Origin of the sequence: Acinetobacter sp. H1(2024), assembly GCF_046557555.1 — a bacterium.
GTDB lineage: Bacteria > Pseudomonadota > Gammaproteobacteria > Pseudomonadales > Moraxellaceae > Acinetobacter > Acinetobacter seifertii.
Map to the genome: position 1 here is coordinate 749,728 of NZ_JBKGFO010000001.1, position 57,671 is coordinate 807,398.

The following is a 57,671-nucleotide window of genomic DNA, read 5'->3' on the forward strand; positions in this document are numbered from 1 at the left end:
CCTTTAAAATTTGGTTCACGTTTATTCATAAAGGCTTGTACACCTTCACGATAATCTTCGGAACGACCCGCAATACGTTGTAAATCACGCTCTAAAAGCATTTGCTCATCAAAGGTGTTATTACTTGATTGATGAATGGCTTTTTTAATGAGAGATAGACCAAATGTAGGCTGTTTCGCTAAACGTTCAGCGAGTTCAGTCACTTTTGCTTTAAGCTCGGCGTCTTCAACCACATCCCAAATCATGCCCCATTCTTTTGCGGTTTCTGCTGGGAGCTTGTCGCCTAACAAGGTCAACCCCATCGCACGCGCATGGCCTACAGCACGTGGTAAAAACCATGTACCCGCAGAATCTGGAACCAAACCTAAGCGGCAAAAGGCTTGTACAAAGTTTGCCGATTTAGCTGAAATCACTAAATCACATGCCAATGCAATATTTGCCCCTGCACCTGCAGCCACACCATTTACAGCACAAATGACAGGCTTTGGCATATTTACAATCGTTTTAATGAGCGGGTTATAGTAAGTTTCAATGGAATATCCTAAATCTGGAGCTTCAGCATTTGGATCGACTACACGGTCGCCTAAGTCTTGCCCTGCACAAAAGCCGCGGCCTTCGCCACTAATCACAACACAGCGAACATCCGGATTTTTGGTCCACAGGTTTAAAACCTCAGCCACTTCACGATGCATATCGACGTTAAAGCTATTCAGTGCTTTTGGGCGGTTAAATGTCAGGTAGCCAACACCATTTTTTTCTTCAGCAATAATATTTTGATAGTCCATCACTCACCTCTAAACACTGGCTTTCTTTTCTCAAAGAAAGCATTAATCCCTTCGTTTCGATCTTTTGTAGCCGCCAGCCAGACAAAGTTTTGACGTTCAAACTTGAGTCCCTGACTTAACGTTGTTTCATGAATACTTTTAATTGATTGTTTAATCACGCGAATCGCTAAAGGCGCTTGTTTGGCAATTTTGGCTGCAAGTTGAACCGCATATTCAACGGTTAATTCAGTTGGAACCACTTGACTGCAAATGCCGTGTTGCTCTGCCTGTTTTGCCGAAATCATCTCACCTGTCATGGCCCAGCGCATGGTGAGCTGTTGTCCAACCAAGCGTGCTAAACGCTGTGTTCCGCCTGCACCCGGCAACATTCCAAGGCCAATTTCAGGTAATGCAAAACGGGCATTTTCACCGCAAATCACCATGTCTGAATGCAAAACCAACTCGAACCCAGCGCCTAAGGCATAGCCATTGACTGCGCTAATGAGTGGCTTACTAAACGCATCAATTTTTTGCCAAAGCTTCGGGCGAATATCGAGTTGCAAAGACACCGCGTCCATTGCAGCTAGCTCACTAAGATCTGCTCCAGCCGCAAAACATTGAGCATTACCCGTTAAAACCACTGCTTTGACTTGAGCATTATGTTCAGCTTCTTCAAGCAACTCGCACAAACACTGCAATGTCGGATTGTTTAAAGCATTTCTTTTTTCCGGACGGTTTAGGGTTAATAACAAAACACCGTCAGCAGCTGTACTGGCTTTGATCAACTCTTGCATGACAGCCTCTATTCATCAAAACTCAAACGAACATTTGAGCCTTTTGGTAAGGTCTGACAGCTAAGCACATAGCCCTTTTCAACTTCATCTTCTTCAAGACTATAGTTAAGGAACATATCGACTTCCCCAGAAAGCACCTTACAGCGACAGGTCGCACACACTCCGCCTTTACAGGCATACGGTAAGTCGGCACCCGCACGTAAAGCCGCATCCAGAATACTTTCATCATCTTGAGCCACAGAAACAATCAGTTCACGACCATCTAAAATGATGTTTACTTTTTCTTCTTTACGGTTTGCATCCGCTTCAACACTACGTTTACGCGCTTGGCCTGTATGGAAACGTTCGGTGTGGATTCGCTCTTTGGCAATACCAAAGTTCGGCAAGGTGCTTTCTACAGCATTCATCATTTCGTCTGGACCACAGGCAAATACATGGTCAAAACTCGTTTCAAGCACTTCAAAATCAAAAAGTTGTTTTAGCTTTTCTTCATCAATACGACCGTTCATCAGTTCACTATCATTGAGCTCACGTGAAAAAATATTGATGAGTTGAAAGCGTTCTTTAAACTGATCTTTCAAATCCATAATTTGCTCGGCAAACATGGTTTGTTTCCATGAACGATTGCCATAGAGCAAGGTAAATTTAGCTTCAGGTTGTTCAAACAAAACTTGCTTAACAATCGATAAAATTGGGGTAATACCACTGCCCGCAGCAACGCCTAAATAGTTTTGTCCGCCCATCTTGGCTGCTTTTTGAAAAAACACGCCTTGTGGTGGCATCACTTCAAGCACATCGCCCACTTTTAAATGGTCATTTGCCCAGTTTGAAAATTGACCCTGATCAATCTTTTTAACCGCAATACTGATGTCTTCTTTGCCCGCATAGCTACAAATTGAATAACAACGGCGGATTTCACCCGCTTCGGTTAAATGGCGAATGGTTAGATGTTGCCCCGGTTGAAAATGAAATTGTTCTTGTTGTTCAGGTACAACGTCAAATGCAATACAAATTGCCTGATCGGTTTGCGGCGTAATACTTTTTACTTTTAATGGTACAAATTGGCTCATCGCTGATTTCCTTATCTAAAGACTTAAATACATTTGAAGTAATCAAAAGGCTCAAGACAGTCCTGACATTTATAAAGTGCTTTACAGGCGGTAGAACTAAACTCTGTTAACAGTCGGGTATGTCGGCTTTTACAACGTGGGCACTCGACACCATCATTTAAATGAACGTGAGTTCCACACTGATGCGCCAACCCTTCAGGTGGTGCAATGCCATAAACTTGCAGTTTCTTTTTCCCTACTTCAGACATCCAGTCCGTAGTCCATGCTTCTGATAAATCGACCATGACTTTGACCGGTGTCAAAGCTTCTGCGGTAAATGCCTCAACAATTTGTGCTTTGAGCATATCTGTTGCTGGGCATCCGCTATATGTCGGAGTTAGACGAACAATAATTTCTTGTTGATCGTTAATCTCTACACCGCGGATCATGCCTAAATCGACAACCGATAAAACCGGAATTTCAGGGTCACTTACCGTTTGTAGAACATCCCAACATTGGTCGATGCAATGACGAATCATTTGCATGGCTCACCTCCTTGTCTTACCAGGTCATTCCCGGATAAGTTCTTTGAATACATTGCATTTCAGCCAACAAATAACCCAAATGCTCGGTATGCAATCCTTGTTTCGCACCACGGCGATAAGCACCGTTCACAGCAACATTTAATTCAAAACGCTTAAGGTCATCTGCAATGGTTTGGTTCCATTGCTCTTTTTCATTTGAAAAATCTGGAATCACGCCTTCTGCAACTAATGCTTTCTCGTCTGCACTCAGTTCAAATAATTCAGCGGTAAAGCGCCATAAATTATTTAAACCGTCTTGCACACGTTGATGCGCTTCATCTGTGCTTAAACTTAAACGTTCCATCCAGCTTGTTGAAAAACGGATGTGATACTTCACTTCTTTTAAAGATTTCACGGCAAGCGCGCTTAGTTCAGGAAGTGAGCTTTGCGCTAAAGCAGTAAATAAATGGAGATGGTAATGGTCCATCAACCACTGGCGTACAATCGTTTGTGCAAAGTCACCATTGGGTTGTTCGCACAACAATAGGTTTAAAAACTCACGTTCAGTACGGAAATACGCAAGTTGGTCTTCGTCACGTTTAGCTTCATCATATTGACCAGCCAAAGTCAGAAAGTTTCTTGCCTGACCCAACAAGTCCAAGCCGATATTGGCTAAAGCAATATCAATTTCTAGCTCAGGTGCATGCCCGCACCATTCAGCCAAACGCTGAGATAAAACCAGTTGGCTGTCGCCAATATGTAATAAGAATTTAGATAAAACTGAATGATTCATTTGCCATTCCCCTTACATGTGCTCAATGCCGTCTGGGATATGGTAAAAAGTCGGATGACGATAAACCTTGTCTAAAGAAGGATCGAAGAATTCTGCTTTTTCATCTGGCTGTGATGACTTAATCAGTTCTGAACGAACCACCCAAATGCTAATTCCTTCATTACGGCGCGTATAAACATCACGAGCATGTTGCAATGCGATTTCATCATCAGGTGCTCTTAAGCTGCCTACGTGTCGGTGGCTTAAGCCTTGTTTACTACGTACAAATACTTCGTAGAGCGACCAGTTGTTTTTATCTTCCATTTTGATTTCCTCAAATTTTTCCATAAATCTTGTTAAGCCACTTTATTCGCTTCAAGCTGCTGTTTTTTCGCGTAGACCACTGCTGCATCACGAACCCATTTGCCGTTTTCCCATGCTTTACGGCGTGCTTCGATACGCTCGTGATTACATGGTCCACGTCCGGCAATCACTTCATTAAATTCGTGCCAGTCAATCTCGCCAAACTCATAGTGGCTTGTTTCTTCATTGAGCTTTAAATCTGGGTCCGGTACTTCCAAGCCAAGTTGCAACACTTGTGGTACGGTGTTATCGACAAACTTTTGACGTAATTCATCATTACTAAAACGCTTGATTTTCCACGCCATGCTTTGTGCGCTGTTTGGAGAATGCTCATCACTTGGACCAAACATCATCAGTGCTGGCCACCAGAAACGGTTCACTGCATCTTGTGCCATCTGTTTTTGTTCCGGTGTACCGTTTGCCAAAGCCATCATGGCTTCAAAACCTTGGCGTTGGTGGAAACTTTCTTCTTTACAAATGCGTACCATCGCACGTGCATATGGCCCATATGAAGTACGGCAAAGCGCAACTTGGTTCACAATGGCGGCCCCATCGACAAGCCAACCAATTGCAGCGACATCTGCCCAAGTCAAAGTTGGATAGTTAAAGATTGATGAGTATTTCATTTTCCCATTAATCAACTTTTCCATCATGTCATCACGGTCAGCACCTAAGGTTTCTGCAGCGCTATACAGATATAAACCATGACCCGCTTCATCTTGTACTTTCGCGAGCAAAACCGCTTTACGTTTTAAAGTCGGCGCACGCGTAATCCAGTTTCCTTCAGGCAACATACCTACAATTTCAGAATGGCCATGTTGCCCGATTTGACGAATCAATGTTTTGCGGTAGGCATCAGGCATTTGATCCTTAGCCTCGATCGTAATTTCATTGGCAATATTTTGTTCAAATTTCTGGTAATTGTTTTCCATTCTTTCATTCCCTGTAGGCATCACCCTTAAATCTATTTTTCGATACACAAAAAACAAAGTCAACTAATTTTTTAGTATCAAATTAAATTCACAACAACAAAACAATTCAAACCATTGAAATTAATAAAATTAAGTTAAATGTAAAAAACTTTTTTACTTTTAAAAATCAAAATAAAGTTGACTTTTATACAAATTAACCTGAAATTATGAATCATATTTTTGCAATTTTTATAATTGATGTATCAAATAAAAAAGGAGTTTGGTCATGCTTGAACAAGCACACCTAGAAGGAACCTCAACTGACACAGATTTTCAGCAGCCTGAGCATCAACTGCCTCATCTGGCTTCTTATGTCTATGGAACATGGCATTCGTCTGACGAAGAACTACGCCCTGTTTATCATGCCATTACAGGTGAATCGATTTATGCCGTAAGTAGTCATGGCATAGATATGAAACGTGTTGTTCAATATGCCAAACAAAATGGTTCAGAACTGGCAAACTGGACATTTCACCAACGTGCCAATTCATTAAAACAAATTGCCCAGCATTTACTTGAACGCAAGGAAGACTTCTACAAACTTGCTTATGCAACGGGTGCGACTCGTAAAGATGCATGGATTGATATTGAAGGCGGGATCCAGACCTTATTTGCTTATTCAAGTCTGGTTCGCCGTGAACTCAATGACGAAAAAATTATTACTGAAGATAGCTGGATTCAACTCTCTAAAAATGGAACTTTTGGTGCTAAACACATTTTAAGCCCTAAAGCGGGTGTTGCTGTTCACATTAATGCTTTTAACTTCCCAATTTGGGGAATGCTTGAAAAGATTGCACCGACTCTACTTGCAGGCGTGCCATGTATTGTGAAACCAGCAACCGATGGTGCCCAATTAACTCAAGCAGTTGTAAAAGCCATTGAAGAAACACATGTCTTACCAAAAGGCGCACTACAACTCATTTGCGGTCAGACCTATGATCTGTTAGAACAGTTAGGTCCACAAGACTGCGTGACTTTTACAGGTTCTGCCTACACAGGTCAAAAACTACGTAACCACCCTCACCTCAATAAATATTCGATTCCATTTAGCATGGAAGCCGACTCGGTAAACAGCGCAATTTTAAGCCCTGAGGCAACTGAAGAAACTGTCGATTTATTTGTGCGTGAAGTCTTCCGTGAAATGATCACCAAAGCAGGCCAAAAATGTACTGCAATTCGTCGTGCTTTCGTTCCTGCAAATTTGTTAGCGACTGTGCAAGAGAAGCTAACTGCCAAACTTGCTAAAGTTGTGGTGGGTGATCCTCAAAAAGAAGAAACCACCATGGGAGCTTTAGCGAGCATTAAACAAAAACATGACGTTGCAGAAAAAGTTGCCGAACTCAGCAAAGACGCAAAAATTGTTTTTGGTGGCAACGATAGCTTTACATTTAATGCAGATCATCCTGAAAAAGGTGCTTTTTTCGCTCCAACTTTATTGCTCTGCGAACAACCTTTACAAGCGACACATGTGCATACCACAGAAGCTTTCGGCCCTGTATGTACCCTCATGCCATATAGCAACATTGAAGAACTAGCTGATCTTGTTTCACGTGGTGAAGGTAGCTTAGTGGCTTCAGTCGTCAAAAGTAACGATGAGAATATTGAACAGATTATTCAAAAAATTGCGCCTTGGCATGGCCGTGTCCATGTACTTGATGCAGAATCGGCAAAAGAAAGTACAGGACATGGTTCTCCACTTCCACATTTAGTACACGGCGGACCTGGTCGTGCAGGTGGCGGTGAAGAGTTAGGTGGTATTCGTGCAGTTAAACACTACATGCAGCGCACTGCAATTCAGGGTTCTCCAAATAGCTTGACGCAAATTACCCACTCATGGACTGCTGGCTCAAAAGTTAATGAAGACCGTGTACATCCATTTAAAAAGTCTTTTGATGAGTTAGTAATTGGTGAACGTTTATTAACAGCGCGCCGTACAGTAACAGAAGCAGATATTGTCAATTTCGCGTGTTTAAGCGGTGACTATTTCTATGCGCATACCGACAAAATCGCCGCGGCCGAGTCTTTCTTTGGTGAACGCGTTGCACACGGTTACTTTATTGTGTCTGCCGCAGCAGGTCTATTTGTAGATGCAGCACAAGGTCCTGTGATTGCCAATTATGGTATGGACAATTTACGCTTTGTTGAACCGGTTAAAATCGGTGACTCCATTCAGGTTGAACTGACCTGTAAGCAAAAAACACCTAAACCACAAAAAGCCCCATCTCAGCCTGCGCATGGCGTTGTGGTATGGGATATTAAAGTCAAAAACCAACGTGGTGAACTTGTCGCAACTTACGACATTTTAACTTTAGTTGCTCGCGAGGCTTAATGTTTAAATTGAGATGGGGTCACCTCGTCCCCATCTCATTTTTTTAGCACTCAATGGCGTTAACAGCGAGACCACCTTTTGAAGTCTCTTTATATTTCTCAGACATATCTTTGCCTGTTTCCTTCATAGTCTGAATCACTTTATCTAGGGTGACAAAGTGTTCATCGTCATCATGAAGTGCCATTTGGGCTGCGTTAATGGCTTTTACAGCGGCAATTGCATTTCGTTCAATACAAGGCACCTGAACCAAACCACCAATCGGGTCACACGTTAAACCTAAATTATGTTCAAGCCCAATTTCAGCCGCATGCTCCACTTGCTCAGGTGAACCACCTAAAATCTCGGCTAAACCTGCCGAAGCCATCGCACACGCCGAGCCGACTTCACCCTGACACCCTACTTCTGCACCAGAAATAGAAGCATTGAGTTTACATAAAATGCCGACGGCTGCCGCACTTAGAAAAAAGCGAACCACTTTATCTTCAGAAAAATCTTTAGAGAAAGTCACGTAGTAATATAAAACTGCCGGAATAATCCCTGCTGCTCCATTTGTAGGTGCCGTCACTACTCGGCCGCCAGCGGCATTTTCTTCATTTACCGCTAAGGCAAATAAATTGACCCATTCCATGGCATGAAAAGTCGTCACAATCAGGTTTGAGTTTTTCTTATTTAATAACTTATCGTGAATTTTTTTAGCCCGACGTTTTACATTTAATCCGCCCGGTAATATGCCTTCATTAATTAATCCGTTGTGAATGCACTGCTGCATCACTTTCCAGATTTCCATAATCTTGCTGCGAATCTCAGCCTCACTACGCCAGCTTTTTTCATTTTCAAGCATTAACTCACTCACCGATAAATGATGAGCCTTACATAAGCTTAAAAGTTCAGCCGCACTGTGAAATGGATAGGGAACCTTAACGTCATTGGTTTCAGTCTGGGTATGTGTTAATTGTCTTTGACTAACAATGAAGCCACCACCAACCGAATAGTAAGTTTCTGCATATAAAATTTCTTGAGCCTCGTTATAGGCAATCAGTTCCATTGCATTGGGGTGATAAGGCAAAGATTCATCTAAAAAAAGCACATCATGCTTATAGTCAAAAGAAATAGTCTTTTGCTGATTAAGCTGGATGGATTTATTTTCAAGAACATCTTCAATCAAGCTTGTACTGACTTGGGTATCGATATGTTCAGAGTCAAAGCCCATGAAGCCTAACAGAACAGCTTTATCTGTCGCATGACCGACACCAGTTGCCGACAGAGAACCGTATAACTTCACCTGAACTTTAACCGTTGCTTGTAAATCGTTTTGCTTCAATAAATCATCCACAAAACTGTATGCCGCTCGCATGGGTCCAACTGTATGGGAGCTAGATGGACCGATGCCAATTTTAAAAAGATCAAATACACTAATAAACACTGGGTCCTACCTTAGATTCATTATTATTCGTATGTTCGTCATTATTGTGTCCTTTCGGATAGCTCTAAAATTATCATTAAGCTAAGCACAAATCACGAATAACTCTTGGGTAGTCGCACAAAAAGACAACGGTTGAATAATGGCCCTAAGTTCATGAGTCCATAGTCATAAATTTTAAGACTTCTATTTTTTAGTAGATGTTTAAAATGATTCTTAAATTAATTTAATACATCAATTTGTATAAATAATAAACAGCACATATTAGCCATTAGTCGCACGCCCCTATTTTTACTCATTTTTACTGGTAAAGTGCTTTACATGGTTTGATACAACCTACTTAACTCAGATGCATAATTCACCTGTTCTTGTATCTGAAGTTTTTCTGCCTCTAGTCCGCTAGGGGCTTTTTTTTGAATAGCTGAAAAATAATAAAAGCCCATCTTTTGACAGGCTTTCTTATTCGGTCTTAAATCAATTTTTAATTAAAAAAATTAACCACAGTTCGCGTTAGTAATTTTTTTAGTTGCTGGATCAATGGTAACAGTGACACGGTTTGTACGATAATCCATTGTCATTGGCTGACCTGGAGCGACTCTACGTACAATTTCTGACTTGGTTTTTTGTTTGATTTGGTCATCAGATAAGCCAGACTGACCAACTAATTTTTGAGCTTCTTCAGCTACACAGTTAGCTTGGTTATCGCGGAATAATTTCCACTCTTCGACCACTTGACCATTTGGCAAATGACAGTAACCAACCTGACCATTTGCTTCATTTCTAATTTCTAATTTTCCACCTTGCTCAACACAATATTTGCTTGCTGGATTTGGTGAACCAATTTTTGGTGGAGTTGAGTCTTTATGTTGTACTGCTGAGCAAGCCGTTAATGAAACAAGCGCTAATCCAAGAAAGATAGTTTTTTTCATAAATTTTACTTCTTACTAAAAAAGCTAAAGATATCAAAAAAATTCATCTTTTATATGACTTATTTACAATAAAAAACCTTTATAGATAGCGGCTTACAACACATTAAGTTATTCCGATCGGTAAATTATAATCAAGATTTAAAGCCTAAAATCAAGATTTATGGTCTTTCTAAAATACGTGGTCCAGAGCCTTCTTGTCCTAGTTTATCATCTGGATTTCTTAATGGGCACTGCTCTAGAGAGAGGCATCCACATCCAATACACCAATCCATCTCATCTCGCAGCCGCGTAAGCTTTTGAATACGCTCATCCAAATTTTTCCGCCAGTCGAGAGATAACTCTTTCCATTGCTGTGCAGTTAATTTAGATCCCATTGGGTACTTGCTTAAAGCTTGTTTAATTTCTTCTAGTGGAATACCCACAGTTTGCGCAATTTTAATGATCGCTATGTAACGCAAAACCACTAAAGTAAAACGACGTTGATTTCCATTGGTCCTAATACTTTTAATTAAACCTTTTGATTCATAAAAATGAAGTGTTGAAACAGCAACGCCACTACGCTTTGCAACTTCACCTACAGTCAACAAACGGCTCTGATTCGTTTCAGTCATTTTTATTAATCTCAAGTTTAGTTGAGGTTTTATAAAAGCATGAGAAAACTTTGTCAAATGAGAAATATAAATTTTAATCATTCATTTATGAGGATTGTTTATAACAACTAAAATTTAGTAAAAGTATTTAGCACTCAATAATTCATAAAAAACAGACAATGTTTTGAAGTTAAATTTTATTAGACCTTATAAAATGCTATTGCCTTCATTCACAGCCACATATCCAAAACATGTTGTAAACAAATGGCATAGGAGCACCTAATGGATAGACTTTAGCTTCTTCAATTTTATATGTCTTTTTTCTTGATTCGATATGTAAAATATTATCGCAACGAGCAATCACTATTCCTTTTTTATATAATTTTTTTCTTTCATTTTTTGCATCGAATTTATATACCAAAAAGTAAACTTTTTCTCCTACTCCTATCTTTGAATGATTAACCATAATGTAACCATTACAATACTTACATTGCCAATCGTCCATATCTTAAAATATCACATACTCAAATTAGAAAAACATAATAGCTGTTATATTATAAAATTATTAAAAACATAAATCTAAAAAATAATTGAATTTTAAAAAATAATACTTATTTGTGACACCCATCACACTAATTTCCAATCAAAATATGAAAAATAAATACCTAAAAGACAAATAGTTACAGCAATGTAGAATTATCATCATTTCTAGTGACCCATAATTTTTCTTGCTATAAAATTAAAAATCACCTCATTGATATTAGGTTAATATAATATATTTATTATATTAATAGCGTTGAATTTTATTTAATCCAAATTAATATTACAAAATAAAAAAATAAAAATTTTCATCTTAAATTGAAAAAAATTCATTCCAATATGATTTTAAAAAACTTAAAATATATAGAAACATAAGTTAATTTTTAAATTATGACCATTCAACGTCAAAAAATCGAGCTCCCATTAGGACATAATAAACTATTACTTCATTCATGCTGTGCGCCTTGCTCAGGTGAAGTAATGGAAGCATTAATTGAATCCGAAATAAATTTTTCTATATTCTTTTACAATCCTAATATTCATCCAATAAAAGAATATCTTATTCGTAAAGAAGAAAATATTAGATTTGCAGAAAAACATAATATTCCATTTATTGATGCAGATTATGATACAGACAACTGGTTTGCGCGTGCCAAAGGTATGGAAAATGAACCTGAACGCGGTATCCGATGTACCATGTGTTTTGATATGCGTTTTGAACGCACTGCCTTATACGCTTATGAACATGGGTTTAGCTTAATCAGTAGCTCATTAGGGATTTCAAGATGGAAAAATATGACGCAAATCAATGATTGTGGGATTCGTGCTGCTGCACACTATCCTGAAATTCAATACTGGGACTATAACTGGCGAAAGAATGGTGGCTCTAGTCGCATGATCGAAATTAGCAAACGTGAAGAATTCTACCAACAAGAATATTGTGGTTGTGTATATTCTTTACGTGATACAAATCGCTGGCGTATGAGTAATGGCCGAGATCGTATTAAACTAGGCGTTAAGTTTTATAGTAATGCTATGGAAGAAGATTAAAACTATTCTATATATTTAATCTTGTTAGTTTATTTATTTTGTTAAACTTTTAAATTTCCCATAAAAAGAGCCACATCTGGAGAATGTGGCTAAAAGGTGTACTTAGATGAGCTTTGATGTTTTTAGAATAATAAAGTTAGCTTAAAATAAGATTAATATTATTTTAAATTTAAAATATTTTCGCTATTTAGTTAAATTTCATAAAATTATTAAATTTTACTGAATAATTTACTTTATTTATTAAAAAGTAAAATTAACCAATCTTTCATATATAGTTTAAAAAACTCGCTATTTTATTTGCCTAAAATTAAAGCCAATTTCTTAATATTTTCTATAATTTCCTCAGGTTGATGCGCAGCATAGCCTAATAAAACAGCAGCCTTTTTCGGTGTTCGTTGACAATATCGGGATAGAGGCTGAACCGCCAAACCCAAAGTCGAACAATGAGTAATAAATTCTTGCTCAGTCCATGCGCCTTTTAACCAGCATATAAGATGAATGCCTGAGTCTGTGGGCTGAACATCAAGTATGTCTGTAAGGTACTCATTAATTGCTTTAATTAGTGTCTGCTGGCGTTCATAGCACGCTTTTCGAACTTTTCGCACATGCCTAGCATAGTGACCTTGTTGTATAAATAGCGCTAAAGCAACTTGTTCTAAATATGAACTTCGCACGTCAGTATAATATTTAGCAGCACTAAAGGTTTCAATTAATGCCTCAGGTACGACCATGAAACCTAAGCGAAACTCAGGAAACATCATCTTGGTAAAAGTACCAGAGTAAATAACACGTTGCTGCTGATCCAAACCTTGTAGAGCTTGGATGGGGTGAGTGCCATAGCGGAATTCACTATTATAGTCATCTTCAAAAATCCATTTTTCTGCTTTATTCGCCCAATCTAATAATGCAAAACGGCGAGTCAAACTTAAAGTTCCACCTAAAGGAAACTGATGCGATGGCGCAGTGTAAACAAGTTTGCTTTTTAAATAATGCTCTGTAATGTCAGAGACTTGCATCCCCTCTTCATCACTCTCGATTAAATTGACCTTAGCCCCAAAACTTCGAAAAATATTAAAGGCTGCATCATAACCCGGCTCATCTAGGCACACTTCATCATTTGCTTGAAGTAAGGCATAGGCACTCAAATGAATAGCCTGCTGAGTCCCATTTACAATTATGATTTGCTGTTCATTACAATTCAGCCCACGGGTTGAACGCACATATTCGCAAATTGCCTGACGCAGTGGTAAATAACCGCGAGGGTCATGAAATTGACCCAATTGATAATAAGATTGTCGCCAAGCTTGAGTTAATAGCTTCCCCCAAAGCTGATGCGGAAACAAGTCAACACAGCCCACTCCCACATGGAACATTTTTTTCTTTTGACTTGACGACGACTGCTCTCGCCATGAAGCCAATAATGCTTCTATATTGGGATTAATATTTAAGGTATGAGGCTTACTTGTTGTCGTTTTTTTTGAACTTTCTTGGATATGTATGAGTTGATCTGGTACAACCTCGGCAACGTAAGTCCCTGAACTCGGTTTAGTAAATAAATATCCTTCGTCGAGTAACCGTTCAAGTGCAGCTAATACAGAATTTCGTGAAATCGACATCATGTCTGCTAAAGCACGACTTGAGGGTAATTTTGTTCCGGCAGTGAGCCTTCCATCTAAAATAGCATCACGTAGAGCTGAATATAGTCCGTTTTTAATCTGACCCTTTGGCAAAATCAAATGAGGAAAAGGCGCAGAAATTGAAGCAGCCATAACAAAACTGGTACTGTAAAAAATATCAAAAGTGTACCTTATAAAAATACCACTTTCAAAACTACACTTCAGTTGTCAATTTTTCATTACTTTAAAAATAGAGTGTGTTTTTATGCAAAATCAAGATATTCAAATTGTCCCTGTTCAGCAACAAGACTATTCACAGTGGGAAAAATATTGGCTTGCCTATCAAAATTTTTACCAAGTTAGTTTGCCTCTTCAGGTCACAAAAATAACTTGGGATCGTTTTTTTAATGAAAAAGAACCTGTGTATTGTGCCGTTGCCAAACAGGACGAACATGTTTTAGGAATTGTGCATTATGTTATTCATCGCTCAACATGGGCAGAGAATAATTACTGCTATTTAGAAGACCTCTATGTTTCACCTGAAGCCCGTGGGCAACATATTGGTAAAGAACTTATCGAATATGTTCAGAAGCAAGCCATTGAACAAAACTGCGACCGTTTATACTGGCATACACAAGAAACCAATCATACAGCTCAAAAACTATATGACTGGATTGCACAAAAACCCGGTGTTATTGAATACCGTATGTCTTTAACCTAAAAAAGTAAAAACACCAAAAGCTATAATTCTTTTGGTGTTTTATTTTTAAATCCCAAATAGTGTTTATTTACTTATTGCTGCGAATGAGCTGACTTACTTTGTCATTCACAGTTAAACATTGGTTAAATGCTGCGAAGCGTTTGAGTTCTTGATCTAACTCGAAAAAGAAATGCTCTTTATCTTTTACTGTTTTTTCTAAATGTAAGCTAATTACCTCTAACTCTTTCACACTCCGATGTGCTTTACAGTCGATTCGGCCGACCAACTTATCTTGGTAAAGAATAGGTAAACAAAAATATCCAAATACGCGTTTGGCTGCTGGTACATAACATTCGATCCGATAATCAAACTCGAATAAAGAAGTTAAGCGGTCACGATGAATAAGCGAGTTATCAAAAGGTGAAAGTATTTTTAAACCAAAATCAGTCTCCACTTTTTGTTCTATTGCAGCTACATCCACATACAGGGTTTGACCGTCAGCAAGTTTAACCGCTGATACAACACCAGCATCAACCTGCTCTTTGAGCACAATACGCATAGCCTCTTTTAAATCATTTTTCTTTAAATGAACTAATTGTTTCCATGTAAATGCCCCATGTGCTCGAAGCGTATTATTAAATAAATACTGCGCATATTCGTAAAGTGAGGGCATTCTTAAATCAATATTTTCAGGCAAGCAACGCTCAGTCAAATCATAGACTTTTTCCATGCCGTTACGCTCACAGATCATCAGATCGCCCTGCATATATAACTGCTGAAAAGCACGGCGACCCGGACCTGTATTCCACCAATTCCCTAAACTTTTTTTATTTTTCTTATCAATATCACGTAGCCGAATTTTACCTTCGGCACGAACACGCGCCAATATTTCATTCATCAGGTGTTGATCACCTCTATTAAAATATCGGCTTTCTCCATTCTTAACAGACATCATGGCAGGCAAAGCATAGCGATAATCTTTCATAGGAAGATAAGACGCCGCATGATACCAATATTCAAAAATCTGACGTTCACGAACCAAACTGTTTAAATGGCTTAAATCATACTCAGGCACTCGGCTCCACAATATATGGTGATGAGCACGTTCAACGACAGAGATGGTATCAATCTGCACATATCCTAAATGCTCAATCGCCTGTAAAGTTCCAGCTATGCCTGTCTCAAATAGACTATTTTTTCCTAAGCCTTGTTTGAGTAAGGCAATTTTTTTCAATGAAGATGTCATAAAAACCAAATATTGTTGTATTCATTTAAAATCTAAAAATTTCAGTATTATCCTAACACTCTTCTTTAACCTTATTTGTAGCCAAATAGCATTTCTTTAGGTATGTAATATTCTCTAATCACACCATATTTTATAGGTGAATTTTACTATAACTTTCAGGTGCCAGCCTTACCACTAAAGCCATCACGAGCAGCACACAACATAAATGAAAAATCCATCCCGCTTTATAAGCGCCTGTAAAATCATGTAATGCCGCTACAAACCAAGGTGGTATTGCCGCAAGTAAAAAACCACCACCTTGCATAAGTGCAGACAAAGCTCCTGCATGGCTAGGCTCTTCAAAATGGTCGAGTGCAACAATAAGTGTTAAAGCAAAACAGCCTCCCAAGCCAATGCCTAAACAAATTGCCCATAAAATAGCTGCAAACTCGGGCATAAATGCAAGTCCAGAAAAACCAGCAAATTGCATGAATAGAGTAAACCATAGCCATGGACGGCGATCTTTATATTGTCTAGCTAAAATAGGCAAAATTAATGCTGATGCTGCTTGGCTTAAAGCAAGTAAAGCGAGCAATTTTCCACTTTGTCCACTACTCCAACCATGATCTTGAAATGAAGGTGCTAACCAAGCAACAACCGAGGAATAGCCACCATTAACGAGCCCAAAGCACAGCATTAATAACCATGTTCTTGGTTTCTTAAGCAACATCTTTACAGGTGCTGGAGGTGTATTCGAACTTACGATAGAGGGTAAAAAAATAAATGTTGAGATTAATGCCAATACAGCTGGTATAGCAAAGAAAGCCAGTCCAACAGACCATAAACCCGTTATATTGGAGACCACAGGCGCTAACCATGCGCCTAATGCGCCACCGCCCATAAGCATGGCTGAATAAAGACCCATCATCGGACCAATATGTTGGCTGAACTCTCTTTTGATAATGCCAGGAAAAGCTGCTTGTATCAGCGCGACGCCCAAACCAATCACGACTGCACTGGTAATTAAACCCTCAGCAGTAGGAAATAAAAATCTTAGTACGCATCCAATAAAAATAGTCAGTAAGGAGCCCAAAACAACGCTACGTTCCCCAACCACGCTCTGCACGATTGGCCCGACAAGGGCTATAACTCCCATCAACATCATGGGTAATAAAGTGAGTAAAGCTATTCCTTGTAGACTTAACCCAGTTCCTGCCCGAATACTAGAGACTAATGGACCAATACTCGTTATAAAAGGTCTTAAATTAAGTCCAACCAAAGCGACTGTTACGATGAGCATGGGCCTAGCCAATAAAGCTCCAGACTGCTTCATTACTCTGAGCCTGACTTATTGGTTTGATAATTTTGCCAAAGGACATAAAGATCGGTGCGGTCTTCAAATCGAACGGGTACATATTCAATTTTCATAGTCTGCTCAGTAAATGGTTTTGCAAGATCAGCATATATTTCAGCTGTAGATAAACCAAACGGTGTTCCGTCTTCATTAGAATATGCATAGTGAACTGCTTTGATACCTGCTAAACGCATTGCAGCCATACACATCGGGCATGGATGTCCACTTGCATACACCGAGCAGCCTTCTAAGTTAGCAGATCCTAAAACTTGACTAGCTGCACGAATTGCGAGTAATTCAGCGTGAGCCGTTGGATCATTAGTCGTCAAAATTTGATTTACACCCGAAGCAATCACTTGGCCATCTTTTACAATCACTGCGCCAAATGGTCTCCCCCCCTTTTCAATATTGTGATAAGCAAGTTCAATGGCTTGGCGTAAAAACATTTGATTTTCTTTCATCCGTTATCCTCAACCAACTTTGCGCCTGCTAAAAAAGTAACTTTTCAATTTCACGGTATTCGCTTGAACAAGCTTGCTGTAACAACGAGCAGATTGATTCATATAAGAAACTTAAGTATGAAAAGATCTAAGTAAACTTTAAGAGTAGAACAATTTGGAACTAGAATAAGCGTGCTTAAAAGTATTTGGAAATTAAATTATTTAATCGATTGTATTAAGATTATAAATACTTAAGCGTTCCGCTCTTTGCCTAGTTGGTGATAATTCTTATGTTTGACCCTCGTCTTCTTCGTGCATTCGTGACTATTTTCGAAAGTGGCAGTTTTACCGCCGCTGCTGATAAGTTGCACCTGACACAATCAACGATTAGTCAGCAGTTAGCACGTCTTGAAGAATCTGTTGGTCATTCTCTTATTGATCGCACATCACGACCTTTACAATTGACTGCCTCAGGTGAATATTTAATTGGTTATGCTCAAAGGATTTTGACACTTCAACAAGAAGCAGAAGCCGTTCTAAAAGATCCAGCAGGTAGTGTTCCTATTCGAATTGGCTTACCAGAAGATATGATGAGTACCGCTATGGCAGAAATTTTCGGCATGTTCGCACAAGCCCATCGGTCTATTCGTTTAGATGTTACTTCTGGCCTAAGCCGTAACCTAACAGAGCGTTATCGGAATGGTGAGCTGGATATTATTATTGTAAAAGAACCAGCCGCTAGTGCTGATTGTTATGCATCTTTTCCAGAAGAAATGGCGTGGTTTGAAAGTGAAAATACCACCACACCGATGTCCGATCCAATTCGTTTAGTGACTTTCCCCCAAGGAGGACTTTATAGAGACGAAATGTTTGAAACCTTAGAGCGTGAACGAAGACGTTGGTATATTGCTTTTACAGGCAGTAGTTTAGAAAGTGTTTTGGTCAGTGTCGAAACAGGTTTGGGAATATCTTTACTCCCTGTAAGTACCACTATAGGTCGTCGTGTACGTAAATATAGGTCATTAGGCGATGCTTTACCTATGGTAGTTTCAATTTACACATGGGAAAAAGCTGGGTTGATTTCCCAGCTTGCTGATAAGATGACTACTTTATTACACGATCGTTTCGAATCGCTCTCTTAAGCTTTTAACTTATTTCATTTAAGCTTTCAGCAATTAATTTTTCCGCCATTTCTTGAGTTTTCCTCAAACCAGGCATTCTATACTCCGTATGACCATAGTCTTGTATAGATTTCCAGCGACCACCCCATGTCAGTCCAACTGACTCTGCAACTTGCCCATACAGTCGATACCCCTGCATAGCCCATGGATCACGTTCAGAAATAACAACTTTACCATTTCGTTTAAATGCTACATCCGCCGCTAAACCAAATTGATGGTAACTCTGATACCCTTTTGCCTTGGTTGTATTCGGGTTGCCTGCCAACATATTTTGGCGGCCTGGGCTGCGATAACCTTCAAGCAAGACTAACTCATAACCGTATTGCTCTTTCATAATTTTAAAGACCATAAGCAAGCGCTGCTTATAGCGTGGGTTCATTTTGTCCCACTTACGATTGACCATGTTGGTATCTAAAATTGCACGACCATCGAAACTTGCTTTATCAATAGGTGAAGAATTAATTGCACCACTGTCTTGAGAAGCATATTGCTGTTCTAATTGCGTCGCTTCAACAATTGCCGCTTCAATCAGACCTTCATCGACTTCAGGCGGTGGTGATAAGATTTCTCCATTTAATAACGCATAAATTTGCGGGTCAGTTTTTTTCAAATATTCGGCTTCAATCCGAGTTGAGCTAATTGGGCGAGTAAAAGCAAAAACTAAAATACTGGCAAATAAGAAAAATCCTGCAATTACAATCCACCATTGCTGCAAATGCCAGTGAGATTGTAATTTTTCAGGTGCAGCTGCCTGATTCATGGTTTGGGCAAATTGCCTGACCTGATTCAGTTGTCGACGCCCTTGAGGTAATAAAGATAGAACAAATGTTCTACCCTTACTTCTGAGTTCGTAAGACATTAAAAAAGCCAGCCCTATAGCAAGGCAGGCAAAACAAAAGAAAATTAGAAAAATCATCATGAAGTTACTAATTCACCGCAAACGGGCTGCGAGTCACTTTGATATCAACCGATGCTTTTGGTGATTCCACCTCAGCTTCTGGCTCAGCTGGAGCTTGCTTAGCTTCAGCAGGTTTAGCTTGAACTACCTTAGGTTGAGAGATAGGTTTTTGCTGAGCTGGCTGTATGGGTTGAGTGGGTTTAGCCACAACTTGTTGCTTAGGTGTTACCCGTTCACCTGTTAACTGTGCATCAAAAGGTGAAACACGTTGCTGAGTTGTTGGAGCCACATTTTTATGAGGAGCTGGTTTAAAAATACCACTCAGTTCATTTTCTTTAGGTTGTTCAAAACCATCATGGCTCATTGGATCAGTTTGTTCTTGCTGACTATTTGTAGCTTGCTCATGTGTAGAAGAATTCGTCATTAATACTGGATCACGTTCTTGATCTTGATTTGATTTATTCTCAACAGTGGTAGGATCTGACGAATACGGTTGAGACAAGAACAGGAACAGTGAGATGCTTACAAACACCCCTGCAATAATACCAATGATGATATAGATTACTGGTGATCTCGACTTTTTTTTATTCGATTGCAAAACTCGAATAGAAGTTGGTTTTTCCTGAGCCATTTCGTTCCATCATCAAGGTAAATAAATTGTAATATGTGCCTGCTCTTGTGGAGCAGAAATCACATTTTGATAGCTAGATAATGCTTTATCATTTTGATTATTCAACATAAATCTTAGACCCGCGAAAGTAAGTAATGCAAAAATCAACAAGAAAATCAAAATCCAGAAAAAAGGTAATTCGCGATGAATAATATTTCGTATTTGATCGGGAATTGCCGAGAACGGCGAAAAAGCAACTTTTTTACCTTTTAAATAATCAATTTCGTCGCCTACTCTTGCAACCAAATGATTTAAGCTTTCGATAGACTCAATTCGATATTTACCCTGAAAACCTAATAATAGGCAGTAATGAAATACTTCAAGAGCAGCTAAACGGTCTTTTCCACGGCTTCGCAATTGTTCTAATATTTCGAAGAACTGATAACCCGCCAATTGAGAACCAAATAAGCTCAATTGCAACGGACTAATCAACCAAGCATTTTGCAAATTAAAGTAGCTTGGGTCTTGTTGGGTCACGATTGTTTCATCAATCAAGGCACAAAATGCATATTTAGCATCATGAATATCATCTGCTGAAAACTGCAACTTTTTAGCTTGTTGTTCAAAACGATTAAGCAAATCTAAAATTTTTTCACGAAACCGTTGTGGGTCGACTGGCACATACTGATTTCGAATCAAGAAGATTAAATAAAAACCATCATGCAATAAATCAATCAAATTAATTGCCTGCAGTTTTGCTTGGGACTGGCTATTGTTGTTTCCTCCAGTCCCGATTTGCCCGTCATCAAATAAAGAAGGAGCACCTGTAGATTGTGACATTTTTCTCTCCTTTATCTTTAAGCGTTCATGACCGCAATCAGCTCAATACTGATATCTTGGAAGCCCGCTGGAACGTAAATACAAATCGTCTCTGAATCTAGCATGCGCTGATAGAGTTCATGATGCGGTTCGATTTCGAAATAACTCACGCCAGAACGTACCGGAATAGCCGTTGGAACTTGAATTAAGTGGTGTAATGGAATCGCTGGCAATGCTGCAACAACACGCTGCTCAACATCCAGCGTACTACCGATTTTAAATCGTAGAGGTACAATCTGAATCAACTCGTGAGTCTGCATTGCACTACTTGATACGGCTATATAAAGTCTAGTGTCACGAGTAATCTTATCTGTCTCAAGACTTCCCACCCAATATGAAGGTCGAATTTCTTTAAGTGCAATACTGATGTAACGACTAGAAATAATGGTGTCTAATAAATCACGCAAAATGGTGTCGAGCTGAGTAAAGCTTTCTTGCAAATTGTGATGTTTATATGCAGGTAACTGATCGACTTCATAAGCTGTCGAAAAAGTTAATAATGAGCCTGCTAAACGCAATAATTCAAAAAACAATCGTTCTGGATGAATTTGCGGATATTGTAAGAAATGGTTCAGACCAGCATGCGCAGTATTTAAAGCATTGACCAACCAAAACGAAACGATATCACCTGAACGGAATTCAATTAATTTCTGTTCATTTTCACGGTTGTTGGTTTGAATGGTTTTAATTTTTGCCTTAATAACATTCAATGTTCTTTTTAAATTCGAAATCAATGTCTCAGATGCATCGACATGCAAAATAGGTGGAATAAATTTGCGATCAATTTCAAAAGCACCTGAACTCTGACGTTTGATTTTACCTATTGGCAAATAGAGGAACCCATCCAGATTATGATCAGGATTGCTGTTTGCATCTAATAATTTAAACACAGCTCGACGACGTAATAAGCTGATATCAGCTTCTGTCGCATTTGTGAAAAGGTCGTGTGTCTCAACCAAATGTGATTGATAACGCCCCTTCTGTGATTGATTTTGATCAATTAAATTTTGCTTATTGGCTTGTAATAATGGTAATGCCAAATAAATGACCATCTCACCACGCAAATTAAGCTCATCAAGTAAAATTGGTTCAGGTAATAAGTCATAAGCCGGTGCTTGGTATATTTCACCGTCTTGCCAAATCATTTCTACTGACTCAAGCGCAAGAATATGTGTACTAAGCTGTGCTTCATCAAAACTAAGTTTTTGAACACCATATGAAAATGGCACAACAGCGCGAACGGTGTGATTTAAGCGTTGTTCATGATAGGTATCTTGAATTTGGAAATGTTGAGGTCTTAAAAATAAACCTTCGCCCCACAGGACTTTTTCAGCTTTAAACATATGTCTTTACCAATCTTTATTCATATTCATTTTTAGGCTGTACACCTAACATTTCCTGAACCATTTGTAATGGATTTTCATCTTTAATGACTTGTGCCAACCATTCATGTAATGGCATTTGACTCCATTTAATGGTCTTTTGAAGCATATAACTCACAGGGCTATGTGGCTCATTGGCCTGAAAATAATCGGCTATTTCTTGTAGCACTTTCATTGCTTGCTCACGGTTAGCCAAGTGAGTTTGTGCTTGAGGCTGAAACATAGGCTGCTCCGATACGATTTGTACAGGCACTTGATTTTCCATAGATGGAGTTATGATCACAGCGGCCTGTTCTTGGGTTTGGGTAAGCCCAGCACCAAAAGCCTCTGCTTTATAAATCTTGCGTAAAGTGCTGTGAATTGTTTCAAATGCAGAATCAATTGCAGCAAAACTTGGTGCATCCAATCCCATTAAATGATCAAGCGTCTGCTTTAAGACATTCCATTCAGTTAAAACTGAAGTAAATTCTTGATAATTTGAATATTGAAAGGTTTTAGACGTATTAAAGATCGCTTGATCAAATTGTTCCAATTCAGATGGGCCTGATTGGCTGTCGTAATCTTCAGTTTGCTTACGACGAATATTTTCGTGATATAGAAAATTATCGTAATCAAGCAAATTGTAATAAGGCACTGTGTTAGTTAAAGAGACTTTCTTCAACAAACCAGGCAACTGATTAATTAAGCCTTGTAATAAACCAATGCGTTGGTCCAAATCATCATCTTCAATAATCGGATGAATATCCTGCCAGTACTGGTTCAGCATGGTATGGGTTAACGTTAAACCCTTTACCATACCTTCAAAGCCGTGTAGATGAGTCCAGGCTTCTATTAACCATGTTAATAGACGGATATCTTTGGTTTTTTCTGTGAGCAAAGTGCTTACGCTCTTTGCAACAAAATCCCAGTCTGCCTGTTTCCGCTCAGCAACCCAATCCCCCTGATCTAATAGTAGATCGTCCTCTGTTCTTGCTTTCTTTATTTCGTGAAATTCATTAGAAAATGAATAATCCTCTCCACAAAGTAAGCTGTCATTAATGGGTTTAAGCAGTTCAGAAATATCAATACTCATCTAATTTTGGCTCTATTAATTTTAAACTTCTGATTTCAACTTTTTACTAGTCCGTTTTTTAGCAGGCTTCGCCACTGGATCTAATAAATATTGGATTTCATCATCTTTCGCATCAATCATGATCACTTTCGGCAATTTTTGATCTGCTAGCGCTACCAAAATTTCAGTTGCCAAAGCAGGTAAAACTGTCGCATTTAAGATGTTATCGACATTACGGGCGCCACTATCCACTTCAGTACAACGGCTGAGTAGCAACTCAACCAAGTCATCTGAATATTGGACTTCTGTTCCATATTGTTTTTCAATTCGTGCGGTAATTTTGCCCAATTTATGTTTAATAATTCGAACCAATAAATCGTCATGCAACGGGAAATATGGCACAACTCTCATACGCCCTAAAAAGGCTGGTTTAAATTGTTTATATAAACTTGGTTTTAAGTGTTCGATTAATTCTTCTGCTGTAGGCCATTCTTCAACAGGCTGATTTAAACACGCCTGCATAATTGCACTTGAACCGGCATTTGAAGTTAATAAAATGGTCGTGTTTTTAAAATCAATAACGCGACCTTCACCATCTTCTAAAGTACCTTTATCAAATACTTGATAGAACAGTTCTTGTACATCACTATGTGCTTTTTCAATTTCGTCGAGTAGTACAACACTATAAGGATTACGGCGTACTGCTTCGGTTAGCACACCGCCTTGACCATAGCCCACATATCCTGGAGGTGCACCTTTAAGTGAAGATACCGTATGCGCTTCTTGATATTCAGACATATTAATTGTGATTAAATGCTGCTCACCGCCATACAGCTCATTTGCTAAGGTGATTGCAGTTTCAGTTTTACCTACCCCGCTAGGTCCAACTAAAAGGAATACACCTTGAGGTTTATTCGGATCTTCTAGTTTAGCTTTTGATGTTTTAATACCTTGAACCAATTGTGTAAGTGCATAATCTTGGCCCATTACACGCTCGCCCAATTTATCTTCAAGCGTTAAAATTTGCTTAATTTCATCATTTACCATTTTCCCAACAGGAATACCGGTCCAATCAGAAATAATTTCATTAATAATTTGAGAATTTACGCGCTCAAAAACTAATGGCTGTTGACCTTGAAGATCAGCAAGGTCTTTGCGCATCAAATTAATCTGATCGTAGGCTTCAGACTCATTAGAATGGCTCTGCGCTTCTAATTCCTGAATTTTACGAACTATTTCTAATTCTTTTTGCCATTGTTCCTGAGTCTCTTGAATCTCATTTTGTAAAGACTCTAAATGATTTTTCAGGTTCTCTAATCGTTCATGATGTATTGGAATCTGACGATGTTCATTTTCCAAAATCTGTTGCTCAAGCTTTAAGTTATGTTCTTGTGCCTTCAATTGATCAAGTTTGACTGGCTGTGCATTTTGGGTCAACGCTACACGTGCTGCCGCAGTATCAAGAACACTCACTGCTTTATCCGGGAGTTGACGACCACTGATATAGCGATGAGAAGCATGTACAGCTGTGATAATTGCTTCATCGTCAATTTGTAAATTAAAGTGCTTTTGCATCACTGGAATCATTGCACGCAGCATATCAACAGCAACTTCTTCGGTCGGCTCTTCAACCTTTACGACCTGAAAACGGCGGCTTAAGGCAGCATCTTTTTCAAAATACTGTTTATATTCAGCCCATGTTGTTGCAGCAATCGTTCGTAGCTCACCACGTGCAAGAGCAGGTTTTAAAAGGTTAGCAGCATCATTTTGCCCTGCTTGGCCACCTGCACCAATAAGTGTGTGTGCTTCATCAATAAATAAAATAATAGGATGAGCCGAAGCCTGAACTTCTTGAATCACTTGTTTTAAACGGTTTTCAAACTCACCTTTAACACTTGCACCTGCTTGTAAAAGGCCCATATCTAAAACATGCAAATGTACATTTTTTAAAGCTTCAGGCACTAAACCTTGAGCAATTTTTAAAGCTAGCCCTTCAACTACAGCTGTTTTACCTACACCTGGTTCACCAGTTAAGATCGGGTTGTTTTGGCGTCTGCGCATTAAAATATCGAGCATTAAACGAATTTCAAATTCACGCCCAATAACAGGATCAATTCCACCATTCTTCGCTTTTTCAGTTAAATTAATCGTATATTGGTCTAAAGCTGGTGTTTTTTGAGTTTTTACAGCTGGAGTAGCGACTTGTTCTAGCTCATTTTCTTCTTGTGAAGAGGTTTTAGTTTCTTCTTGTTGTTCTACGCTCTTTTCACAAATCTCAAGAAACTTATGTTTCATTGAATCTATAGGTAAAAGATCAAATAAACTCGAAGCTCTTGTTGCGATTTGATATAAATCTGGTGCAGTTAATAATGCAACCAATAAGTGACCACTACGAATGACAGGGTTTTGTTCTGCTGAAGCCAGTAACCAAGCTTGCTCAAATAAACGCACAATTGATTTGGCAAAAATTGGAGTACGTGTATTCCCTTTTGGTAATTGAGAGATTGTCTCTTTTAAATCATCTGCTAAAGCATCAGCTGAGATTTTATATTTTTTTAATAAAATTTTTAAATCATTTTCTAAAGGCTGATTAAGTAACTCTAAAAATAAATGTTCAATTTCAATTTCGTAGTTTTGCTGAAGAACACAAGCATTAGCTGATTTTTCTAAAGCAGTGCGCGCAACTGTAGAAAGTTTTGTAATTAAAATTTTTAAACTACTCATCATTACTCTCAATATTTTTAAATAATTTAATACTTAAAATCATAATGCCCGTATATTACCAAAATTTAGCTTTATCCGACAAATAACCTAGCATCATAATCATTAATATGATTTGTTCGATTTCTTATCTCTATATAAAAAATCTAATACCATTAAGAACATTTAATTAGTATATATATCTTTTCAAGTTAATAGTTTAAGTGAAAAGATATATCCTCTGCTATCCTTGATTAACCAAACTTTGTTTCGGTAATAATTTACAACCACAAGATAATGAATCATTTACTCTTGCTGCTGATTTTCCCATGACCTGCATATTTGGATCTCCAGAAACAATCGTAGAAACCGTTTTATGCGCCGGGCAAGTTGCTTTATCACCTACACACGCAATTGCAATTCCATCTATTAAAAATGCACTATTACCAGAAATGACTTGCCCTCCACCTGTCGTTGGGCAACCAATCGTAATATAAGGGCTAGCCATATTCTTCTCCTTATGTTTATAAAACGGTGAACTCAATTCGACGGTTTTTCTTTCTTCCTTCTGGAGAGGTATTATCCGCTACAGGTTTAGTCGAACCTAATCCTTCTGCAGATAAATGATCAGCAGGAATGTTTTTACTCACCAAATAATTTTTAACTGCTAATGCACGGTCTTGACTGAGTTTTAAGTTTTTAGTCGCATCTCCAGAACTATCGGTATGTCCTACAATTTTGACTTTTTTACCGCCAACTTTATTTAAAGCAACCGCCATTTCATCTAGAATTTTTTGGCCAGCATCTGTGAGCACGGCACTACCAGATTCAAATTCAATAATTCGATTTTTTAAAGCATCATCAATGACTTTCTGCTCTGCCTGATTTACAGAAAGCTGTGAAAATAATTGATATGGTGGCTGTACTAAACCTTGAAATATCTGAATAGTTGGCTGTATTTCTGTAGGATTTAGCATTTTACCAGTCAGTTCAAATCGCGTACCGTTAACGCTTAATTTACCCTGAGAAACTTTTTTAAGATCTGGTGTAATCACTCTTGTTACAGAGTCACTCCAGCCATTTGGAGCTGCTACTGGTCGAACTTGTATTTTATCTACCACTTGGTCTGCACCATAAACAGACTGCATTTTCATTAAAATGGCCTGTTTACTCGCTTCATTTGGCACGACACCTTCAACAACAATTGGCTGTGCTAAAGCATAATTTGCAATCGCATAGATAAAACAGCCTTTTATTAATTGTGAAAGTTTAATTTGATATTTTTGATTCATTGTTATTCACCCAAAAAAGTCTGTCTAAATAGTTTTAAACCTTGATTTAAACTTAATTGGCGTTGGCATAAAGATTGTTCTAGCGTAGCTAAACCAGCATTTTGTTCCAAATAAGTATCAATCCATTGAGCTTCTATTAAAGAAACCCAATGTTTACTATCCATATTCTGAGTAAAAATATCGCTAAGAGCTAAAATATCCGCACCCTGAAAACCAAAGAATAATACTGGCTGCTCTCGATGTAACAATCCAATCAAGACTTCAGTATTATGTTGTTTTAAAAAACGACAAATGATACTGACCCAGAATGCTGCTATTTCATAACAGTAAGCAGGATTGTTAATCGGCAAAATCAGCACTTTATTTAAGCGACTAGTTCCATTTTGTAAAATTGGCTGCAGTAATAATCCTAGCCCAATCATACTTTGAGCTAATTCATAAATACTCAGCTTCATTAATTGAGCAAATGAATGCATTGTATGGTTTTCATAAAAACCGATACATTCACGTTCAGATAAGACTTGAATTTGATTTGGTAAATGATTGAGCTTACCAAATAATAAGTCAGAATCTTTAATACCTCTTAAAGCACGATTATTTTGAAATAAATCGACTAAAACATGCTTATAACTATAAGGTGCATATAATAAATTTTCGTAAGGTAAATCAATCTCAAGTAAATGACTGAGTACCATTGGAAAAGCTCGGCCTGAACTGTCTTCGCTCGCCAGTAAATTTGCAGCTAAAAACATATTCTCTTGTGGATTTGCAATAAAGAAGTCCAATGGAGGCAACGTACCATATGCCTCTTTGAACGTAGTGGATTGCATTGCATACTCCAGCGCTTCTGTAATCCACTGGTCAAACACCTGTATTAAGGCATATTGACCCTTTGTTTTTAAGAAATCACCGCGTGCCGGACTCTTCCCATAATACAGAGGAGTTGTTTTTAATGTATGCATTAGACCTCCTCCTTTAATGTTGAGGTTACTTTCCCTGTCATGGCTTAACTCCCGCAGTTGGTTGAGTTGCAGCAGGTTGTGTTAATGCAGCAACTGGATTTGCAGGTTTCGTAGGAGCAGCAGCCTGAGCTGGTGCTTGCTGCGCCGATACAACACGGGCAGCTTTATCAGCAGTAACTTTGTCAACCAATTGCATACCAGAGTAACCGCGACTTGAACCAATACTGCCTGAGTTACTACTAATAAGACGGAAGTTCATTTTCACAAACAATGATGGATCCGTCTTACTGCGCCAAAGCATTTCGAAACCACCGTTCTGCTCTTTACGCTGTGCACTATCAATTAAGCGGTTAATACCATATTCACCTGGCTCATCAAAAATCGTATGGGTTTGACCTTGTAAATCTACAGCCGTAATACGCGCACCAGGAATGCTGCCTTGATTTGGCCAAATAAAGTTAACCCATTGCTGTACACCATTTTCATAAGTCATACGCTGACCATCAATATCAACGGTATATGAAAGCAATTGCGGGTTTTGAATTGGGTAGAACTGGAAGTTAGACTGATTTGTTGCCGGAGCCGCTGGTGCCTGACTATTTAATTCCCCAGTTGCCATACCATTTGTAGGTGCAACATAGCGTTGGAAATTCATTACAAATTGCGGGTTTAAACTAATACCCAAATCTTTCCATGTTTTTGAAGTTAAGGTATAGCCACGACGAATAACAAATGGGTCTAAGCTCTCTTTAACAAAACGGGAAATGCTACCGTTTTCACCAAGAATTTGACCAATTTCACTACTTGTTGCTTGTAAAGAAGCGGATGAGTTAAATGGATATTTCTTAGCAAGATTTGTAGTAAATGGCTGATACGCTTGCATAACCCAAAGTTTATTAATTTCATCTTGAGTCGGTGTAATTAGACTTTCAAAAGCTTGTGTAAGAGGACTTACCACTAATTTTTGTAAAAGTTGCTGATCAATTTCACTGAAACCAACCGCCATTTTTTCATCTACAATTTTTTGAGTCTGATTAAATACCGATGTCTGCTCATTTAAGGTTTGCTTAACCAATGTCATAGCACTTGGCCCAACCTCACCCGCATTTTTAAGTTCATTAAACTTACTACGCACTAAAGCAAGATTTGTCATATATTCATCAAGTAAAGATTTACCCTGTTGATCATCACGTTTACGAACCAACTGATAGAACATTTGATATTCTTGAGAGATAGCACCTTGAGCATTAGCAACTGCTTGATTTGCTAATTGTTTATCATCACGGTTTAAGACTTTGCGTTTGAACCATGCAATAAATCCTTTTTGAGGAGCAGCTAATTCTGCTTGAACAACGGGATTATCCCAATTTGTTTCAATTGCTACACGTTCAATAAGCGTGCGAATTGGTGAATTTTGTGGCTCACCTAATACATCAATATTTTTGACTTGCTGAGCAAATTGATTTGCTTTTGCATAGTGAATACCACTTAAGAATTTTCTCCATTCCGCGATATATTCTTGCTTATAAAGTGCTGTGAGCTGCTTTCTAATTTGCTCTGGGCTACCCGAGAAAGTTAAGTCATCAGATTGACGGCTATTAAGCACCCAGTCTTTACTATCTGTAGGCTTATCTGCTGCTTCCTCAATGGCTTTTTCTACGTAGTCATTCCAAGCTTTTTGAGTAAATACACCTGGTAATGCATAGCTGCCTAACACAACATTTTTATTTGCCTCACCAACAATTTGACTTACTGTCAAAGCTGGGAAGCGAACAGCAGCACGCATTTTAATTTCGTTATAAACACGGTCACGTGCTGGCATACCTCTAATCACAGAGAGCAATACTTGACGTGTCTGGTCAACTAATTGAGAGTCAGCATCCAAAATTGGGAACTGCTTATCATTTGCTAATGTCATTGCATACGACAAGATCTGTTCAGCTTCCTGAATCATATCTGCACGTGGCATTTGCCCTTTATTGGCATCCAGCCAAGAACGCCAGAAACGTGTTACCTGATCACTTAAATGACTTGCATCCATATACTGTGGATTACTCATCATCAAATATGCTTTCAATGCATTATAAGCATCTTGAGGGTTGGTATCTGACGGCTCTAAATATTGCTGAGTTTGAGCAGTTTGCTTAATCTCAACGTTGGTATGATTTGCTTTTAAAGTCGCTTCATTATTTTTCACACGTTGCAAATACTGAGCAATATTTTGCTGAGTAGGTGTTAAAACAATTTGTTTAACGCCTTTTAAATATTCAGCTTTTAATTTTTCACGTAATTCATTGCCTTGATATAAACCAAAACTAAATTTTAGAGGTCTATTTTCATCAAACTCGTCTAATTGCTGTAGACGTCTTTGTAAAATAAGTAGGGCTTCCAATTGAGTTGATAATTGTTGACCCGAACCCTTCTCTAACTGAACGACTTTATTTAAATCAGCTTGAACTTCAGAAATAAGCTGTTGGTTATTGCGATACGACCAAACCCATACACCCAGAATAATTGAAACACCCGCTAAAGCACCAATAAATGCAATGTAGCGTTGACGTTTTCTGCTTGTATTAACATGCTGTTTAACTAAATCTTTATCTTTTAAAATGACTTCTGAAAATAGGCCTTTTAAGAAATAACCATGGTTAGGTGTTGTTTTTAATTGATCTCTTACTTCATTTTGTGCAATTTGAGAAAGCTGAAATTCTTGTGCAATTTGCTCAGTCATTGGACTTTCGATCACACCTTCTTGCAAGGCACTTGTGAAATAGAAACCACGGAAAACTGGCTGGAACTGGTAAGGATTGTCTTCAAACAATGTAGCAATAAAACTTTTGAGTGCAGGTTTTAATGTTTTAAATTCTAATGGGAAAGTCATCACACTCGGTGAAATATTTTGAGAGTGTCGACGGCTAAGGTGAGTCGAGCTCACCCCTTTTAAACCATCGTAAAGAATAGTGTAATGTTTCTCAAAAAGATCTACCGCATTATGAGAAGAGTTTTGCTCATATGGTAATGTTGCACCCCATGCCTGATTATATTCTTGTACTTCATAGAATTCGAAAAACTCGGTAAAACCCGCAATCAAATCCATTTTTGAAAAGACTAAATAAACAGGCACTACAACTTCTAAACGTTCAGTTAAATCTTGAATACGAGCACGTAAATTTTTAGCAAGTTTCAATGAGTGTTCAGGGCTTTGGCTCACCAGTTCAGCAATACTTACAATAAGAATTAAGCCATTTACCGGAGCTTTAGAACGGTTCTTCTTTAATATATTTAAAAAACCTAACCACTCTGAATGATCTTCACTATATACCGAATAACGACCAGCCGTATCTAATAAAATACCCTCTGTAGAAAAGAACCAGTCACAATTACGGGTACCACTTAAACCAGCCGAAACCATTTTTTGATGGGTTTCTTCAAAAGGGAACTTTAAACCAGAATTATAGATCGCAGAACTTTTACCAGCAGCTGGGTTACCAATAACCATATACCACGGCAATTCATATAGTGCTGCATTACCCTTCTTATCGCCTAACTTTGACTTACGAATCAATTGAATAGATTCTTTCATTTGTTGGCTGATAAGTTGCAGTTCTTCTTTATCTTTATTTTTACCGTACTCTGCTTGAGTATCTTTTTCAATCGCTTCAGCAAGCTCTTCACCTTGAACCGCATGCTTCTTGCGCTGAATTAGCCAATAAATTCCATAAACAATGAGCCCTAAAGCATATGCAGATGCTAAAGCCCAAAATATATGGCGAGGAATTGAAGTATAGGAAGACATCAATGCCACGAACAATGACAAGGCGATAATTGCTTTAGGATTCGTGATGTACTGCCACAAGTAGCCTAAAATTGTATGCATTCTATTCTCGTTCTAAGTTCAAAGTTTAAATTAGCTATTCAACACCATCGCATCATCTTCTGAATTTTCAGTGACACTCTGCACAAAGGTATGTACTGACACCGTATTTTCTCCAAAGACAAAAGGAACGATATGTTCAGGAAAATGCATACTGAGCATAAAGCCATAAATATCAACTAAATGCTGGGTATGCCCCAATGAAGATTTCACATAAATAAAGTGATGTGGTTCAACAGAAGTTTGTGTAAATTGCTGCTGCAAATGCTTCGCTGCTTTTATATCTGTCTGGTCTGAAAGAATAAGTACATATGGCTCTTCCCCAGCGTACTGCGGCAATTCATTTAAGTTCAGAGTATTAAGAACTTTTTCTGTCTTTTCTTGCCCCATCACAATTTTTAAATTTTTAGCAGGTTCAAGTTCTTCAATTTTTAAAGAGGGATCTGCAATAAGGCAGCTTGCCGCGAACTCTGCCGGAATATAGTCCTTAACCATCCAAGACTTTTCATCAATCAGGTCTTGATCTATTTCTGAATCAACAGCAAGCACGAGAAAAACTTCATGCTCTTTCTTTTGAATACGTTTTAATAAATGAATAAATTCTTGATAAGCTACACGCTCTCCCCAAAAGTGATATTCGATATGAACTTTTTGGGAAATAATGCCAATTTCAGTAAAGAATTCTAAAATCAAATCATTACTTTGCTCATCATTCCATATATGCAATAAATCCTCTGGAAGAAGAATGTGTAAATTCAGTCGATTTAAACGATGTACTTCAACTACAGGTGTTTCTGTATCTTCATATTCAGAATTTGGATCAACCCATGCAGGATGCATGTGATATTCACGGATCTGATGAGATTCATAAAATAAAATTGAACGCTTTAAATGTTCAGCCAAGTGGTACAAATTCTCTATGTTTTGTTCTAATTGCTGTCTTATTAAAGACATGATCCGAACTTGTCTTGGTGAAGCGGTGTATTGAAAATCCTCTTCACTCGACTCAACTAAATCTTTAATTCGATAAGATAAAAGAGGTAATCCATAAGAATTTAACAACTGATCATCAAGTTCTGGGCTTTTGAAATCTTGTATTTCTTCAATAATCGTTTCATTCTCACCTAACGCATGTATAGCGAAAGCAGAGTAAATATGGAAATCTAGCTGCTCTAAAGGCTGATCAGGTGTAGTCTGTTGTTTTTGACTATCATCATCTTGACGTTGATTTGCAGCTTTCTCTTTCTTTTGTTTATAGCTTTTATAAGCGCTATAAATCAACCAAGGCGATAAAATCGCCAGTGTAATGATTGCCGGTAACAAAAGGAAATAAAGGAAAAAATCACCTTTATCAGGGTTATATTGAACATCACGCCAGTAGAAAATAATCAATCCACTAACAATTGTAAAAATAGCGATGAATGAGAGTAATATTTTTTTAATCATATTTGCTCTCCAATAAGGCTATAACATGTTTCATGGCTATGTGTACTAGGCTTGCGAGACATTAAAAAAGCACCTTGCCCTAAGCCACTTTCTTGGCTTTGAGTTAGGCGAACAGGTTGTATTTCCGACTCATCCAGTATCAATCTTAAATCGATTGATAGAGTCGGACTGCACCATGTTTCTACAATTTTTTTGAGCTTTAAACTAAGCTCTTGATGAGGTAAAAACTTTAAATATTGCCTACGCTTAAGCGGACCAATCTGAATCTCAATTTTTCCATCAATTTGTTGAATCGTTTCTCCACAAAACGTATTTATACCAAGTAAGCTAGGCTGGCTTCCGCCCAAAGTTGTTAACTGATCACTTGCCAACTTAAATGATTCTTGTATGAACTCTTTAATTGTAATTTCATGCTTAAATATACAACTCAACATAGTCTTCAAAGCATGAACAGTATTATTTTGCCCCTGCATTAAACCTGAAAATTCGGCAAAATATTCATCTAAATCTTGTTGTTGATGTTGTGATCTAACATAACCATTTAAAGCATGCAGAATATCTAAATAATCATTTTTATTTTCTATTTCATATCGCACAGGCAAGTGATAAGTAATACTTGACTCTACATACTGACTCGTTAACTTATGATTAAATAAACTCAAAAACTCTTTAGTTTCAGCGCGTTGCTGCCGTGGAGCCTGCTTAATTTTATTTGTATAGGTATAAGGTAATGCACCTTGTATACCAGTAAGACCAACAATCAAGTTTGTTAAATGAACACGCTCATCTACTAATTCTAAACTTTCAATCTCGGTGGCCGGAAAGTTTAAGTTAAATGAGGTCTCAAACTTAAAATGATCAGTCCACGACGAAGAAGAATCATTAGCTGGGCTATGACGCAATAACCGTGTTGCTTGAATAAATTCAAAAGATTTAGGGCGTTGAAATAACTCAGCCGTTATAGAAGAGTCTTGCCACCAACGTTCTGACTGCATTGGTATAACTCCTGCTGAGATGAATAATCCTTAACCACCAAATCAACAAAACTATTAATTTGAACCTTTAAATTAAAAACACGACTTAATAGTTGACTAAAAATATATAAGCTATGCCCTCTAAATACAGATGAATCAATTTGTAATTCAGCTTTTACCCCTCTCACAAACATTGGAAATGGTTTGCCATCTACAAGTTTATGGGTAAGTGAAAATTCTAATTTTTTAATTGATTCAATAATTAAATAATTTTCTTTTGACTGCGGTAAGTTATATAAAGCCAACAGCTCTTTAACATGAGAAACAGCATCCCCTTTCATAAGCGCTAAGCTATTTAATGAAAGATGCGAAATCACACGCCATTGCTCACTTTGGCCTTGTTCAAACTTATAAGGCTTTGTTGGTCGCTTTAAAACAATGGCACGTCTAGCCAAGCTACTATCATTTAAATTTAATACGTTATTAGACTGTCCCAGTGCTTCATGAGGCAAGTCACGGTTTGAACATAATAATTTGGTGCTAATAAAATCTGAGCGTGTTGAAAATGGATTTAGATTTTTAGAAATAATGGAATAGCCCATTTCAACAAAATTAGACTGTAACTTTTGATAATTCACTGAGTAAAAAAAGCGAGCTGTATCATTGTGATAATGGCTCATCGCAAAAAATGGTAAAACAGGAACATAGCTTTCTTCCTGATTTGTTTTTTCACGTACCATATTCATTTCAAGTATTGAATATACTTGATAAAATTCAGGATGATGAGCGTCTGTAACGAGTGGATATTCGAGTTGCTTATGAACTATTTTTTGAGGTTCCGCATATTTTTCAAATAAGTTGATTACTGGGGTAGTAAACAATTTAAAGTTTGCAATATTTAATTCAGAATAGTTTCTAACAACGGCTTGATCATTTAAATTTAATTTAAAATGAATTAAAAGCTCAAATTCGGATACTTGCTGAGGTATAGCCTTTAAAAAATCTAAATTGAGTTTAAGATAGCTAAATTTTTCTGGGAAACAAAAATATTCCATCAACAAACGATAAGCATGATGCGTATGTTGATCGAGAAGTAATAAACTTTCTTGTTCAGAAAAACCTATTAATTCGAATGGATTCTTACCCAACTCGACAATCGTTTGACCATGTTTAACCGCAAAACTGGTCCCTTTTTTAAAAATACTATCAAGTACTTGTAAAGGAAAATTAGAGATAGCATCTAAATAAATAGGAAGCTTCTCATGAACTAAGCATGCATGAGCACTGTTAAAAATTTCAAATTTAAGGCTCAACGTTGCATTTTGATTTAAGTGCATATGTGCACTAGGTGTAGTTTTAAAATCTAAACCACTTAAATGAATAGGTAGTAATTTAACATCTTGAGTTGTATTAAACTCACACTGTACCCCTTTAAAACTACGAGATTTCAAAACCGTATGGTCAGGTACAAGATGAGGCTCTGTAAGCTGTTTAATTTTATTAATATCTTCAAAGCTAACAACTGAACAAGCAGGAAAATGACGCAAGTATTGAGGAAACATTACCTCAAATAAAGAACGAGTAAAAACATCATAACTGTCTGTAAGTTTTTTATCGATTCGAGCGGCAATCAGCGAAAAAGCCTGTATCAGACGTTCAATATGCGGGTCATCAATTTGCTCTTGATTTAAAGATAAGCGCTGAGCAATTTTTGGATATTTTTGGGCAAATTCTCGAGATTGCTGACCAAATTCTTGTAATTGTTTTTCATAAAACGGTAAAAGCTCTTCTATCACAACACACCCACTACGCTTAAGTTCTCGCTGAAATTACATACTGCTGCGTTGTTGGTTTTAACAATGCATCAAATACAACAGGTTCATATAGAGGGTGAATATTTAGATAAGCCTGAATACTTAAACATAATGCGCCCATATTATGTCCATCTAACAACATCTCTACCCGTATTTGTCTTAGCCGAGGTTCATGAGCTGCTATTGATTGCTCAATGGATTGGCAAATTTTATCTCGGTCCAGAGGATTGGCTGTAGAAAGCCCAACAAAATCAATAATCCCGAACTGAAGTATCGATTTTTTTACAAGCGGATAGTCATCAACCACATGATCTAACTTTGCTACCCGACTATTGAGCAAGTCTTCTAAATCGTTTGCGACTGATTCTCTTAATTGCTGAATAGAAAGACCTTTTGCATAATCTTCACTTTCTGGAATTAAGCGATCAAATAAAGTTGAACGAAATCCGTATGGATAAAGCCGATCTAAGTTCATTCGAGTTCACAACAAAGCACATTTAGAGACAGCAGAGGCTAACTTTATGTCAGCCTCCACCAAATATTCACTTAAATAATTATGCAGCGTAAGAAGCTGTATTATTAGAAAGTGACCATTTTTTAGTAACAGCACCTTTAGCAGTACCGTTAATATCTTGTTGGTTATAAGTCCACTCAACAGCAGCATATTTCAAGCCAAATGCTTCTGTAGGAACGCCTTCTTCGTTAACAGTTGGAGTCACACTAGAAACTAGAACGTGCTTCAATTTGATTTGTAAGTACTTGATACGTTTATCGCCATTTGCACGATAAAAATCGATTTGTACTTCATCAAATGTATAACCAGCTGAACATGCTTCCCATAGTTTCGGGCTAGTAGCATCTAAGTCTTTCACGAAAACCATGTCAGAATGTTCAACACGTTCAGCAGTGTGGCCACCTACGCTACTTGAAGTAGCAGATTTAGGTTGACGAATGTTATGAGACCAAGAGTTAACTTCTAACCAACCTTTGTGCTCAGAATCACGAGATTCTCCATCAACTTTGTATTTACCGCGAAACTCAACGTATATATCTTTCATTTAGAACTTTCCTATTTTTAATTTAAAGTTATTCTTTAGCTGACCTTGATTAATTTGAGGACTGAGGTAACTCAGTGACAAGTCGTAAAGAAACCGACAACTCATCCAGCTGGAAATGTGGTCGCAAGAAAACCACAGATTTGTAGTGACCTGGTTGAGCAGGATCTTCTACAACTTTTACAGACGCTTCACGTAATGGGTATTGAGCTTTTGCTTCTTGAGAAGCACCGTCATCAAGTAATACATACTGTGACAACCACTCATTTAAAAATGCTTCAACATTACCGGCAGAAGCAAAACTACCCACTTTATCTCGCATCATTGCTTTTAAGTAATGTGCAATACGTGAAACAGCCATGATGTACTGAATTTGACTTGATAAAGCCGAGTTTGCATTGGCAGTATCATTGTCATATTTTTTAGGTTTTTGAGTTGATTGCGCGCCAAAGAAAGCTGCGTAATCTGTATTTTTACAATGTACTAACGGAATAAAGCCTAGATCGCTTAGCTCTTTCTCACGGCGATCTGTAATTGCGATTTCAGTTGGACACTTAAATACGACTTCACCATCTTGTGTTTTAAATGTATGGACTGGTAAACCTTCAACCAAACCACCACCTTCAACACCACGAATAGCGGCACACCAACCATGCATATCGAATGCATTTGTTAAACGAGTACCAAAAGCATAAGCTGCGTTCATCCACAAATATTCATTGTGGTTTTCACCAGAAACATCTTCAATAAAATTAAAGCCTTCTGTCGCAGTGCCTTCTTTTGGATGATATGGGAGACGACCTAGAACATGTGGCAACGTCAATGCAACATAACGTGAATCTTCACTATCACGGAATGAACGCCATTGTACATATTCAGCCGTTTCAAAGATTTTTGAAACATCTCTAGGACGATCAATATCTGTAAATGACTCAAGGCCTAAAATGCTTGGGCTAGCTGCTGAAACAAATGGCGCATGCGCTGCTGCTGCAACATGAGAAATTTGTTCAAGCAAATACATGTCAGATGGTGTACGGTCAAACTCAAAATCACCAATTAATGCTGAATATGGAGCACCACCAAAAGAGCCGTACTCTTCTTCATAAATTTTCTTAAATAAAGTGCTTTGATCAAAGTCTGTAGCACCCTGAAAATCTTTTACTAACTCTTTCTTTGTCGTATTTAACATACGAATTTTAATGAGCGGATTTGAAGGAGTTTCTTGGCAGAAGTAATAAAGACCACGCCACGTTGACTCAATTTTTTGAAATTGTTCATTGTGCATAATCTGACTTAACTGACTTGAAATCAGTGCATCAATTTCTGCAATACGCTTATCAATTGATAAAGTCATATTTTCAGAAACAGTAATGGTTCCAGCCATTACTTCTTTAGCAAGTTCACCAATTAGACTTTTAGCACGCGTATGCTCTTCGTCATTTCGTGCAATACGACTTTGCTCAACAATCGAATCTAAAAGATTAACTTCTTCATTTTCAACAAGTGGCATCGCTGCTGATTGAGTATTATTCATGATCAGCCTCCGCACTTAATTTACGAATTTGATCAGTATTTTTAAGAACTTCATCAAGCAAATCTTCTAAACGTTCACTGTTAGAAATTTTGTTTCTTAAATCAGTTAAACGTTCACGCGCTTCAACGAGTTTCTTTAATGGATCAACTTGTTGAACAACATTTTCTGGACGAAAATCTTCCATTGACTTAAATGTTAAATCAACTGCCATTCGCCCACCCTCTTCAGTTAGCGTATTATCTACCTGAAAAGCAGCTCTTGGAGACAACGACTCCATTACTTCATCGATATTGTCTAAATCTACATTAATAAATTTTTTATCTTTTAATTTTGTACGTTCAAGCTCAGATGCTGCGGAAAAATCACCCATCACACCAACAACAAACGGGAGTTCTTTCGCTTCTTTTGCATCACCGATTTCAACATCGTAAGTAAGCTGAACACGAGGAGGTCGAATTCGTTGAAGCTTCTTTTGTACGCTTTCTCTTTTAGCCATAAGGTTCTATCCCAGATTATTTAGTTAAAGGGTCAAAAGGCGAACTTTTTGATTTACTAACACTCGCAACAGGCGCAGTTTTTGGTTTAACCGCAGGTGTTTTTACTGGCGTTACTGTATGTTTAGTTGTTGATCGAGAACTAGAAACTCGATTACGCACTACATTTTGTTTTCTATAACTTCTTTTTTCATTATCAGCCGAACTACCTTCCGAACTACTTTTAAAACTTGACGGATCAGGTGCTGGCATTGCCGTATGAATATTTTCAATTAACTGCTTTGCTGGAGGATATGTCACGTCATTTGTTAAATAACGCATTTCCTGTCCACGCATTTGTTGCAAAGAGTTATTTGCAACACTTACACCAGATAAAAACATTACATCTGTTAATAATGAACCACGAACGTTTTGGCTCTGCAATTGATTAGCTAAATTTAATGCTTTAACTGGTTGGTTGGTCTGATAAAACCGCATAGCTGCTTTAGCTAATAAATCATTCTTTTGAGTAGAATTATCTGTATCACATACTTGTTTAAAAAGACTTAACAACTCTGGATCAGTTTGACCCTCGATTATAGGATTTTTCTTAATACAACTTTTCTTTAGTTTTATAGGCTCTAATTCTGCAGCTTGTGCACAAGATAAACCAACATAGTTACCAATTAAAAAAAGTATCAAAACACTTTGCTTTAACACAACTTTCATTCCTCTATCTTCTTATTTAATCAAGGTTTTATTGAAAAATTAACATTTTATAAATATTAAAAAATCAAGTTTAAACCTTATATTCAAAAAATTTGATCGCAGTTTATCATATAAACAAACATATTTTATATAAAAATCATATCGACTTAAACTAAAAGCAAATAGTTAAGATGCTTATAAAATATAGCTTAATAAAGTTTTTCTAACAAAAAAATAATATTGTTTATTTTTGTAAATAAAAATAAACAATTGATATTTATGATTTTTTTACAATATAAAAATTATTTAAAATTTATTAAATTATTAGCTTCTTATTGCATATGAAACATTTTCTTAAAAATATTTAATCTTAAATGACATTAAAGTTAATTCTGTTTGGTTAGTAACAAATCAGATCGAGTCACAAAGCACCACCCATTACATAAAATAATTAAAGTTGTCAAGACTAATCTGTCTATCTATCATATTTTTTAAAACCAATTTAATGCTTCCCTAGCACAAAAAAAACATACTCTCCGTACGCGACCATATCTTTTCTATAGTTTTTTGCTTGAATCGGTTTTTTTGATAAAAATTGAAAATTATTATTTTGATTGTTGTAATGATCTAGACTAGGAGCCACATGTTAGCGGTATATTGTATTTTCTTAAAAATTACTTTTAACCTTCAAATAAATTGAATACCCACTATTCATATTTCTTATTAGAATACTCGTATCACCTTCAACTATATGTTTTTTTTAATAAGATGATTAGACAGAATTTAGCAATTATTCTACTTTCAAGTATTACATTAACTGCTTGTGCAAAATCACTGAATAATACAGATCAAGCTCATACGCCAATAACCAAACAAAATCTCTCACCAGAGCAACAAAAGAAATTACAACAACTACTCGATAAAACAAAAAAGAATCTTATAGAAATTAAGGGAGGTACTTTCATGATGGGAGACTTTGGTGAGGAAAAAAGCCCAGATAAATTACCCTATGATAGCAATGCAGATAGTAAACCTTTACATAAAGTCACTTTAGACAACTTTGCATTAAATGCAACCAAAGCAACTTATGCTGATTTTGATGTATACACTGAAGTCACGGGGCAAGAAAAAATTGGGAAATTTGATGAGTTATCAATCCAAGATCGAATTCCCAATTCAGCAGCTGGCGTCAATTGGCAGCAAGCACGAAGCTACTGTCAGTGGCTAGGAAAACAATTAAATTTAACAATGGATTTGCCTACTGAAGCACAATGGGAATATGCTGCACGAAATCGTGGACAATACATTCTTTACCCTACAGACAACGGTAAAATTGATATCGGTAGAAACGTTTGGAGTTTTGAACAGCGTCAAAATCAACAAAATAAATTAAATGCTTTTAGAAATATCCCTGAGTTAATAAAGTTTCCTGCAACCCCTTTAGGACTTTATGACATGATTACCGATAATTATGAGTGGATGCTAGACTGGTATGACCCACAGTACTATAGCAAATCTCCCGAGAAAAACCCTAACGGCCCCGTAAAAGGGACTCTTAAAGTTGTACGTAGCTCAATTCCATCTGAAGGACAGACTCTACAATCATTTGGAGGTTTCACTTTCAGTAGACATGCTATTCATCCTGTAGAAGACCCTGAAGCCGCTAAAGATAAATTGACAAAAAAACATCATCTTGACTTAAATCAAAATAATTCAGTCAGATGCGCAGTTAATTAAAATTGATTATTATAAAACATATAAGGTAACTATATTCTTATATGTTTTATATTTATCCCTCTGGTCTTTATCAAAAGCGTAAGAATATTCTAGCTGCTTGTCATTAGAACAACCTATTCTAAGTTGCTTAGTTATTTGAAATTTTCTAAACATATTAATAAAATAGGAGGAATAAGAAAAACTTTATTATAAACATCCATGAAATGATTACTCTCTAAAAAGTTATATTATTTCTATATGGAAATAACAAAATCTCTATTTATATCTCTTGTTGGTCTTACTAAAATGATCATATTACCACTTAACCACATGATTTTTAAATAAGATGATTAGACAAAATTTAGCAATCATTCTACTTTCAAGTATTACATTAACTGCTTGTGCAAAATCACTGAATAATACAGACCAAGCTCAACCCCCAACAACCAAACAAAACCTCTCACCAGAGCAACAAAAGAAACTACAACAACTCCTCGATAAAACAAGAAAGAATCTTATAGAAATTAAGGGAGGTACTTTCATGATGGGAGACTTTGGTGAGGAAAAAAGCCCAGATAAATTACCCTATGATAGTGATGCAAATAGTAAACCTTTACATAAAGTCACTTTAGACAACTTTGCATTAAGTGCAACAAAAGCAACTTATGCTGATTTTGATGTATACACTGAAGTTACAGGGCAAGAAAAAATTGGGAAATTTGATAATATTTCAATAAAATATCGTATTGCTAATTCAGCAGCAGGCGTCAATTGGCAGCAAGCCCAAAATTATTGCCAATGGCTAGGAAAACAACTTAATTTAAAAATGGATTTACCGACTGAAGCCCAATGGGAATATGCTGCTCGAAATCGCGGACAATACATTCTTTACCCTACAGACAACGGTAAAATTGATATTGGTAGAAACGTTTGGAGCTTAAAACAACGTACTCTTTCAAAGCAACAATATCACGCCAATAAAGATATTTCTATTCTCCAACAGTTTCCTGCCACTCCCTTAGGTTTATATGACATGATTACCGATAATTATGAGTGGATACTAGACTGGTATGACCCACAGTACTATAGCAAATCTACTGAAAAGAACCCCCACGGTCCTAAAACAGGAACCCTTAAGGTCGTAAGAAGCTCAGAACCATCTGATGGACAGAACTTACAAATGTTTGGAGGTTTTACCTTTAGTCGCCATGCTATTCATCCTGTAGAAGATCCCAAACTATCAAATGATCCTGATATTAAAAAATATAATATAGATTTAAATCGATTAAATTCTGTACGATGTGCCGTTAATTACTAAAATATAAAAGTATATAAGGTAACTAAGCCTTATATACTTTACTTTCATCAGTATCATCAAAAGGTTTAAGAATATTTTGATTACTCGCCATGAGAATCATATCTTCCTCTCCACTCCATACCGCTTGCTGTATTTGCAACTGTTTAAAACGCATATCATCTTGATTTTTTACCAGCATATAATTCAACGAACCCGCAATTTTCTTCGCTCCTTTGCGGTATTTTAAATAGTCTTGAAGCCATGTATTTATTTGAGTACCGTTATAGTCAATACCTGAATTTAGACAACGAATTATATCTTCCGCGTACTTTTCATCATTTCCATAATTAAGAAAACGAATAATATCTCCCTCTACCTTACCTAATTGAGTTTTAGTAAGTTTTATTCCTTGCGGATGGATATGCTGAATCGTATTTTCCCATTCCTCAGTAGAGATACATGTTTTAAAAATATTGATTACTGCTGTCTTCCTAGTTGGGAAAAATTCAACTTTCATATCTGAAAATTTAACATTCATATCAAAAATAGGAGCAGTTCTATCTGTCCAATGTGTTACTGCATAAAGTAGAATCCCTTTAGTTTCAGGTGTTGCATAAAGTAATTCTTTTTTTCCGGAACTGGAGTTAATATTTTGTGCAGTTTTATAACGTCCTTGATCAATATCCAACCTATCGAGCCATTCCCCATATAATTCTGATATTTTTTTTATATTCTCAGTTACAGGATGATTCTCACCTATACAATAAGCCAAAACCTGTGCAGTTAACAAAAATGCCGCTTCATTTATGTAGAGTAATGTCTTAAATCCTGCGTGAGCAACTTGGGTTTTAATAAAACCAAGATAACTTAAAAAATGCTCTGTCCCCACAACAAATGAGGCCACTCCTTTTGCTCCTATTCCCCAACATAGATGAGCTGCTACTAATATTTTGAAATTACCTGAACTTCGATCGTAGCCAATTTGAAATTGCCCTTGTGCACCCGCTCCTGCGCTAACACCACCGCCAGCCGCAGCTGAAGCGATTGCCACAAACTCTCCTTCACCGCTGCCATCCCCTTTAGGCTTAAACCACTCTATAGCCCCTTTAAGTAAACCTTGTATTTGAGCGCCAGCAAATGCATTAATACCAATATTGCCTTGATTCTGCGCATTTTCCTGATTATTACCAATTATTTTTAAACTCCCTTGTGCTGGCTGAAACATTGGCTTTTTATTACGATCTACCATTTGACTCATTGATCTTTCTGGTGGTCTTACCACAGCCTTTATGACCTGAGTTGTGCCTTGATAAGAAATATCAACGGATAGATTGCCAGCGATCCCTAAATTTGCTCCTGAAAAACCAGATATCTCCGCCCCAATTAAAAAACGGATTGTTCCTAAATCATAGTTATCATATTCAAGTTTCCAGCCTGTTTCACACGGATAAAATTTACGCCATTCTTTAACTCCTTCAAATAATGTCCATTTAGTTGACATATCTCCAGAAGCCTTAATACTTACCCCTTTTGGCGCAGCACTTATTGAACCTTCGCCACTTGCTCCAGCGACCATGCGCATCCACTGTGCTTCTTGGGTAACCGTAATGTCTCTACTATTTTTGTACTCCTCCGCAATTTCGCCCCCCAAGCCCCCTATTAAGTTATAAACAGCTTTCTCATCACTTCCAACACTACCTTTCGCTGTCAAAAGTTGTTGTGAAAGTTTTTCAAAACTACTACGGATTTGTGCAGGTTGTTGTACAGTATATTGATTTGCCGTTACATCCACATTTGTCTGAGGATTCCTACGCTTTGCTTTTAGCTCTTCATATTCTGTAACTTTTAAATAACGACGCTTTAAATTATATTTAGATGCTTTTTCGTTAGTTTTACCTGTGGACTCGACCACCCACACTTCTCTTAAATCAGCTCTTTGTTTAAATTCACCATTAATCTTTTCAATGGCCTTTTCCTGATTTATATTTAAACGTTTTTCCAATTCTTTGATTTCATCCAAATCACGACTTTGAATTGCTTTTGTTAGATTTGCATTCGACTTATGAACCTCCTTCACTGCGTCAGATAATATTTTGGTTTTTTTATCAAATTCAGCATAGACTGCAGGTGGCAAAACAAGTACTTCATTGGTACATGGGTTAATCACTATAGGTGGCTTTTGTCTTGCCCCCATGTTTTCTTTATGATTAATATCAGGCTGAGTTACTGCTATCGAAGTCGGAAAAATAATTTGATAAATGACTTGTTTATCTATACAGGTAATCGGCTCGTACCATTCACTATTTTTTATAGCAGATCCTAAAGTATATGTAACTCTACTTTTCAGATGTGTGTAAACTAATTGGGTATATCCTTTTTTATCAGGTGGTCCCGGCCTTGCATTGATTAAAGGTTTACTCTGATTTTGAGCGAATATTTGATAATCTACTATTGGAATACCATTTCCAGCGCTATCAACAAATCTATATAAGGCATAGTTTTTAAACTTAAGATATTTTGTTTTTTTTACATTATGTGTATTTTTCTTTTTGTATTCCTCATAAGACATATTAAGCCTTTCATTTAATTCTTCTGCCAAATCTGAAGGGAAAGCTGGTCGTATTTTCGATAAGTTGAAAAAATTTTTTTGTTTAACCGCTTTAGCATTTTTTCTTAGTTCTTCCAAATCTTTACTTGCTTTTTTCTGCATAAGCTCATATTGAGCTTTTGTTAAAAATGAAGTATTGCCTTTAAGTCTTATATCATTTACTTCAACTATATTATTTCCCTCAGCCAAAATAGGCTTTATAGTCTTCTTAGGGCTGAAAATAGTTTCATACCCCTCAACAAAAATATGCAATTTTCCATTTTGATTTAATGAAATTGGTTTTGTTTGTCCTTTTGAGTTTGTAGTACCCTTATAAGTCTCTTTCGTCCCATCTTCACAGAAAAAGGTTATGCTGTATTTTACATTTGGTAATTCTTTATTTCTTTGATTATAAAAAACTATTGTATATTCAAAAGTAGTATAGCGATTCATTATATCTCTAACCTTTTACCACTAGTTTATATTTAGAAGCATTTTCATCACTAATATGAATGGAAATTTGCTCCGACCCATCTGTTTCAAATCTTTGAGTCAAACCTTGGGCGTTAGTTTTCCCCTTTTGTCGGCTACCATCCATCCTAAAGGCAATATACTCAACATTTTTCGCAGGCTTTCCATCTAAATCAGTAATTTCAAAAGTCAAATAACACCGTTTATTTTCCTGTTTTTTAGGTGGAGTAACCTTTTCCCCTCCCATAAACACATGCTGCCCTGCTTTCACCTCAAGCTTACCGCCCGTAACAGGGAAAATGCCTGAACCATTGAGTTTCACTTGAGATCCATTTGCAGTCAGATTAATTTCAGTTGGACTAGTAATAAAAACTGTGTCTTCGGTTGAAGTAATTTGCACGCCTTTTCGAGCAATCACATCCAAAGCATCACCTTGCGCCTGAATTTCAACTTTACCTTGACCAGCAAAAAGTCGAGCACCTTCTTGGGCAGCAAACAGACTTATTTTTTGACTCGCATGACCCACTATATTTTTTTGTGTGCTGATGTTAATGCTATCTCCCGCACTATGATTAAGCTGCCTATTTGCACTGAGATAAACATCCTCATTACTACTTACGGCAATACTTTTTGGAGAGGCCAACAACATGACCGCTGATTGAAACTCAGCAGCCTTTTTAGGATCTTCTTGTTTGAGAACTTCTAACAAAGTCTGAATGTTCTCAAGCATATCCAGTGGGTCAGTTTGCTGATTTTTAGCCACTTCGCTGAGTGACTTGGCATTGCTAAGACCGCCTTCGATTTGTTGTTTGGCCTCAGCTGCGTCTAGGTGTACACCTTGAGCTTGGTCTTGTTTATGAGTACTAATGAGTAAGCCACTATCTGCACGTAGCGCACCCCACTGGTCAGTTCTGAGTTCAAAGCCTTCGCCACGACCGTCGCTTTCCGCCTTGTCTTTTGGATGGCTTAAGTTACCGAGGTTGAGTTGGCTAGCCGCATGGCTGCTTTGTAGCTGGGCACTGATTTGACCTGTAGTGTCATCAAAACGGAGTTGGTTAAAGCCTTTGCCGTCGACTTCTTCAGAGCGAATACCACTGAGCTTTTTGGTATCAGGTAATTGGCCTTTCTGGTCGAACTGGGTTGGGTGGCGTTCAGCTTCGTGAATACGCCCTACCACAAATGGACGGTCAATGTTGCCGTCAAAGAAGTCAATCACCACGATCTCGCCCACGCGTGGCAAGAAGCGTGCTCCATAACCTGCACCTGCCCATGGGGTCAGCACATCGACCCAAGCTGAGTCAGTGTCATTGTCGTTACTGCCTGCTCCACCATCATGGCTATGGTCGTCAGCTCGGGTAAACAGGAAGCGGACTTTAATACGTCCCCACTGGTCGACATGAATGCTTTCGCCTTCTAGTCCTACTACTTTAGCGCGCTGCGGATAAGCTTCTGGACGGTGTTCTAGCGGGTTATATTCTGGGACAGCTTTAATGTTGCGTCGAACGACATTGAGTTCAGCAAAATGGCGCTGCTCAGGATTTTGCGTGTCGAGTTCAGTTGCCTTGAGTTTGTTTTGTGGTAATAGGCGCTCAAGCTGCTGTTGTAATTCTTTCGGTAAATTATTCTGGTTATAGTAGTGCTTGCTTAAGATCAAGAACTCTTTATCAGCACTGTCATGCTGGTCGAGTTCCGGGTGGTCATTGAGTTCAAACCAGTAACCCACCTGTGCATCGCGGACATTACCTGAAACGGTAAACTGTTTAGAAGTCAGATGATGGTAAGCATTGATGTTCTGATTGAACTGTTCAATCTGGCTATTGCCTGAAGCGGTGGCTTGATCTTCACCTTTTAAGTCCTGCATCCACGCGGGGCTAACGTGCCATGCATCTTCAAGGTTTAGGCTCGCATTATCATAGTGTTCGCTGTGCTTTTGGGTGCCTTGTACGCTGCCACTACCTTCTTCTTGTTGTAAGGCATCGGCTTGCCAGCGTTGGATATGAACCGACGTCGGCTGTAGGCTTCGTTCAGCTTTAACTTGAGTAATGGTATCGAACTGTTCTGTCGCACTGCTGCGTTGGTAACGTAGGTTACGGCGTTCAAGGGCTTTATAGTTTTGATTTTCATCAATCAAACGTAGCACTTGTGGCTGAATCGAAGCATTCGGATCAGCGACCAAAAGCTGTGATTCATCTATAAGCCAATTAATGCCTTCACTACGCCACAAACGGGTTAAAAAGTCATAATCGCTTTCGTTAGACTGCATCACAAATGGACGCACATCGTAGTCTTTGGTTAAGCCAGATGTATCAAGGGTTAAGCTTGAAGCAAATAACGGACTTTTGCCTTGCCATTCTTTAAACAAAATTTCGCTAATATCACGCACGCTTTTATTCATAAACACGCGGCTATTGCGGCGTTTATGCCAGAGTGCAGTTGGGTCTTTTAAAGTTAAATTATAAATGGTGAGTGAGCCGTCACTTTGACCTTGACTCGCTTCGGTAATAATACCTGTCGTTCTAAAAAATTGGCCCATGTCAGTGACCTGATCGATAGCAACCTGACAGCCAATAAATTGTTTTAATGCAATATGTGCATTTGTAGATAGGCACAATAATTCAGCAACGCTACCCTGATTAAGGGTATGTTCGCCTTCAATACGTTGCAAGAAGACTTGCTGATTTAATGATGGGTTGGAAAATAGCACATGAAGTACGCGATTCTGTGCAACCAAACCTAAACTATCTAAAATTTGAAATATTTTATGGGACATCATTATTATAAAACTGGGTCATAATCAGCGTTATCTTATAAAAGATAGACAGAATTGTCTATTTATATGGCTTTAAATCGCATCATTTACATTACTTTTATTTTATCAAAAGGTAAAACGAGCCACCAAAAAGTCTATCAAGGCACGTGTTTTGGCAGGCAAACTAGAGGCGTGAGGATAAAGTAACTGAATACTTTGTAACGGTAACGAAAAATCTGGAAATAACCGAATTAGGCGATTGTTTTGAATATCTTCATCAACTAACCATGCAGGACAAATTGCCACACCTAAAGATGAAAGAGCCATTTGATGAATAGCTGTTACCGAATTTGATTCATACTGACTTCGAATAAAAGGTAATGCATATTGCTCCCCTAAACTGTTTTGCAAAATATATTGTGAATCTTGCCAATTTAATAAGGTGTGTCCAATCCAAGGGACATCTGCCAAATCGGATATATTTTCTACAGGATGTTTTTGTATAAATTGCGGAGTAGCGACAAGATAAATGGGATATTCCCCAATTTTCCGAGTTTTTAGAGATGAGTTTTTTAAATTTCCTAAGCGAACAACCAGATCTAATTTTTCAGTGACTAAATCATCGAGAGATGAATTAAATGAATACTGTAAGCGTAAATCTGGGTAAAGCCTACAAAACTCAGGAAGTAAAGGCAGAATAAAACGTTGGCCAAACTCATTGGTAGACGAAAACCGTAAAGTGCCTGTAATGCTTGTCCCTAAGTGTTGGCTTCGTTCAAATGCTTCATCAATATGAAGTTGGATTTGTTTAAAATCTTCATAAAAATGCTGGCCAATTTCAGTTAATGCAATATTACGAGTGTTGCGAATTAATAGGCTTGTATTTAGCTGCTTTTCTAATTGTTTTATATCAATACTCACCATTGATCGGCTTAAGCCTAAAATTTCAGCCGCCTTGGTAAAAGAGCCGGAATCAACGACCTGTAAAAAACTGGTAATTTGCTTGAGGTTTTTTTGCACAACTAAGCCAATTGTTTAAAATTATCAAACAATGATTTTACTTCGCTTGCATCGACAATAAAAGAGCTAGATCTTACCCTGCCTGCTCGGAGGTAGGTATGTCTTATCGATATAAAATAGCAACAGTGTTTTTACTTGGGTTCTTTATTGATTGCATCAACATTTTTATGTCTGCAATTGCATTGCCTCATATTGCATCGTCATTTTCAGTTAGCCAATCGATGGTCGCTTGGGTAACAAATGCTTATATTCTCGGCCTCATTTTAATTATGCCCATGAGTTTATGGTTAGCCACCAAACTTGGGGGCCAAAAATTATTGTGTTATTCAATGCTGTTATTCTCGATAAGCATCTGCTTTATTGGCTTTAGCGAATCGATTTATAGTTTAATTTTATGGCGATTTATTCAAGGTGTAGCAGGAGGTTTATTAATTCCAGTCGGGCAAGCTCTCGTATACGCATTCTTCCCGAACCAAGAACGCCAACGCATTTCTACATTAATTATGGCAATTGCTCTGATTGCACCAGCTTTTTCACCTGCCATTGGTGGCGTAATTATTGATTCATTGAATTGGAGATGGGTATTCTTATCTAACCTTCCTTTTTCTTTACTGGCGGCAGCTCTGGCATGGTTATGGGTTAAAAAAACAGAGAATATGTCGAGTGAAAAACCAGACATAAAAGGCTTAGGTTTTTTTAATATAAGCCTGTTATGTTTGTTACTCTCCTTTTCATTCTATAGTGATTATCACAACGCCTCATTCGCTCTAACGAGTTTTCTACTTTCGGCCGGAATGCTTATTTTTTATATTCGACATGCGAAGAAAATTTCCCGTCCTGTTCTTAATCTTGAGTTATTAAAAAATAAAAATTTACGTCATGCATTTATTGTCTATTATGCCGTTCCGGGTATTTTTACAGGCGTAAATTTACTCAATATTTTTAATTTATAGCTTAACTTTGGCTTTAATGCAAAACAAACTGGTTTATTCATGTTGCTCTATGCAACTGGGGCACTCGCAGCCATGATTAGTGGTGGCCTGCTCTATCAACGGTTAGGAAAAAAGTCTCTTCTTATTATTGGAATAACCCTACATAGCCTTGGCATATTTCTTTTGTTTTGTATTTCAAACACTAGCCCTTTAAGCTTTTTAGTAATTGCTTATTTATTGATGGGTATGGGCGGGGGCTTAAGTGCCAATATTGCCCAAATTAGCTCATTAATTGATTTTTCAGGCCAAGATTTATTACAAGGAAGTGTGCTCTGGAATATTAATCGACAGGTTTCATTTAGTGTCGGTACTGTCGTTCTCATTTCGATATATAACTTGATGTCTGGCTCAAGCGATCTGGTTCGCTATCAACATACTTTTTTAATTGCAGCTTTACTCTGCTTACTTTCACTCATTCCCATTTTAAAGGAGAAAACCCATGTCTAATCAAATGGATCAAGCCATTCAAAGTGTCATTGACCTACATATTTTAATAGAAAATGTATTTACAGGAAAAAATGTAGAGCAAAGTCTGAGTCCACTTTTAGATAGCTTTGATCAGAATTTTAAGATGGTTACGGTTCAAGGCCAGAGTATTGGTTTCGCTGAAGTGAATAGTTTATTTAGCCAGAATATCGGGAAGAAACCTTCTTTAAAAATCGACATTATTAAGAGTACAGCTTTATACGAATTTGAAAATTATTGTTGGGTGCAATATCAGGAACATCAGCAAACTGATGAAACCGAAACATTACGCACTTCGACGGCCTGCATTAAAGTAGAAGGTGAAAAGTGTTATTGGGTTTATTTGCATGAAACTTTAATTCCATCATCTTCTTAACTCATCTAAAACACCTTAAAGATGGCACCTATTTTGCTTAACAATATTACGTTTTATGAAAATCGTAATACCGATCAAAATGGGGAGCTCTCGATATGGGTTATGTTGCAAAGGAATTTACGCGAAAGAACAAGCTGATTCTCAGTATTTGTTCTTTCGTTATTCCAATATGTCTTTGGTGCGCAATCAGTTACTTACCTTTTGTTTGGCATCCTCAAGTACAAATCACAAGTTCAGGCAGTGTTCCTTACTTACAAGTAGGCAGTCGCGTTGATAAAAATGTGTTCTATCTCGAAGCACAAAATGCAGTCAATCGAAATTCTGCACCACCACAAGGTATTTTAGTCAATCCAATTTATTTACCCGCTCCCCATGAAGTCGCTAAGGCTTTGGTCACCGCATTTACCACACCACCAGAACAACCTGATTCGCCGTGGTTTCATCAAAGTTTATGGCACAGTATTAAACTGGTATTTTCAGCCTTTTTTATCTCTTCCTTGATTGGGATTCCACTGGGTATTTTGTGTGGTTTTTCTAAGCGAATATCACTGTTAACAGAACCTTTTGTTGAGTTTTTCCGTTACTTACCCGCTCCCGCCTTTGGCGCACTTGCAGTAGCAATTTTAGGGATTAATGACGCACCTAAAATTGCCATTATTGTGATTGGTACGCTATTTCAACAAATTCTAATTATTGCCAATACCACCCGAATGGTAGATCGAAGCTTAATTGAAGCCGGCTATACGCTTGGCACCAATAAGCTCAAAAGTTTATTTCATGTGGTGATTCCTGCTGCCTTGCCTGATATTTACCGTGACTTACGTGTTCTATTGGGCTGGGCTTGGACCTACTTAATTGTTTCAGAGTTGATTGGTACGACTTCAGGTATTACGTGGTTTATTACCCAACAGGCACGCTATCAAAACTTTGACAACGTCTATGCGGCTATTTTGATTATTGGAGTAATTGGTCTGGTCTGTGATTGGGTATTAATGAAATTAGGTGAGCGGATGTTCACTTGGAAAGTAGGAGCAAAATAATGAACGATTCAACATTTAACGCACATGAATACTTTCAAAAAATTTATGAACGTCCTGTTATTTTAGAAGCTAAACAACTGAGCCAAGTGTTTAAGCATGGTCAAAGTGAACGTACTGTTTTAAATAAGCTCGATTTAAAAATTCATAAAAGAGAATTTATTTGTGTGATTGGCCCTTCTGGCTGCGGTAAATCGACACTGAGCCGTGTCATTGCGGGTTTAGACCCATATCATAGTGGAGAAATTTTAGTAGACGGCGAATGCATTACGGGACCTTGTCCTGAACGCGGCATGGTATTTCAGGGCTATACCCTTTTCCCGTGGAAAACTGTAAAAGAAAACGTGATGTTTGGTCCGCAAATGCGCGGCGCTAGTCAAATGACAGCCGAAGCTCAAGCACGTGAATGGATCAATATTATTGGTTTGGAAAAATATGAAAATCAGTATCCGCACCAACTTTCTGGCGGTATGAAACAGCGCGTTGCGATTGCTAGAGCTTTGGTTAATCAACCTAAAATTTTACTCATGGACGAACCTTTTGGTGCACTCGACCCGCATACCCGTCAAAAAATGCAAAAGCACTTGATGGATTTATGGCAAAACATTGATATCACCATTATTTTTGTGACCCATGACATGGATGAAGCCATTTTACTGGCAGACCGAATTGTGGCACTCAAAGCCAACCCTGGTGAAATTAAGGAAATTATTGAAGTTAATTTGCCACGTCCACGCTCACTCGACTTAATGAGCACACCTGAGTTTAAACAGCTTCGTTCACGGGTAGATTATTTAGTTCATGCTGAAGAAGATGAGCTTGACCCAGCTTTACAAGATTTACCAAAAATACCGCGTATGACTCAGGTCAGTTCAGAAAAATAAGAAAGACATTAAAAAGCCCAAGTTGAACTTGGGCTTTTTATTTATTTGGCTTATTTGAGCTGTTCTATGAGTGTCGGATAAATCAGCCCATCTACATTTTGTTCAGTTTTATAAATACCATTTTCGACGTTAAATTTATTGACGTGATAGGTCGAGCCATAAATCGAATCGAAGCCTTGAGATTTAGTAAATACTTTTTTATTGGCATTGATATCTAATAAATGCGTACCGCTGACCATCAACTCATATTGTTTTGGGTCGACACCTGAACGGTTTGCCATGATTTTAACTGCATCAGCATGGGTTGCAGGGTCATTAATATATTTAACGGTTTTGTCCCACACCTGAATGACTTTTTTCCATTCTTCTTGATGAGCAGTTAAATGGCTCATGTTGACGGTCAAGGTGTCATAAATTAAACCCGGCTTGTCTTTAGAAGTATAAATAATTTTAGAGCCTGCCACTGCTTTTAATGCCTGACCTGCAACAGGTTGCCAAACAGCAATCGCAGAAATATCGGGGCTATTAAATACTTGAGGTAATTGATTCGTCGCTGAATTTACCAGCTTCACCTCATTCGCTTTAATGTTATGGTCGGTTAAAGCAGTTGCCAATAAAAGATGATCAACCAAGCCTTTTTCGACACCGATCGATTTTCCTTTTAAGTCTTGAATGGTATTAATGCCCTCTTTTGCAATAATGACATCATTGCCCGCAGAATAATCCGTTGCCATGATCATCATGCCTTGCGTACCGCCTGAAGCAGTTACCAAGTTATCGCCATTGGTGACCAACACAGCGTCGAGCTGATTTGCCGAAAAGGCCGAAAGCGACGCTGAATAATCAAACCATTTAAACTCTACATTTAGCCCTGCTTCTTTTAACCAACCTTTTTCAATAGCCACTTGCCAAGCCACCCAGCCCGGCCAATCACTATATCCGATGGTAATTGGTTTTGTATTTGCGGCTGCCTGAGCATCTTGTTTAGCCTCGGGCACTTTAGCCGTATTGTCACATCCACCCAATACAACTGCCGATAAAATAGATACGGATAACAACGCTTTTTTAATCATATAGAAACTTCCCCAACATTTTTACTAACAACACTTTGAGCGGTTTGATTGAGCGACTGTATATAGGCTCGCCAGCCTCCAAAATGGCTAATATCGGTTGCATCTTGAATGGCATACGCTTCGCAAATAAAGCCTTTAACCCATGTACCATCTTTTAGTTTCAGGTTCCCAATACCAAGTGGTGCAGGCACTTCAGCCACAATGGCTCCAAAATTTGCTAGAGGAACATCCCACACTTCGACTTCAATAGATGTCCCTGCTGCATCGCATTGCAGCCCTGGTTTTGGTGGCGTGGTATTTTTTAAAGCAAAGAGTTTATAAGTGTCTGCTGTCTGGGTTTTCTTAAGCAAAGTGGCATTGCGGCTAGTCAGCTGAAAATTAAGTGGCATGCCTGTTAAGTGTGCTCCTACCACTGCAAGCTGTACTGAATGATTCGATTCGATCTCTAGACTTTTTTGATAATGTTGAGTTGATTTACCTAAACTCAGCGATGTTTCAGTTTGCCAAAGCTGCGCAAAATTGGCGAGTGCCTGATCATGCCAAGCTGGTGCAATAAAGGTTACCCCGCTTGGTAGACCATCCTCACGGAGTACATTTGGTAAAGCTAAAGCCGAAAGATCAGCAAAATTGACAAAGTTGGTATAGGCTCCCATGTTCGCATTTTTAGTCAATGGGTCGGCTTCAACTTCAGCAATGGTGTAAATGGTTGGCGCTGTCGGAACCATCAAGGCATCAAAAGGTTGTAAAGCCAAATTAATTTTTCGAGCAAGTACGGCGCGGTTATATTCGGCTTGAAGTGCATCTGTTGCCTTGAATTTATCTGCCTGCGCAATAATTTGAGCAATGACTGGATGAGCCTTTTCACGTGTTGTCATGCGTTCAACGGCGACTGTTCTTTCTGCCACCCAAGCATCGTTATACAGTGCGACAGCAAGCTCATTAAACGCACTGAAATCAATACTCTCAACTTCGTAACCCAGTTTTTTGATACGCTCGACTGCAACTAAAAAGGCCTTTTCAGATTCAAGATCACCATAAAACTCAAGCTGAGCAGGAATAGCAATTTTTCGTTTAGAAAATTGATTTAGTACATTGGCTGGATGTGCTCGTGAATATTCATCTGTTTCATCGTAGCCCTGCATTAAACTGGCGACTGCCCAAGCATCATCAATATTTAGTGCAAAAATAGAAATGACATCAATGGTTCGACATGCAGGAATTAAACCTGTAGTAGAAAACCAGCCCTTTGTAGGTTTAAGGCCCACAATATTGTTATGGCCCGCAGGTACACGCCCTGACCCCGCCGTGTCTGTCCCCAAACTAAAAGGTACAATACCGTTGGCAACCACCACTGATGAACCGGAGCTTGAACCACCACTAATATATTCGGGGTTAAAACTATTTTTTACTGCACCGTATGGAGAGCGAACACCAACCAGTCCCGTTGCAAACTGATCAAGGTTGGTTTTACCGACCACAATCGCCCCTGCTTTTTTCAGCTTGGCAACTACGGCAGCATCTTGGTTTGCTAAATATTGAACTTCTTTACAGGCGGCAGTGGTGTGAAAACCAGCAATATCAATATTGTCTTTAACTGCAAATGGCACACCATATAGTGGTAAGTCGGCAATATTCTGGTCTTTTAAGACATCAATTTGCGATTGAATCTGCTCGCTCGAGGCTATTTCAATCCATGCATGGTCATCATTTTTAATTTCTGCAACATAACTAATCAAATCTTCAAGATGAATTTTTCCGTTTTGATATGCTGTTTTCCAGTCTTGAATGGTCCATAATTTTTTCAACACACTACTCCTCATTTAGTCATTTTGCTGTATAGGCGGCATGACGGCATCCATCAGTTCTAGATGTCCTTTGATTACCCCTTTCAGCACAATAAATTGCTGGCTAATTTGTCTAAGCTCAGAACTCGCGCCCTGCATTAACATGACTTGCAATATCTTTTGTTGGTCAAGTTGAATATGAAGTGAACTAATCACCTGCGCTAAAAACTGTTGTTGTAAATCGACCAATTGATTACGCAAGGTCATTTGGCTTGCGTCATAAAGTAGCGTTAATGTGCCCACCATGACTTCATTAGCCTGCGCCTGCTCTGCAATCAGGTGTTTATTAATCATGTCGACAATCGCTTGCGAGCGGCTTTCATAGTTCTGCTCGACAATTTTTTGATCGAGAGCATTGAGGGTCGTTTCAGGTACGGTAATACTGATTCGAGCCAACTTTTGTTTTGCCACAGTCTTATCCTTTTGTTTTAGGCGGCTGATTGTTTTGCTTGATATATACGCCTGCACGTACGCTGAGCAATTCGACTAAAAAGGCTTTTAAAGTTGGCTTTGGTTGAACCACAGGTTTTACATCGTTCATATCGCACCTCTAGTTTGGTATTACCAAATTCAGTTTTTGTATTACTAGTATGAGATGCAGAAAATGTGCCAGTTTTTAAGCGTCGTTTTGATGGGCTTTATGGGTATTTATGAGTGATTTTTGGGCAGAAAAAAGCCCCATGCACAGGGATGGGGCTATCTCTTTTAATTCTTAGTTATGTTTCAATAAATCATTCTGATTAAAAAGAAATCCATCTTTAGGGGCCTCTATCTTTATATTATTTATTAGAATTTTAAAATCATTAATTGCTTTATTTATATCGTTACCTTCTCCCTCATATGTCACAAAGACAACTCCAGCATTAGTACCTGATGAAGCACTGATAAGAAAACGTT

The 57,671-nt window shown here is 37.9% G+C and carries 50 protein-coding genes and 1 pseudogene (2 of these 51 only partly in view); 10 read left to right on the plus strand and 41 right to left on the minus strand.

Features of this window, described 5'->3' with window-relative positions; translation table 11 throughout:
- The 7 genes in view from paaG to paaA are tightly spaced (at most 32 nt apart) and all read right to left on the minus strand, a layout consistent with a single transcriptional unit that may run on beyond the window.
- A protein-coding gene (gene paaG, locus ACLCEG_RS03560) for a 2-(1,2-epoxy-1,2-dihydrophenyl)acetyl-CoA isomerase PaaG (RefSeq protein ID WP_410565868.1) crosses the window boundary here: on the minus strand, window positions 1–785 show its 5' portion. The gene continues 7 nt to the left of window position 1, outside the view; 785 of the gene's 792 nt are visible here — the first part of the coding sequence; its start codon is at window positions 783–785; the stop codon falls past the left edge of the window.
- Complete coding sequence (locus ACLCEG_RS03565; RefSeq protein WP_410565871.1) at window positions 785–1,558, minus strand: enoyl-CoA hydratase-related protein; 774 nt, start codon at window positions 1,556–1,558, stop codon at window positions 785–787. The genes paaG and ACLCEG_RS03565 overlap by 1 nt, the downstream gene beginning before the upstream one ends.
- An 8-nt stretch (window positions 1,559–1,566) precedes the next feature.
- Window positions 1,567–2,628, minus strand: coding sequence for a 1,2-phenylacetyl-CoA epoxidase subunit PaaE (gene paaE, locus ACLCEG_RS03570; RefSeq protein WP_410565874.1), 1,062 nt, complete (start codon window positions 2,626–2,628; stop codon window positions 1,567–1,569).
- A 23-nt stretch (window positions 2,629–2,651) separates the two neighbouring features.
- Window positions 2,652–3,152 (minus strand): 1,2-phenylacetyl-CoA epoxidase subunit PaaD, encoded by a 501-nt coding sequence (paaD, locus tag ACLCEG_RS03575; protein WP_272295216.1) that lies wholly within the window; start codon window positions 3,150–3,152, stop codon window positions 2,652–2,654.
- 16 nt (window positions 3,153–3,168) lie between these two features.
- Window positions 3,169–3,924, minus strand: coding sequence for a 1,2-phenylacetyl-CoA epoxidase subunit PaaC (gene paaC / locus ACLCEG_RS03580; RefSeq protein WP_410565878.1), 756 nt, complete (start codon window positions 3,922–3,924; stop codon window positions 3,169–3,171).
- Between the two features lie 12 nt (window positions 3,925–3,936).
- Entirely contained in the window at window positions 3,937–4,227 is a 291-nt protein-coding gene (gene paaB / locus ACLCEG_RS03585) for a 1,2-phenylacetyl-CoA epoxidase subunit PaaB (RefSeq protein WP_000389648.1), read from the minus strand.
- A 32-nt stretch (window positions 4,228–4,259) separates the two neighbouring features.
- Complete coding sequence (gene paaA / locus ACLCEG_RS03590; protein WP_410565881.1) at window positions 4,260–5,198, minus strand: 1,2-phenylacetyl-CoA epoxidase subunit PaaA; 939 nt, start codon at window positions 5,196–5,198, stop codon at window positions 4,260–4,262.
- A gap of 265 nt (window positions 5,199–5,463) precedes the next feature.
- On the opposite strand from paaA, the gene paaZ reads away from it, so the two are divergent.
- A complete protein-coding gene (paaZ, locus tag ACLCEG_RS03595) occupies window positions 5,464–7,566 on the plus strand; it encodes a phenylacetic acid degradation bifunctional protein PaaZ (protein ID WP_410565884.1) in 2,103 nt (700 codons plus the stop codon).
- Between the two features lie 43 nt (window positions 7,567–7,609).
- Here the strand turns inward: paaZ and ACLCEG_RS03600 are convergent, their stop codons facing one another.
- The 4 genes from ACLCEG_RS03600 to ACLCEG_RS03615 form a co-directional block, all read right to left on the minus strand.
- Entirely contained in the window at window positions 7,610–8,989 is a 1,380-nt protein-coding gene (locus ACLCEG_RS03600) for an L-serine ammonia-lyase (RefSeq protein ID WP_410565887.1), read from the minus strand.
- Window positions 8,990–9,480: 491 nt separating this feature from the next.
- Window positions 9,481–9,915 carry an I78 family peptidase inhibitor gene (locus ACLCEG_RS03605; protein WP_410565890.1) on the minus strand — a complete coding sequence of 145 codons (435 nt, stop codon included), beginning with the start codon at window positions 9,913–9,915 and terminating at the stop codon, window positions 9,481–9,483.
- A gap of 158 nt (window positions 9,916–10,073) precedes the next feature.
- Window positions 10,074–10,526, minus strand: coding sequence for a redox-sensitive transcriptional activator SoxR (soxR, locus tag ACLCEG_RS03610; RefSeq protein WP_019457597.1), 453 nt, complete (start codon window positions 10,524–10,526; stop codon window positions 10,074–10,076).
- A 205-nt stretch (window positions 10,527–10,731) separates the two neighbouring features.
- Window positions 10,732–11,010, minus strand: a complete 279-nt coding sequence (locus ACLCEG_RS03615; protein WP_410565893.1) for a hypothetical protein — start codon at window positions 11,008–11,010, stop codon at window positions 10,732–10,734.
- Window positions 11,011–11,435: 425 nt separating this feature from the next.
- On the opposite strand from ACLCEG_RS03615, the gene ACLCEG_RS03620 reads away from it, so the two are divergent.
- Complete coding sequence (locus tag ACLCEG_RS03620) at window positions 11,436–12,095, plus strand: epoxyqueuosine reductase QueH (protein ID WP_079393655.1); 660 nt, start codon at window positions 11,436–11,438, stop codon at window positions 12,093–12,095.
- 293 nt (window positions 12,096–12,388) lie between these two features.
- Here ACLCEG_RS03620 and ACLCEG_RS03625 read toward each other — a convergent pair whose 3' ends face one another.
- The gene (locus ACLCEG_RS03625) at window positions 12,389–13,864 is read right to left on the minus strand and encodes a PLP-dependent aminotransferase family protein (protein WP_410565896.1); all 1,476 of its coding nucleotides are present in this window, start codon (window positions 13,862–13,864) and stop codon (window positions 12,389–12,391) included.
- Between the two features lie 112 nt (window positions 13,865–13,976).
- Here ACLCEG_RS03625 and ACLCEG_RS03630 point away from each other — a divergent pair, with 112 nt between their 5' ends.
- Window positions 13,977–14,432 carry a GNAT family N-acetyltransferase gene (locus tag ACLCEG_RS03630; RefSeq protein ID WP_410565899.1) on the plus strand — a complete coding sequence of 152 codons (456 nt, stop codon included), beginning with the start codon at window positions 13,977–13,979 and terminating at the stop codon, window positions 14,430–14,432.
- Between the two features lie 67 nt (window positions 14,433–14,499).
- Here ACLCEG_RS03630 and ACLCEG_RS03635 read toward each other — a convergent pair whose 3' ends face one another.
- The 3 genes from ACLCEG_RS03635 to ACLCEG_RS03645 all read right to left on the minus strand — a co-directional run bounded on the left by ACLCEG_RS03635 (window position 14,500) and on the right by ACLCEG_RS03645 (window position 17,451).
- Window positions 14,500–15,657 (minus strand): winged helix-turn-helix domain-containing protein, encoded by a 1,158-nt coding sequence (locus ACLCEG_RS03635; protein WP_410565902.1) that lies wholly within the window; start codon window positions 15,655–15,657, stop codon window positions 14,500–14,502.
- A 130-nt stretch (window positions 15,658–15,787) separates the two neighbouring features.
- Window positions 15,788–16,969, minus strand: a complete 1,182-nt coding sequence (locus tag ACLCEG_RS03640; protein WP_410565905.1) for a cyanate transporter — start codon at window positions 16,967–16,969, stop codon at window positions 15,788–15,790.
- Window positions 16,969–17,451 carry a nucleoside deaminase gene (locus ACLCEG_RS03645; protein ID WP_100290374.1) on the minus strand — a complete coding sequence of 161 codons (483 nt, stop codon included), beginning with the start codon at window positions 17,449–17,451 and terminating at the stop codon, window positions 16,969–16,971. The genes ACLCEG_RS03640 and ACLCEG_RS03645 overlap by 1 nt, the downstream gene beginning before the upstream one ends.
- Before the next feature lie 269 nt (window positions 17,452–17,720).
- Here ACLCEG_RS03645 and ACLCEG_RS03650 point away from each other — a divergent pair, with 269 nt between their 5' ends.
- Window positions 17,721–18,572 carry a LysR family transcriptional regulator gene (locus ACLCEG_RS03650; RefSeq protein ID WP_410565908.1) on the plus strand — a complete coding sequence of 284 codons (852 nt, stop codon included), beginning with the start codon at window positions 17,721–17,723 and terminating at the stop codon, window positions 18,570–18,572.
- Window positions 18,573–18,576: 4 nt separating this feature from the next.
- Here ACLCEG_RS03650 and ACLCEG_RS03655 read toward each other — a convergent pair whose 3' ends face one another.
- The 18 genes from ACLCEG_RS03655 to ACLCEG_RS03740 all read right to left on the minus strand — a co-directional run bounded on the left by ACLCEG_RS03655 (window position 18,577) and on the right by ACLCEG_RS03740 (window position 40,284).
- Complete coding sequence (locus ACLCEG_RS03655) at window positions 18,577–19,530, minus strand: M15 family metallopeptidase (protein WP_019457589.1); 954 nt, start codon at window positions 19,528–19,530, stop codon at window positions 18,577–18,579.
- A 7-nt stretch (window positions 19,531–19,537) separates the two neighbouring features.
- The gene (locus ACLCEG_RS03660; RefSeq protein ID WP_410565911.1) at window positions 19,538–20,140 is read right to left on the minus strand and encodes a hypothetical protein; all 603 of its coding nucleotides are present in this window, start codon (window positions 20,138–20,140) and stop codon (window positions 19,538–19,540) included.
- A gap of 12 nt (window positions 20,141–20,152) precedes the next feature.
- Window positions 20,153–20,959, minus strand: a complete 807-nt coding sequence (gene icmH / locus ACLCEG_RS03665) for a type IVB secretion system protein IcmH/DotU (protein ID WP_191013003.1) — start codon at window positions 20,957–20,959, stop codon at window positions 20,153–20,155.
- A gap of 17 nt (window positions 20,960–20,976) precedes the next feature.
- Entirely contained in the window at window positions 20,977–22,341 is a 1,365-nt protein-coding gene (tssK, locus tag ACLCEG_RS03670; RefSeq protein ID WP_410565914.1) for a type VI secretion system baseplate subunit TssK, read from the minus strand.
- A 16-nt stretch (window positions 22,342–22,357) separates the two neighbouring features.
- Entirely contained in the window at window positions 22,358–23,452 is a 1,095-nt protein-coding gene (tssA, locus tag ACLCEG_RS03675; protein ID WP_288100330.1) for a type VI secretion system protein TssA, read from the minus strand.
- Between the two features lie 21 nt (window positions 23,453–23,473).
- A complete protein-coding gene (gene tssH, locus ACLCEG_RS03680; protein WP_410565919.1) occupies window positions 23,474–26,158 on the minus strand; it encodes a type VI secretion system ATPase TssH in 2,685 nt (894 codons plus the stop codon).
- A 217-nt stretch (window positions 26,159–26,375) separates the two neighbouring features.
- The gene (locus ACLCEG_RS03685) at window positions 26,376–26,639 is read right to left on the minus strand and encodes a PAAR domain-containing protein (RefSeq protein ID WP_002048345.1); all 264 of its coding nucleotides are present in this window, start codon (window positions 26,637–26,639) and stop codon (window positions 26,376–26,378) included.
- Window positions 26,640–26,655: 16 nt separating this feature from the next.
- Window positions 26,656–27,423: an OmpA family protein gene (locus ACLCEG_RS03690; protein ID WP_022574836.1), complete on the minus strand. Its 768-nt coding sequence runs from the start codon at window positions 27,421–27,423 to the stop codon at window positions 26,656–26,658.
- A 2-nt stretch (window positions 27,424–27,425) separates the two neighbouring features.
- A complete protein-coding gene (gene tagF / locus ACLCEG_RS03695; RefSeq protein WP_304400775.1) occupies window positions 27,426–28,385 on the minus strand; it encodes a type VI secretion system-associated protein TagF in 960 nt (319 codons plus the stop codon).
- A gap of 37 nt (window positions 28,386–28,422) precedes the next feature.
- Window positions 28,423–32,262 carry a type VI secretion system membrane subunit TssM gene (gene tssM, locus ACLCEG_RS03700; RefSeq protein ID WP_410565923.1) on the minus strand — a complete coding sequence of 1,280 codons (3,840 nt, stop codon included), beginning with the start codon at window positions 32,260–32,262 and terminating at the stop codon, window positions 28,423–28,425.
- Window positions 32,263–32,292: 30 nt separating this feature from the next.
- A complete protein-coding gene (locus ACLCEG_RS03705) occupies window positions 32,293–33,705 on the minus strand; it encodes a hypothetical protein (RefSeq protein ID WP_410565926.1) in 1,413 nt (470 codons plus the stop codon).
- On the minus strand, window positions 33,702–34,700 hold the full coding sequence (gene tssG / locus ACLCEG_RS03710) for a type VI secretion system baseplate subunit TssG (RefSeq protein ID WP_410565929.1): 999 nt from the start codon (window positions 34,698–34,700) through the stop codon (window positions 33,702–33,704). Before tssG ends, ACLCEG_RS03705 begins: the two co-directional genes overlap by 4 nt.
- Complete coding sequence (tssF, locus tag ACLCEG_RS03715; protein WP_410565932.1) at window positions 34,664–36,475, minus strand: type VI secretion system baseplate subunit TssF; 1,812 nt, start codon at window positions 36,473–36,475, stop codon at window positions 34,664–34,666. The genes tssG and tssF overlap by 37 nt, the downstream gene beginning before the upstream one ends.
- A 16-nt stretch (window positions 36,476–36,491) precedes the next feature.
- Entirely contained in the window at window positions 36,492–36,968 is a 477-nt protein-coding gene (tssE, locus tag ACLCEG_RS03720) for a type VI secretion system baseplate subunit TssE (RefSeq protein WP_039255167.1), read from the minus strand.
- Window positions 36,969–37,047: 79 nt separating this feature from the next.
- Window positions 37,048–37,551 carry an Hcp family type VI secretion system effector gene (locus ACLCEG_RS03725; RefSeq protein WP_000653195.1) on the minus strand — a complete coding sequence of 168 codons (504 nt, stop codon included), beginning with the start codon at window positions 37,549–37,551 and terminating at the stop codon, window positions 37,048–37,050.
- 49 nt (window positions 37,552–37,600) lie between these two features.
- The gene (tssC, locus tag ACLCEG_RS03730; protein ID WP_004702469.1) at window positions 37,601–39,082 is read right to left on the minus strand and encodes a type VI secretion system contractile sheath large subunit; all 1,482 of its coding nucleotides are present in this window, start codon (window positions 39,080–39,082) and stop codon (window positions 37,601–37,603) included.
- On the minus strand, window positions 39,075–39,578 hold the full coding sequence (gene tssB, locus ACLCEG_RS03735) for a type VI secretion system contractile sheath small subunit (RefSeq protein WP_004702470.1): 504 nt from the start codon (window positions 39,576–39,578) through the stop codon (window positions 39,075–39,077). The genes tssC and tssB overlap by 8 nt, the downstream gene beginning before the upstream one ends.
- Window positions 39,579–39,594: 16 nt before the next feature.
- Window positions 39,595–40,284: a hypothetical protein gene (locus ACLCEG_RS03740; protein WP_100191550.1), complete on the minus strand. Its 690-nt coding sequence runs from the start codon at window positions 40,282–40,284 to the stop codon at window positions 39,595–39,597.
- 747 nt (window positions 40,285–41,031) lie between these two features.
- Here ACLCEG_RS03740 and ACLCEG_RS03745 point away from each other — a divergent pair.
- Entirely contained in the window at window positions 41,032–42,000 is a 969-nt protein-coding gene (locus ACLCEG_RS03745; protein WP_410565935.1) for a formylglycine-generating enzyme family protein, read from the plus strand.
- A gap of 325 nt (window positions 42,001–42,325) precedes the next feature.
- Window positions 42,326–43,297, plus strand: a complete 972-nt coding sequence (locus ACLCEG_RS03750; RefSeq protein WP_410565938.1) for a formylglycine-generating enzyme family protein — start codon at window positions 42,326–42,328, stop codon at window positions 43,295–43,297.
- Window positions 43,298–43,319: 22 nt separating this feature from the next.
- Here ACLCEG_RS03750 and ACLCEG_RS03755 read toward each other — a convergent pair whose 3' ends face one another.
- From ACLCEG_RS03755 to ACLCEG_RS03765, 3 genes are all read right to left on the minus strand, one after another.
- Window positions 43,320–46,316: a hypothetical protein gene (locus tag ACLCEG_RS03755; RefSeq protein ID WP_410565941.1), complete on the minus strand. Its 2,997-nt coding sequence runs from the start codon at window positions 46,314–46,316 to the stop codon at window positions 43,320–43,322.
- 7 nt (window positions 46,317–46,323) lie between these two features.
- Window positions 46,324–49,107, minus strand: coding sequence for a type VI secretion system Vgr family protein (locus ACLCEG_RS03760; RefSeq protein WP_410565943.1), 2,784 nt, complete (start codon window positions 49,105–49,107; stop codon window positions 46,324–46,326).
- 102 nt (window positions 49,108–49,209) lie between these two features.
- Entirely contained in the window at window positions 49,210–50,103 is an 894-nt protein-coding gene (locus ACLCEG_RS03765) for a LysR family transcriptional regulator (RefSeq protein ID WP_410565946.1), read from the minus strand.
- Window positions 50,104–50,201: 98 nt separating this feature from the next.
- Between ACLCEG_RS03765 and ACLCEG_RS03770 the strand changes: the two are divergent.
- The 4 genes and pseudogenes from ACLCEG_RS03770 to ACLCEG_RS03785 all read left to right on the plus strand — a co-directional run bounded on the left by ACLCEG_RS03770 (window position 50,202) and on the right by ACLCEG_RS03785 (window position 53,857).
- Window positions 50,202–51,542: pseudogene (locus tag ACLCEG_RS03770) on the plus strand (MFS transporter).
- Window positions 51,535–51,936: a hypothetical protein gene (locus ACLCEG_RS03775; RefSeq protein ID WP_410565949.1), complete on the plus strand. Its 402-nt coding sequence runs from the start codon at window positions 51,535–51,537 to the stop codon at window positions 51,934–51,936. Before ACLCEG_RS03770 ends, ACLCEG_RS03775 begins: the two are co-directional and overlap by 8 nt.
- 95 nt (window positions 51,937–52,031) lie before the next feature.
- Window positions 52,032–52,976, plus strand: a complete 945-nt coding sequence (locus tag ACLCEG_RS03780; RefSeq protein WP_039248199.1) for an ABC transporter permease — start codon at window positions 52,032–52,034, stop codon at window positions 52,974–52,976.
- The gene (locus ACLCEG_RS03785) at window positions 52,976–53,857 is read left to right on the plus strand and encodes an ABC transporter ATP-binding protein (protein WP_191012993.1); all 882 of its coding nucleotides are present in this window, start codon (window positions 52,976–52,978) and stop codon (window positions 53,855–53,857) included. The genes ACLCEG_RS03780 and ACLCEG_RS03785 overlap by 1 nt, the downstream gene beginning before the upstream one ends.
- A gap of 50 nt (window positions 53,858–53,907) precedes the next feature.
- Here the strand turns inward: ACLCEG_RS03785 and ACLCEG_RS03790 are convergent, their stop codons facing one another.
- The 5 genes from ACLCEG_RS03790 to ACLCEG_RS03810 form a co-directional block, all read right to left on the minus strand.
- Window positions 53,908–54,930 carry an ABC transporter substrate-binding protein gene (locus ACLCEG_RS03790; RefSeq protein ID WP_410565953.1) on the minus strand — a complete coding sequence of 341 codons (1,023 nt, stop codon included), beginning with the start codon at window positions 54,928–54,930 and terminating at the stop codon, window positions 53,908–53,910.
- Window positions 54,927–56,738 (minus strand): allophanate hydrolase, encoded by a 1,812-nt coding sequence (atzF, locus tag ACLCEG_RS03795; RefSeq protein WP_410565956.1) that lies wholly within the window; start codon window positions 56,736–56,738, stop codon window positions 54,927–54,929. Before atzF ends, ACLCEG_RS03790 begins: the two co-directional genes overlap by 4 nt.
- A gap of 12 nt (window positions 56,739–56,750) precedes the next feature.
- Window positions 56,751–57,185, minus strand: coding sequence for a CopG family ribbon-helix-helix protein (locus ACLCEG_RS03800; RefSeq protein ID WP_001118705.1), 435 nt, complete (start codon window positions 57,183–57,185; stop codon window positions 56,751–56,753).
- A 4-nt stretch (window positions 57,186–57,189) separates the two neighbouring features.
- On the minus strand, window positions 57,190–57,315 hold the full coding sequence (locus tag ACLCEG_RS03805; protein ID WP_001000625.1) for a hypothetical protein: 126 nt from the start codon (window positions 57,313–57,315) through the stop codon (window positions 57,190–57,192).
- A 171-nt stretch (window positions 57,316–57,486) separates the two neighbouring features.
- On the minus strand, window positions 57,487–57,671 hold the end of the coding sequence (locus ACLCEG_RS03810; protein ID WP_410565959.1) for a hypothetical protein. Its footprint extends 355 nt past the window's final position; only the last 185 of its 540 coding nucleotides appear in the window; its start codon lies off the right edge, out of view — the gene reads right to left on this strand; it ends in the stop codon at window positions 57,487–57,489.

Coding starts and splice junctions, on each gene's coding strand:
- ACLCEG_RS03565 (WP_410565871.1), bottom strand. CDS start 1,558: ATGCAAGAGTTGATCAAAGCCAGTACAGCTGCTGACGGTGTTTTGTTA.
- paaE (WP_410565874.1), bottom strand. CDS start 2,628: ATGAGCCAATTTGTACCATTAAAAGTAAAAAGTATTACGCCGCAAACC.
- paaD (WP_272295216.1), bottom strand. CDS start 3,152: ATGCAAATGATTCGTCATTGCATCGACCAATGTTGGGATGTTCTACAA.
- paaC (WP_410565878.1), bottom strand. CDS start 3,924: ATGAATCATTCAGTTTTATCTAAATTCTTATTACATATTGGCGACAGC.
- paaB (WP_000389648.1), bottom strand. CDS start 4,227: ATGGAAGATAAAAACAACTGGTCGCTCTACGAAGTATTTGTACGTAGT.
- paaA (WP_410565881.1), bottom strand. CDS start 5,198: ATGGAAAACAATTACCAGAAATTTGAACAAAATATTGCCAATGAAATT.
- paaZ (WP_410565884.1), top strand. CDS start 5,464: ATGCTTGAACAAGCACACCTAGAAGGAACCTCAACTGACACAGATTTT.
- ACLCEG_RS03605 (WP_410565890.1), bottom strand. CDS start 9,915: ATGAAAAAAACTATCTTTCTTGGATTAGCGCTTGTTTCATTAACGGCT.
- soxR (WP_019457597.1), bottom strand. CDS start 10,526: ATGACTGAAACGAATCAGAGCCGTTTGTTGACTGTAGGTGAAGTTGCA.
- ACLCEG_RS03615 (WP_410565893.1), bottom strand. CDS start 11,010: ATGGACGATTGGCAATGTAAGTATTGTAATGGTTACATTATGGTTAAT.
- ACLCEG_RS03620 (WP_079393655.1), top strand. CDS start 11,436: ATGACCATTCAACGTCAAAAAATCGAGCTCCCATTAGGACATAATAAA.
- ACLCEG_RS03625 (WP_410565896.1), bottom strand. CDS start 13,864: ATGGCTGCTTCAATTTCTGCGCCTTTTCCTCATTTGATTTTGCCAAAG.
- ACLCEG_RS03630 (WP_410565899.1), top strand. CDS start 13,977: ATGCAAAATCAAGATATTCAAATTGTCCCTGTTCAGCAACAAGACTAT.
- ACLCEG_RS03635 (WP_410565902.1), bottom strand. CDS start 15,657: ATGACATCTTCATTGAAAAAAATTGCCTTACTCAAACAAGGCTTAGGA.
- ACLCEG_RS03640 (WP_410565905.1), bottom strand. CDS start 16,969: ATGAAGCAGTCTGGAGCTTTATTGGCTAGGCCCATGCTCATCGTAACA.
- ACLCEG_RS03645 (WP_100290374.1), bottom strand. CDS start 17,451: ATGAAAGAAAATCAAATGTTTTTACGCCAAGCCATTGAACTTGCTTAT.
- ACLCEG_RS03650 (WP_410565908.1), top strand. CDS start 17,721: ATGTTTGACCCTCGTCTTCTTCGTGCATTCGTGACTATTTTCGAAAGT.
- ACLCEG_RS03655 (WP_019457589.1), bottom strand. CDS start 19,530: ATGATGATTTTTCTAATTTTCTTTTGTTTTGCCTGCCTTGCTATAGGG.
- ACLCEG_RS03660 (WP_410565911.1), bottom strand. CDS start 20,140: ATGGCTCAGGAAAAACCAACTTCTATTCGAGTTTTGCAATCGAATAAA.
- icmH (WP_191013003.1), bottom strand. CDS start 20,959: ATGTCACAATCTACAGGTGCTCCTTCTTTATTTGATGACGGGCAAATC.
- tssK (WP_410565914.1), bottom strand. CDS start 22,341: ATGTTTAAAGCTGAAAAAGTCCTGTGGGGCGAAGGTTTATTTTTAAGA.
- tssA (WP_288100330.1), bottom strand. CDS start 23,452: ATGAGTATTGATATTTCTGAACTGCTTAAACCCATTAATGACAGCTTA.
- tssH (WP_410565919.1), bottom strand. CDS start 26,158: ATGATGAGTAGTTTAAAAATTTTAATTACAAAACTTTCTACAGTTGCG.
- ACLCEG_RS03685 (WP_002048345.1), bottom strand. CDS start 26,639: ATGGCTAGCCCTTATATTACGATTGGTTGCCCAACGACAGGTGGAGGG.
- ACLCEG_RS03690 (WP_022574836.1), bottom strand. CDS start 27,423: ATGAATCAAAAATATCAAATTAAACTTTCACAATTAATAAAAGGCTGT.
- tagF (WP_304400775.1), bottom strand. CDS start 28,385: ATGCATACATTAAAAACAACTCCTCTGTATTATGGGAAGAGTCCGGCA.
- tssM (WP_410565923.1), bottom strand. CDS start 32,262: ATGCATACAATTTTAGGCTACTTGTGGCAGTACATCACGAATCCTAAA.
- ACLCEG_RS03705 (WP_410565926.1), bottom strand. CDS start 33,705: ATGATTAAAAAAATATTACTCTCATTCATCGCTATTTTTACAATTGTT.
- tssG (WP_410565929.1), bottom strand. CDS start 34,700: ATGCAGTCAGAACGTTGGTGGCAAGACTCTTCTATAACGGCTGAGTTA.
- tssE (WP_039255167.1), bottom strand. CDS start 36,968: ATGAACTTAGATCGGCTTTATCCATACGGATTTCGTTCAACTTTATTT.
- ACLCEG_RS03725 (WP_000653195.1), bottom strand. CDS start 37,551: ATGAAAGATATATACGTTGAGTTTCGCGGTAAATACAAAGTTGATGGA.
- tssC (WP_004702469.1), bottom strand. CDS start 39,082: ATGAATAATACTCAATCAGCAGCGATGCCACTTGTTGAAAATGAAGAA.
- tssB (WP_004702470.1), bottom strand. CDS start 39,578: ATGGCTAAAAGAGAAAGCGTACAAAAGAAGCTTCAACGAATTCGACCT.
- ACLCEG_RS03740 (WP_100191550.1), bottom strand. CDS start 40,284: ATGAAAGTTGTGTTAAAGCAAAGTGTTTTGATACTTTTTTTAATTGGT.
- ACLCEG_RS03745 (WP_410565935.1), top strand. CDS start 41,032: ATGATTAGACAGAATTTAGCAATTATTCTACTTTCAAGTATTACATTA.
- ACLCEG_RS03750 (WP_410565938.1), top strand. CDS start 42,326: ATGATTAGACAAAATTTAGCAATCATTCTACTTTCAAGTATTACATTA.
- ACLCEG_RS03755 (WP_410565941.1), bottom strand. CDS start 46,316: ATGAATCGCTATACTACTTTTGAATATACAATAGTTTTTTATAATCAA.
- ACLCEG_RS03760 (WP_410565943.1), bottom strand. CDS start 49,107: ATGATGTCCCATAAAATATTTCAAATTTTAGATAGTTTAGGTTTGGTT.
- ACLCEG_RS03775 (WP_410565949.1), top strand. CDS start 51,535: ATGTCTAATCAAATGGATCAAGCCATTCAAAGTGTCATTGACCTACAT.
- ACLCEG_RS03780 (WP_039248199.1), top strand. CDS start 52,032: ATGGGTTATGTTGCAAAGGAATTTACGCGAAAGAACAAGCTGATTCTC.
- ACLCEG_RS03785 (WP_191012993.1), top strand. CDS start 52,976: ATGAACGATTCAACATTTAACGCACATGAATACTTTCAAAAAATTTAT.
- ACLCEG_RS03790 (WP_410565953.1), bottom strand. CDS start 54,930: ATGATTAAAAAAGCGTTGTTATCCGTATCTATTTTATCGGCAGTTGTA.
- ACLCEG_RS03805 (WP_001000625.1), bottom strand. CDS start 57,315: ATGAACGATGTAAAACCTGTGGTTCAACCAAAGCCAACTTTAAAAGCC.